This is a genomic window from Micromonospora sp. NPDC006431 (assembly GCF_042870725.1).
Classification (GTDB): Bacteria; Actinomycetota; Actinomycetes; order Mycobacteriales; family Micromonosporaceae; genus Micromonospora.
Map to the genome: position 1 here is coordinate 57,672 of NZ_JBIAHQ010000022.1, position 52,253 is coordinate 109,924.

General features: G+C 69.2%; 43 protein-coding genes, 4 tRNA genes and 8 pseudogenes (1 of these 55 only partly in view). 13 read left to right on the forward strand and 42 right to left on the reverse strand.

All coding sequences use genetic code 11. The annotated features are described in order from the left end of the window. On the forward strand, nucleotides 1–1,501 hold the 3' portion of the coding sequence (locus tag ACFYM6_RS28790; RefSeq protein ID WP_357437061.1) for a S8 family peptidase. It extends 563 nt beyond the left edge of the window; the window shows 1,501 of its 2,064 coding nt (coding positions 564–2,064); its start codon lies off the left edge, out of view; its stop codon occupies nucleotides 1,499–1,501. A 180-nt stretch (nucleotides 1,502–1,681) separates the two neighbouring features. Here the strand turns inward: ACFYM6_RS28790 and ACFYM6_RS28795 are convergent. The 6 genes and pseudogenes from ACFYM6_RS28795 to ACFYM6_RS28820 form a co-directional block, all read right to left on the reverse strand. Next, nucleotides 1,682–1,888: pseudogene (locus ACFYM6_RS28795) on the reverse strand (S8 family serine peptidase); the annotation flags it as partial. Beyond that, a complete protein-coding gene (locus ACFYM6_RS28800; RefSeq protein WP_387280535.1) occupies nucleotides 1,837–2,229 on the reverse strand; it encodes a S8 family serine peptidase in 393 nt (130 codons plus the stop codon). The gene ACFYM6_RS28800 and the pseudogene ACFYM6_RS28795, both read right to left, overlap by 52 nt. A 300-nt stretch (nucleotides 2,230–2,529) precedes the next feature. Next, nucleotides 2,530–2,841: a hypothetical protein gene (locus tag ACFYM6_RS28805; RefSeq protein ID WP_387280537.1), complete on the reverse strand. Its 312-nt coding sequence runs from the start codon at nucleotides 2,839–2,841 to the stop codon at nucleotides 2,530–2,532. A 94-nt stretch (nucleotides 2,842–2,935) separates the two neighbouring features. Then, nucleotides 2,936–4,705, reverse strand: a complete 1,770-nt coding sequence (locus ACFYM6_RS28810; RefSeq protein ID WP_387280539.1) for a hypothetical protein — start codon at nucleotides 4,703–4,705, stop codon at nucleotides 2,936–2,938. A 696-nt stretch (nucleotides 4,706–5,401) separates the two neighbouring features. Continuing rightward, nucleotides 5,402–6,205, reverse strand: coding sequence for a hypothetical protein (locus ACFYM6_RS28815; RefSeq protein WP_387280541.1), 804 nt, complete (start codon nucleotides 6,203–6,205; stop codon nucleotides 5,402–5,404). A gap of 66 nt (nucleotides 6,206–6,271) precedes the next feature. Beyond that, nucleotides 6,272–6,919: a hypothetical protein gene (locus ACFYM6_RS28820; protein ID WP_387280543.1), complete on the reverse strand. Its 648-nt coding sequence runs from the start codon at nucleotides 6,917–6,919 to the stop codon at nucleotides 6,272–6,274. Nucleotides 6,920–7,072: 153 nt separating this feature from the next. Between ACFYM6_RS28820 and ACFYM6_RS28825 the strand changes: the two genes are divergently transcribed. Together ACFYM6_RS28825 and ACFYM6_RS28830 are read left to right on the forward strand one after the other, a co-directional pair. After that, nucleotides 7,073–7,846 carry a recombinase family protein gene (locus ACFYM6_RS28825; protein WP_387280545.1) on the forward strand — a complete coding sequence of 258 codons (774 nt, stop codon included), beginning with the start codon at nucleotides 7,073–7,075 and terminating at the stop codon, nucleotides 7,844–7,846. Next, nucleotides 7,818–8,081: pseudogene (locus ACFYM6_RS28830) on the forward strand (recombinase family protein); the annotation flags it as partial. The gene ACFYM6_RS28825 and the pseudogene ACFYM6_RS28830, both read left to right, overlap by 29 nt. Nucleotides 8,082–8,152: 71 nt before the next feature. Here the strand turns inward: ACFYM6_RS28830 and ACFYM6_RS28835 are convergent. From ACFYM6_RS28835 to ACFYM6_RS28870, 8 genes are all read right to left on the reverse strand, one after another. Beyond that, nucleotides 8,153–8,225, reverse strand: a tRNA-Gly gene (locus tag ACFYM6_RS28835). Nucleotides 8,226–8,240: 15 nt separating this feature from the next. Then, nucleotides 8,241–8,314: transfer RNA gene (locus ACFYM6_RS28840), tRNA-Glu, on the reverse strand. A 105-nt stretch (nucleotides 8,315–8,419) separates the two neighbouring features. Next, nucleotides 8,420–8,492 (reverse strand) — tRNA-Ala (locus ACFYM6_RS28845). Nucleotides 8,493–8,674: 182 nt separating this feature from the next. Beyond that, a tRNA-Trp gene (locus ACFYM6_RS28850) sits at nucleotides 8,675–8,747 on the reverse strand. A 73-nt stretch (nucleotides 8,748–8,820) separates the two neighbouring features. Further along, nucleotides 8,821–8,952, reverse strand: coding sequence for a hypothetical protein (locus tag ACFYM6_RS28855; protein ID WP_387280547.1), 132 nt, complete (start codon nucleotides 8,950–8,952; stop codon nucleotides 8,821–8,823). Nucleotides 8,953–9,060: 108 nt separating this feature from the next. Continuing rightward, entirely contained in the window at nucleotides 9,061–10,029 is a 969-nt protein-coding gene (locus tag ACFYM6_RS28860; protein ID WP_387280549.1) for a hypothetical protein, read from the reverse strand. A 120-nt stretch (nucleotides 10,030–10,149) separates the two neighbouring features. After that, entirely contained in the window at nucleotides 10,150–10,575 is a 426-nt protein-coding gene (locus tag ACFYM6_RS28865; protein WP_387280551.1) for a hypothetical protein, read from the reverse strand. Continuing rightward, on the reverse strand, nucleotides 10,523–11,266 hold the full coding sequence (locus ACFYM6_RS28870) for a hypothetical protein (protein WP_387280553.1): 744 nt from the start codon (nucleotides 11,264–11,266) through the stop codon (nucleotides 10,523–10,525). The genes ACFYM6_RS28865 and ACFYM6_RS28870 overlap by 53 nt, the downstream gene beginning before the upstream one ends. Before the next feature lie 198 nt (nucleotides 11,267–11,464). On the opposite strand from ACFYM6_RS28870, the pseudogene ACFYM6_RS28875 reads away from it, so the two are divergent. Both ACFYM6_RS28875 and ACFYM6_RS28880 read left to right on the forward strand, forming a co-directional pair. Continuing rightward, nucleotides 11,465–11,623, forward strand: a pseudogene (locus tag ACFYM6_RS28875) (phosphatase); the annotation flags it as partial. 164 nt (nucleotides 11,624–11,787) lie between these two features. Next, complete coding sequence (locus ACFYM6_RS28880; RefSeq protein ID WP_357703310.1) at nucleotides 11,788–12,159, forward strand: metalloregulator ArsR/SmtB family transcription factor; 372 nt, start codon at nucleotides 11,788–11,790, stop codon at nucleotides 12,157–12,159. A gap of 228 nt (nucleotides 12,160–12,387) precedes the next feature. Here ACFYM6_RS28880 and ACFYM6_RS28885 read toward each other — a convergent pair. The 5 genes and pseudogenes from ACFYM6_RS28885 to ACFYM6_RS28905 form a co-directional block, all read right to left on the reverse strand. After that, a pseudogene (locus tag ACFYM6_RS28885) lies at nucleotides 12,388–12,746 on the reverse strand (alkylmercury lyase family protein). Nucleotides 12,747–12,885: 139 nt separating this feature from the next. Further along, complete coding sequence (locus tag ACFYM6_RS28890) at nucleotides 12,886–13,947, reverse strand: hypothetical protein (RefSeq protein WP_387280555.1); 1,062 nt, start codon at nucleotides 13,945–13,947, stop codon at nucleotides 12,886–12,888. Further along, nucleotides 13,940–14,278 carry a PadR family transcriptional regulator gene (locus ACFYM6_RS28895; protein WP_387280610.1) on the reverse strand — a complete coding sequence of 113 codons (339 nt, stop codon included), beginning with the start codon at nucleotides 14,276–14,278 and terminating at the stop codon, nucleotides 13,940–13,942. Before ACFYM6_RS28895 ends, ACFYM6_RS28890 begins: the two co-directional genes overlap by 8 nt. Nucleotides 14,279–14,716: 438 nt before the next feature. Continuing rightward, nucleotides 14,717–15,199 carry a pantetheine-phosphate adenylyltransferase gene (gene coaD / locus ACFYM6_RS28900; RefSeq protein ID WP_387280557.1) on the reverse strand — a complete coding sequence of 161 codons (483 nt, stop codon included), beginning with the start codon at nucleotides 15,197–15,199 and terminating at the stop codon, nucleotides 14,717–14,719. A 188-nt stretch (nucleotides 15,200–15,387) separates the two neighbouring features. Then, on the reverse strand, nucleotides 15,388–16,884 hold the full coding sequence (locus tag ACFYM6_RS28905) for a hypothetical protein (RefSeq protein ID WP_387280560.1): 1,497 nt from the start codon (nucleotides 16,882–16,884) through the stop codon (nucleotides 15,388–15,390). A gap of 349 nt (nucleotides 16,885–17,233) precedes the next feature. Here ACFYM6_RS28905 and ACFYM6_RS28910 point away from each other — a divergent pair. Further along, nucleotides 17,234–17,335 (forward strand): annotated as a pseudogene (locus tag ACFYM6_RS28910) (nuclear transport factor 2 family protein); the annotation flags it as partial. 72 nt (nucleotides 17,336–17,407) lie between these two features. On the opposite strand, the pseudogene ACFYM6_RS28915 reads toward ACFYM6_RS28910, so the two are convergent. Continuing rightward, a pseudogene (locus ACFYM6_RS28915) lies at nucleotides 17,408–18,063 on the reverse strand (transposase); the annotation flags it as partial. Nucleotides 18,064–18,507: 444 nt separating this feature from the next. Here ACFYM6_RS28915 and ACFYM6_RS28920 point away from each other — a divergent pair. The 3 genes from ACFYM6_RS28920 to ACFYM6_RS28930 all read left to right on the forward strand — a co-directional run bounded on the left by ACFYM6_RS28920 (nucleotide 18,508) and on the right by ACFYM6_RS28930 (nucleotide 24,137). Then, entirely contained in the window at nucleotides 18,508–20,925 is a 2,418-nt protein-coding gene (locus ACFYM6_RS28920) for a PQQ-dependent sugar dehydrogenase (protein ID WP_387280561.1), read from the forward strand. Between the two features lie 17 nt (nucleotides 20,926–20,942). After that, nucleotides 20,943–22,094, forward strand: a complete 1,152-nt coding sequence (locus ACFYM6_RS28925) for a ThuA domain-containing protein (RefSeq protein ID WP_387280562.1) — start codon at nucleotides 20,943–20,945, stop codon at nucleotides 22,092–22,094. Nucleotides 22,095–22,781: 687 nt separating this feature from the next. After that, on the forward strand, nucleotides 22,782–24,137 hold the full coding sequence (locus tag ACFYM6_RS28930; RefSeq protein WP_387280564.1) for an RNA-guided endonuclease InsQ/TnpB family protein: 1,356 nt from the start codon (nucleotides 22,782–22,784) through the stop codon (nucleotides 24,135–24,137). Between the two features lie 113 nt (nucleotides 24,138–24,250). Here ACFYM6_RS28930 and ACFYM6_RS28935 read toward each other — a convergent pair whose 3' ends face one another. From ACFYM6_RS28935 to ACFYM6_RS28960, 6 genes and pseudogenes are all read right to left on the reverse strand, one after another. Continuing rightward, nucleotides 24,251–24,721, reverse strand: coding sequence for an HAD domain-containing protein (locus ACFYM6_RS28935; RefSeq protein ID WP_387280566.1), 471 nt, complete (start codon nucleotides 24,719–24,721; stop codon nucleotides 24,251–24,253). Further along, entirely contained in the window at nucleotides 24,718–25,050 is a 333-nt protein-coding gene (locus ACFYM6_RS28940; protein ID WP_387280568.1) for a hypothetical protein, read from the reverse strand. Before ACFYM6_RS28940 ends, ACFYM6_RS28935 begins: the two co-directional genes overlap by 4 nt. A gap of 13 nt (nucleotides 25,051–25,063) precedes the next feature. Further along, nucleotides 25,064–26,005, reverse strand: a complete 942-nt coding sequence (locus tag ACFYM6_RS28945) for a hypothetical protein (protein ID WP_387280570.1) — start codon at nucleotides 26,003–26,005, stop codon at nucleotides 25,064–25,066. A 252-nt stretch (nucleotides 26,006–26,257) separates the two neighbouring features. Further along, the gene (locus ACFYM6_RS28950) at nucleotides 26,258–27,505 is read right to left on the reverse strand and encodes a DUF6193 family natural product biosynthesis protein (protein ID WP_387280572.1); all 1,248 of its coding nucleotides are present in this window, start codon (nucleotides 27,503–27,505) and stop codon (nucleotides 26,258–26,260) included. Between the two features lie 11 nt (nucleotides 27,506–27,516). Next, nucleotides 27,517–28,713, reverse strand: coding sequence for a HEAT repeat domain-containing protein (locus ACFYM6_RS28955; RefSeq protein ID WP_387280574.1), 1,197 nt, complete (start codon nucleotides 28,711–28,713; stop codon nucleotides 27,517–27,519). A 271-nt stretch (nucleotides 28,714–28,984) separates the two neighbouring features. Beyond that, a pseudogene (locus tag ACFYM6_RS28960) lies at nucleotides 28,985–29,089 on the reverse strand (DUF885 family protein); the annotation flags it as partial. A gap of 155 nt (nucleotides 29,090–29,244) precedes the next feature. Between ACFYM6_RS28960 and ACFYM6_RS28965 the strand changes: the two are divergent. Beyond that, nucleotides 29,245–29,880, forward strand: a complete 636-nt coding sequence (locus ACFYM6_RS28965) for a helix-turn-helix domain-containing protein (protein ID WP_387280612.1) — start codon at nucleotides 29,245–29,247, stop codon at nucleotides 29,878–29,880. Between the two features lie 82 nt (nucleotides 29,881–29,962). Here ACFYM6_RS28965 and ACFYM6_RS28970 read toward each other — a convergent pair whose 3' ends face one another. From ACFYM6_RS28970 to ACFYM6_RS28995, 6 genes are read right to left on the reverse strand one after another with little or no spacing between them, the layout of a single operon-like run. Continuing rightward, nucleotides 29,963–31,090: an alpha/beta hydrolase gene (locus ACFYM6_RS28970; RefSeq protein WP_387280576.1), complete on the reverse strand. Its 1,128-nt coding sequence runs from the start codon at nucleotides 31,088–31,090 to the stop codon at nucleotides 29,963–29,965. Nucleotides 31,091–31,111: 21 nt separating this feature from the next. Beyond that, a complete protein-coding gene (locus tag ACFYM6_RS28975) occupies nucleotides 31,112–32,110 on the reverse strand; it encodes an LLM class flavin-dependent oxidoreductase (RefSeq protein WP_387280578.1) in 999 nt (332 codons plus the stop codon). Further along, nucleotides 32,110–32,394 carry a TIGR04076 family protein gene (locus tag ACFYM6_RS28980; protein ID WP_387280580.1) on the reverse strand — a complete coding sequence of 95 codons (285 nt, stop codon included), beginning with the start codon at nucleotides 32,392–32,394 and terminating at the stop codon, nucleotides 32,110–32,112. The genes ACFYM6_RS28975 and ACFYM6_RS28980 overlap by 1 nt, the downstream gene beginning before the upstream one ends. Then, entirely contained in the window at nucleotides 32,342–33,439 is a 1,098-nt protein-coding gene (locus ACFYM6_RS28985) for an NADPH:quinone oxidoreductase family protein (RefSeq protein WP_387280582.1), read from the reverse strand. Before ACFYM6_RS28985 ends, ACFYM6_RS28980 begins: the two co-directional genes overlap by 53 nt. Continuing rightward, a complete protein-coding gene (locus ACFYM6_RS28990; RefSeq protein WP_387280584.1) occupies nucleotides 33,436–33,849 on the reverse strand; it encodes a nuclear transport factor 2 family protein in 414 nt (137 codons plus the stop codon). The genes ACFYM6_RS28985 and ACFYM6_RS28990 overlap by 4 nt, the downstream gene beginning before the upstream one ends. After that, entirely contained in the window at nucleotides 33,846–35,111 is a 1,266-nt protein-coding gene (locus ACFYM6_RS28995; protein ID WP_387280585.1) for an amidohydrolase family protein, read from the reverse strand. Before ACFYM6_RS28995 ends, ACFYM6_RS28990 begins: the two co-directional genes overlap by 4 nt. 98 nt (nucleotides 35,112–35,209) lie before the next feature. On the opposite strand from ACFYM6_RS28995, the gene ACFYM6_RS29000 reads away from it, so the two are divergent. After that, complete coding sequence (locus tag ACFYM6_RS29000) at nucleotides 35,210–36,346, forward strand: RNA-guided endonuclease InsQ/TnpB family protein (protein ID WP_387280587.1); 1,137 nt, start codon at nucleotides 35,210–35,212, stop codon at nucleotides 36,344–36,346. A gap of 122 nt (nucleotides 36,347–36,468) precedes the next feature. Here the strand turns inward: ACFYM6_RS29000 and ACFYM6_RS29005 are convergent, their stop codons facing one another. From ACFYM6_RS29005 to ACFYM6_RS29035, 7 genes are read right to left on the reverse strand one after another with little or no spacing between them, the layout of a single operon-like run. Beyond that, nucleotides 36,469–38,139, reverse strand: coding sequence for a hydantoinase B/oxoprolinase family protein (locus ACFYM6_RS29005; RefSeq protein WP_387280589.1), 1,671 nt, complete (start codon nucleotides 38,137–38,139; stop codon nucleotides 36,469–36,471). Continuing rightward, on the reverse strand, nucleotides 38,132–39,820 hold the full coding sequence (locus tag ACFYM6_RS29010) for a hydantoinase B/oxoprolinase family protein (protein ID WP_387280591.1): 1,689 nt from the start codon (nucleotides 39,818–39,820) through the stop codon (nucleotides 38,132–38,134). Before ACFYM6_RS29010 ends, ACFYM6_RS29005 begins: the two co-directional genes overlap by 8 nt. Next, on the reverse strand, nucleotides 39,817–41,868 hold the full coding sequence (locus ACFYM6_RS29015) for a hydantoinase/oxoprolinase family protein (RefSeq protein WP_387280592.1): 2,052 nt from the start codon (nucleotides 41,866–41,868) through the stop codon (nucleotides 39,817–39,819). The genes ACFYM6_RS29010 and ACFYM6_RS29015 overlap by 4 nt, the downstream gene beginning before the upstream one ends. After that, the gene (locus tag ACFYM6_RS29020; RefSeq protein ID WP_387280614.1) at nucleotides 41,865–43,895 is read right to left on the reverse strand and encodes a dipeptide ABC transporter ATP-binding protein; all 2,031 of its coding nucleotides are present in this window, start codon (nucleotides 43,893–43,895) and stop codon (nucleotides 41,865–41,867) included. The genes ACFYM6_RS29015 and ACFYM6_RS29020 overlap by 4 nt, the downstream gene beginning before the upstream one ends. A gap of 2 nt (nucleotides 43,896–43,897) precedes the next feature. Then, entirely contained in the window at nucleotides 43,898–44,788 is an 891-nt protein-coding gene (locus ACFYM6_RS29025; protein WP_387280594.1) for an ABC transporter permease, read from the reverse strand. Continuing rightward, nucleotides 44,788–45,798, reverse strand: a complete 1,011-nt coding sequence (locus ACFYM6_RS29030) for an ABC transporter permease (RefSeq protein WP_357444652.1) — start codon at nucleotides 45,796–45,798, stop codon at nucleotides 44,788–44,790. The genes ACFYM6_RS29025 and ACFYM6_RS29030 overlap by 1 nt, the downstream gene beginning before the upstream one ends. 18 nt (nucleotides 45,799–45,816) lie before the next feature. Beyond that, nucleotides 45,817–47,475 (reverse strand): ABC transporter substrate-binding protein, encoded by a 1,659-nt coding sequence (locus tag ACFYM6_RS29035; protein ID WP_387280596.1) that lies wholly within the window; start codon nucleotides 47,473–47,475, stop codon nucleotides 45,817–45,819. Nucleotides 47,476–47,914: 439 nt separating this feature from the next. Here ACFYM6_RS29035 and ACFYM6_RS29040 point away from each other — a divergent pair. Then, nucleotides 47,915–48,270 (forward strand): annotated as a pseudogene (locus ACFYM6_RS29040) (response regulator transcription factor); the annotation flags it as partial. Between the two features lie 669 nt (nucleotides 48,271–48,939). Then, nucleotides 48,940–49,626: a Type 1 glutamine amidotransferase-like domain-containing protein gene (locus ACFYM6_RS29045; protein WP_357444066.1), complete on the forward strand. Its 687-nt coding sequence runs from the start codon at nucleotides 48,940–48,942 to the stop codon at nucleotides 49,624–49,626. Between the two features lie 706 nt (nucleotides 49,627–50,332). Here the strand turns inward: ACFYM6_RS29045 and ACFYM6_RS29050 are convergent. The 3 genes from ACFYM6_RS29050 to ACFYM6_RS29060 all read right to left on the reverse strand — a co-directional run bounded on the left by ACFYM6_RS29050 (nucleotide 50,333) and on the right by ACFYM6_RS29060 (nucleotide 52,014). Continuing rightward, nucleotides 50,333–50,737 carry a hypothetical protein gene (locus tag ACFYM6_RS29050; RefSeq protein ID WP_387280599.1) on the reverse strand — a complete coding sequence of 135 codons (405 nt, stop codon included), beginning with the start codon at nucleotides 50,735–50,737 and terminating at the stop codon, nucleotides 50,333–50,335. A 223-nt stretch (nucleotides 50,738–50,960) separates the two neighbouring features. Next, on the reverse strand, nucleotides 50,961–51,281 hold the full coding sequence (locus ACFYM6_RS29055; protein WP_387280601.1) for a hypothetical protein: 321 nt from the start codon (nucleotides 51,279–51,281) through the stop codon (nucleotides 50,961–50,963). A gap of 295 nt (nucleotides 51,282–51,576) precedes the next feature. Further along, nucleotides 51,577–52,014, reverse strand: a complete 438-nt coding sequence (locus ACFYM6_RS29060; RefSeq protein ID WP_387280603.1) for a hypothetical protein — start codon at nucleotides 52,012–52,014, stop codon at nucleotides 51,577–51,579. Between the last annotated feature and the right edge of the window lie 239 nt (nucleotides 52,015–52,253).

The window sequence follows — 52,253 nt, forward strand, 5'->3', positions numbered from 1 at the left end:
ACCGGGACAGTTCATCGCGATGCTTCCCGAGTCCACCGCCCCCGAGGACGTGGCCGGCATCGCGGCCAGTCTGGTGGCCGGCTACGGCGGCACGATCATCGACACGATGGAATCGGGCATGTTCAGCTTCACCGCCAGCGACGCTCAGGCCCAGGCGATGAGCCTCGACTCTCGGGTCGAGTCGGTCGAGCAGGACACCTACGGGCAGCCGAGCGAGTATTCCTGGGCGGTCGACCGCGTGGACCAGCGCAACCTGCCACTCGACTACGCCCCGTACACGGGGGGCGGCGTGACGGGAGCCGGCGTCAAGATCTACATTTTGGACACCGGATTCCGGCCCAGCCACCAGGAGTTCGGCGGCCGGGCCAGCCAGGCCGTGGACTTCATCCGGTTCCTCGGCCAGCGTGACGACTGCAACGGACACGGCACCGCGGTCGGCAGCGCCGCCGGAGGCGCAACCGTCGGCGTCGCCCCCGGCGCGACCCTGATCTCGGTACGGATCGCGGGCTGCCGCGGCAACGCGTACAACCCGCTCGTCTCGGTCTTCAACTCGACGATCGTCGCGGGCCTCAACTGGGTCGCCGTCCACCACTCCGGCCCCTCGGTCGCCAACGTCAGCTACGGCGTCCCGCCGGGCTTCTGGCGGCGCTGGCTGCGGCTGTCCAGCCCGACGGACCGGGCCGCCAAGTTCGCCATCAGCCGCGGGGTGACCGTGGTCGCCGCCGCCGGCAACGAGAACCACAACGCCGACCGGTCCAGCCCGGCCCGGGCCGGCGGCGTCATCTCGGTCAGCGCCACCGACGGCAGCGACACCAGGGCCAGCTTCGGCAACTACGGCAAGGTCGACATGTTCGCCCCTGGATACGGCGTACGCACGGCCTGGCTGGACGCCGACAACCAGTACAACACCGTCAGCGGCACCTCGTTCTCCGCGCCGCTGGTGGCCGGCGCCGCCGCCCTATACCTGCAGCGGAACCCGAGCGCGTCACCCGGGGCGGTGGCAAGCGCACTGTACGCCAACGCGACGCCCAACAAGGTGAGCAACCCGGGCCCCGGCTCGGCCAACCGGCTGCTGTTCGTCGGCGCGCCGCCGGCCACCCACGCCGGGATGACCTGGGCGCGGCTGACCCAACGCAGCGACGGCGTCGTGCAGGTGGGTCGGGACGCCACCACCAACGCGTACACCGGGGACACGCCCGCCACCGCGTCCCTGCCGGTGCTATGCATCCGCATCGACGGCCGGCCAGCGCCCGCCGGCATCCCCACCACGGGCTTCGGCAGGTGGGCCGGCGGCGCCGTCGCGGTCACCCCGGCCATCCCGGGCGCCCAGCTGACCAGCCTCGCGGCGGCCGACGCGATCTGCGCGGCGCAGTTCGGCAGCGGGTGGCGGATGGCGGAGTTCCACGACGGTGGCGGCTGGTCCCTCTGGGCCTCCGGCAACCTGCCGGCCGGTCGTTTCTGGACCAGTATCAACGACCAGCCCGCCAACCCCTGGAACTGACGCCGGGCCCGGCCCGGGGAGCCGTCGCTCCCCGGGCCGGTGGGCACCCTCGACGCGGCCGGTCAGGGGGGCGCAGTAGAGCAGTCGGTTCGGCGACCCGGCTCCCGGGTTGGACACGAGGCCCGTGGTCGCGGTGGCGAGGACATGGTTGGCCGCCTGGCCGACGGTCCACAGGGGGTTCGCCTCGGCCACCACGGCGATGCAGCCGGCGACGTGCGCGGAGGCCATCGAACTGCTGCTCAACGTGATCGAGCTGGTGTCGGAGGCGATCGCCGTGGTGGCGATGTTCTGGCCCGGCGCGAAGATGTCCAGGCAGCTGCCGTAGTTCGCCGAGCTCATCTTCGCGTCGGTGATCGTGGTGCCAGCCACGATGACGGCGGCCGGCACCCGGCCGGGTGAGTAGTTGCAGGCGCTGGCGGCCGACGAACCCGAACGACGTACGGGATACCCGAGTTGATCGAGTTCGTCACGGCGTTGTCGAGTGAGGTGCTGGGGCTGCTGCCGACACCCATGTTGACCAGCGCCCGCGTCCCGCGGGCGTTGGCGGTGACCCAGTCGACGCCCGCGATGACCTGGGCAGTGGTGCCGGCGCCGGTGCAGCCGAGCACCCGCACCGGCACCAGCCGGGCGTCCTTGGCCACCCCGTGCAGCTGCCCGCCGACGATGCCGGCGAGAGCCGTGCCGTGCCCCTGGCAGTCGTCGGGTATTCCGCCAGCAAGCACCGCCACACCGCCTCCAGGTACCGATTGATGGCATCCTGCTCGGCGCCCGGCCAGGTGCGCCACTCCTCGCGCAGGAGCATGCCCAGAACGATGCTCGGGTCGAGTTCATCGGACATCACCAACCGCTCGAACAGCACCGGCAACAGGCATTTCACGTCCCCGCGGCTGCCGATCGTGTTGCCTCATGCCGCAGCCCTTCGGCTCGGCGTGCTCTCGGTGCTGTCGGCGAGCCGTCTCGTCCCCGTGGTCGACACGAACTGTCAGCCACGAGGGGACGAGTCCGGCGGCGTACGGGCCGCCGGACGGTCACGACGCCGCATCCCGCCATCGGGTTACCGCATGCCACGGACCGTCTGCGAGGCCCGCGACGTCGACCTCGAGCACACTCCCATCCGCGAACCGCAGATCGTACGGACCGCCCAGATCGAGCAGAAACCGCCACGCCTCTGGATCGGGCTGACCGTCGCGGAGCCGAACGTTCCAGCCCTCCCCATCGACGACCTCAATACGCACCGGGTGGGTGATCGCCAACGAGGAGTTCATAACCCATCCCAGGACCGCAGCACTCTCGAACGCGAGGACCGCCTCATCGACGGCGTCGCCGCTCCGATCATCCACTGGCGTCCTCCGCTGTGTTCAAGCTACCGATCCAGGCCAGTCGACGTCGCCAGGGAAGTCGACGTTCCCGGGATGTACGTGGCCGAGAGAGCAATCATGCGCCGGGGCGGGAACGCGCCAACCAGGTGGCGAGCTTCTGGCTGGTGTCCTCGCCGAGCACCGTCGTCGCTCGGGCGGCCAACGCGACCAGTTCGGTGTGCTGCACCGCGGTGACCGACAGCTGCGGCCGTGGGCTGCGGCGCCAGGTCATTTGTTCGGCATCTCGAGCGAGGCGGGTTACATCGGCTTTGCCACGTCCCGCCAGGCGAGGATCCGGGTCGAGGGCCAGCAGAAGGGCGGCGCGCAACTCGACGTCAACGCCGCGGCCACGCAGCAGGCGGTAGCCGGCGCGGCGCAACTCCACCCGGCCGTCCGCGAGCAGCTCCCACGGCAAGCCCGGCGGCACGGCACCGGCCAACGGCCGCAGCGCGGCGGCAACCTCCCGGACCACCGCCGGCGACGGATCCCGCAACAGCGGAACCAGCTCCCCGACACCGACAGCATCCAGCATGCGCAGACCCCTGACCGCTTGGGCTCGGACCTTGGCCAGCGGGTGGCTCAGCAGCGGCCGCAGCAGCGGAGCATCCGCCGCCGAGCCGGTCTCGGCGAGTCCGGCGATCGCCCCCAGGAGCGGCTCCGCGACACTGACCGCGACCCGGTAGTGCTCCCGCGCGTCGATGCCGAGGCGACGGGCCGCGTCCCGGGCCACCGCCCGCACCAGCGGCGCATCATCGTCCAGGTGCACGGCAACGTCAGAGTCCTGGCCGACCCGGACCAGCCCGGTCAACGCCACCACCCGCACCTCGGACCGCCGCGACCCGGCCAAGCGGCGTAGGACATCAACTCGGCGGGTCCAGACCGCCTCACGGCAGGCCGCCTCCACCGCCCGGACCCGAATCCCCACATCCCGGTCAGTCTCGGCGCTGGTCACATAGTCCGGCAGACGCAGCCATCCCTGCGACTGGGCCATGTCGTACACGAACCGCCGCTGCCGGCGGCCACCCGAGCCAAACAGCCCACGCCACACCTCGGGCGACGACGAGAGCAACGCCGCCCGTACCTGAGTGACGGCGAAACCACCCCGCACCCGGGCATCGAGACGCAGCACCACCGGCAGCACCGAGGGCAGATAAGCACCGGGATCGTCGGCCAGCAGCACCGCCAACCCGGCACGCGCCCGATCCCGCACCGGCCTGACCCAATCAGCGGTACGCAACACCAGGAACGGCATCACCTCCGGGCACGGCCGAGCGACCATCGCCGTGACCGCACGCTCCCGGACCCGCCCGTCACCGTCCATACTGGCCAACGCCATCGCCACCGGCCCGGACGTCATACCCGAAAGGCGCGCCCTGACCCGCCGCACCGCGGAATCCTGGCACGTGCCGTTCCAGGATTCCCGACGCGCGTGGGCGTCGAGCCGCGTCACCAACCCGGCAACGCCGGTCACCATCGCCAACGCCGACCGCGCCACCGCCTCATCACCAGCAGCGTCGACCTCAAGCAGCACCTCGACCAGACGGTTCAACGCCTCCCACCCGCCTGCGGCAGCACCGTCGACCGCGCGCCGCACCGCGCCGAGCGGCCCACCCTCCTCCAGCACCGGCGGCTGAACCCGTGTCCCCCAGTTCACCCCGCCATCCTGCCCGAGCTGACAAACCCGCCCGAACCCGTTTTCCCGCCGTGTAGTACAGGCCGTAGCGGTGGACTCGATTCCAGCGCACGCAGAGACCTTTTGTATCCCGGTGTCGCCTGGCCTTTGGCCAGCGGCCCCCGAATGGGAAACTGCGGCGTGAGTTGGTCGCTCTTCGTAATTCCGCTGCACGGTCTCTCTGCGAACGGGATGTCGGAGTGGATCGCGTCGGCGAGATTCGCGCGAGGCACTCGGGACCGGGTGCCGGAGCCTCTGCCCTTGCCCCCGGTCGCCGAGGTTCTCAACGCCCTCCGGTCGGCGGGCTGCCACGGAACGAACTGGTTCGAGATCGTCGGCGAGGAGACTGGCTCGCGGTTGCCGGAGTGCCCGGATCCAAGCACCTGCGCGAGCCTTGGCGGACTGGATCTGGGGGAGGTCAGCGTGTACTCACCCGGACAGGTGAGTAGCCTGCCGCCGATTCCAGCGGATGCCGTGGTGGAGACGGTGACCTTCCGTAAGCCGAACTCCGTTGCGGCACTGAGCGCCGTATGTGCCTTGGCATCAGTCGCAGGCCCTCAGTTGGTCTTCGACGAGACGGCCGCAGAAGCATGTGTGGTCTGGCCTGGCGAAGACGTTGGGGAGTTGGTGGACGACTGGCCCTGGTGACCTACGTTCCCTGCCAAATCATGATCCCCGCGCTAGACCACCAGGGCGAACTCGTCGCGAAATCCCGAGGCGAGGAGATGTCGAAGGCCCTACCGCTGGCCGAGTAGTCCAAGGTCCGTGCGGTACCAGGATGTTCCGATGATGACGTGGAGTTCCGGGCCGCGGCAGAAGGTGCGAGCCGCGCGTACCTCCATGCCGTCGGGCAGGACGAGCCGGGTCGGCTCACCGGCAGGCGCCACCGCTGCGGCATCGATCTGGAACGGAGCCCACCAGGTCGTACTCGGGTCCGTAACCGCGGACGAGCGCGCCGATGGTGCCGTCGGTCAGCAGGGCGTGCGCGCCGCGGTAGGGGGCCCGGCCGTGGTCGGTTGGCGTGTCGCCGGTGACGGAGACGAGGTGGAACTGGGTGTAGGCGCAGATCCATGCTGTCTCGTCGGCGAGGTTGAGGGCGTAGCAGTCGAAGATTTCCGGCATTGCTGGTCGCTGCGGGTAGAGCCAGTCCAGTTCGAGGTCTGTGGTGAAGCGGGCGAGGCCGTGTATCTGGGGGCCGCTGCCGGCCATGGCCTCGTCGAAGTAGCCGGCCCAGATCGCGCCGCCGGGCGTGGTCAGCACATGCGCGATCGCGTCGCCGAGGTCACCCTGATGTTCACGATGCCCATCGGGGGTCCACACCTCCGCGTTGGCGCCATCGCGGTTGCGCGAGCGGACGAGCAGGATGCGGCCGCCGGGTAAGGGCTGCACGAACCAGGGTTCGATGCACCCGTCGAGCTGCACGGACCGGACCGGCTGTCGGCTGCCGTCATGAATGGTGATCAGACGCCGTCGGGGTTGCTCCCGGCTGGCCCAGACGGCGAAGGCATGATTGTCCGGACCCACACCGACCGTCTCGGGTACCCGCTCCCATTGCCGATCGGCTTGGTCGGGGATCAGGTAGCCGGCGTGACGTAGCGGCGAGACCGGGAGTTGGAGGATCTCCAGCCGCCGGCGCAGGCTCTCCTGATCATGCTCATGTCTGGTCTTGGGCACGGGAATCTCCTCCTGATTGGTACGGGTCTGTTCGCGTCGACGGCTCGCTGCTGCCATGGTGGGCGATCAGACGGGGGTGGCGATGATCTGGGCACGGGTGATCAGGGCGAGCTGTAGGAGTTGTTCGTCAACGCGCATCTCGGCGTCGGCGTCACCCAGGTTGATCCCGACGCGATGCCGGGCCCCGATCAAACGGTCGAGTACGGGGATCACCGGCTGAGCGTGTGGGCCCATCGCGGCGAGAGCCTTCATGGCAGGTTGCGCGTATGCGTCATCGTCGAGGTATTGGGGAAGCGTGCTCAGGAGCATCGGAGCGGCTGGCGGGCCGTGGTGGCGCCAGTAGGCGGTCGCCAACTTGGCCTGCGTCCATCCCCGCTGGGTGAACAGGTGGTTCAGTTGGCGGACCTGCCGATCGGTGAGGCCACCGTGCTGGGCCAGCCAGTCGAACAGGTCCGAGGCGATACGACAACGACGGGGCTTGTCCGGTCGGGCATCGAGGTAGTCGTCCGCGATGCGCCGGTCCCCCGTGATCGTGAGCAACGCGCGTACGGCGAGGTCCGCTGCGGCATCGTCCGAGGCGGCGAACCGTCGCAGGAGCGGCACCGCCGGTGCGGCCGCCGCACCGATCGCTCCGAGCGCACAGACGGCCGGCCGTCCCTCGGCCAGGACACCGCGCTCCATCGCATCGGCGAGTCTGGCCGCCAGGTCGGGCACCGCATCGGCCGCGGTAGGGCCTGCTCATCGAACGGGGCGGAAACCGCCCTTCACATCAAACACGACCCAGATCATGAAGCACCGCAGCAGCATCCGCAACCGACTACCACCGGCTCCGGCCCGGCAGTCTCTTAACCAGCGCCAGCGGACTGCTTGTCCGACTCGACCATGAAGATCCTTCGTAGGAATGTCGGCGTGTCGGACAACCAGGGTGACGATGTCGAGGATCCCCTGACTCGATGGCTCAACAGCCAGCCGCAGGCCGGTCCGCAACCACCTACCCAACCGCGGCATGGTCTGCGGTTTGCGTTCTACGGCCGGATGTCGACCGGCGAGCACCAAGACCGGGTCACGTCCCGGCACTGGCAGCGGGACTGCGCCAGCGAGCTCGTCGCCGCTCACGGGATGATCGTCGCCGAGTACTTCGATGTCGGCTGCTCCCGCCGCCGCGGCTGGCGGCAGCGTCCGAGGGCCGCCGCGCTGCTGGCCGCGCTCCCCGATCCGCGCCGCGGGTTCGACGCGATCGTGGTCGGCGAATACGAACGGGCATTCTCCGCCAACCAACTGCAGCACCTGGCACCCGTGCTCGAACAACACGGTGTGCAGCTGTGGCTGCCCGAAACGGACGGGTCGGTCGATCACCACGACCCCACCCACCGGGCGCTGATCATGATGCTGGGCGCCCAGTCGAAACGCGAGGTGCAGCGCGCCCGGTTCCGGGTCGTCACGGCGATGCGGGCCCAAGCACGGGAGCGGGGACGGTATCTCGGTGGCCGGCCGCCCTACGGCTACCGGCTCGTTGATGCCGCCCCCCCATCCGAACGCCACGCACGCCCGCTGGGGCCGCCGGCTTCAGCGCCTCGAACCGGATCCGGCCACAGCCGGACACGTGCGGTCGATGTTCGCCCAACGCCTGGCTGGCCGTAGTCTCGCCAGCATCGCGCGTGCCCTCAACAACGCCGCCATACCCTGCCCGTCGGGCATCGACCCCGACCGCAATCCCCACCGCAGCGGCGACCGGTGGACCCTGCGAACGGTCGCGGCGATCCTCGCCAACCCCCGCTACACCGGCCGGCAGGTCTGGAACCGGCAACCCGCGCACACCGACACCGATACCAGCCGCCCGAAGCGAGAACCCATCCGACGGAACCCGACCGGAGATTGGGTGGTCTCCAAGCAACGGGTTCATGCCGCGTTGGTCAGCGAGCAGGACTTCGTCGCCACCCATCCGTCCGCTGCCGGCGGGCATCGAACCCGCTGCTTCGGTTTGGAAGACCGACGTGTCCGCCGAGTTCACCACGACCGCATGGCATTTCGTGCGTAGGCCGTACGGGGCTCGAACCCGTGACCTCCTGGATGAGAACCAGGTGAGCTGCCAGCTTGCTCCAACGGCCCATGGGTGGCAGATGTCCTACCAGCGTGCCCACCCTCCGACTCGAACGGAGAACCTGCCGGATTTCACCCGGCTGCTCGACCAATTGAGCTTGGTGGGCATGTACGTGGAGAAGGCGGGACTCGAACCCGCGGCCTTCGGCGTGCCACGCCGACGCTCTACCAGCTGAGCTACAACCCCATGGTCCGGGACCGGGGTGTCGAACCCCGTGTCTCTCGCTCCCGAAGCGAGCGGGTCAGCCGTCTCCCTCGTCTCGGAGGTATTGCCCCCGGGCCGTGCAGGCGCCGGCCGGGGTCTTGCTAATGACATCCACTGTGGAGCCGAGAATCAACAACGCCTCCGGCCGCAGCCGGGACGAAAAGCAGGGGCGACAGGACTCGAACCTGCAACCTTCGGTTTTGGAGACCGATGCTCTACCAGTTGAGCTACGCCCCTATGGAGTTGTTCGGGTAACGAAAAAGCCGCCCTATCCCTGGCGTGGTGGGCGGCTTCGCAGCTTGCGCTGGCGCTATTCGCGCCGCCACCCCGGCTTCCAGTTCTGCTCGCTCGCGCAGAGGTCGTGGGCTCGCCCGATCGAGGGCAGCACGACACCGCCGCGCGGCATGAACCGCGTGGATTCGGTGGAGACGTACTGCAACACGGGGAACTCCTCGGGTAGGTCGGGATGACCTTGCTCATTCAAGGTAAGGGCTGCGTCGTTCGGATGGCAATGGATATTCCGAGCCACGTTCATGTGATTCATGTCCGGCTATAGCGAGCCACTGTTGGCGGACAGCCGCTTGAGCATCCCGGCGGTCGCGACGATCAGCATCTCGGCGTCCTCCCGGGTGTACTCGAAGTCCTTCGTCACCCCCTGCTTGTGGCCCGCGCCGCTCATCGTCGAGAACAGGTCCTCGACCATGAACGCCCACCGCTCGTCGTAGGTCCGGTCCCGCGGGGTCTTCGTCCTCGCCGCGTTGAACAGCTTCTGCGTGCTGTACGCGGCACGGACCTGCTCCACGGCCTTGCGCGCCTCAATGATCGCCGGTTCGATGTTGCCCTGCCGGAGCAGCTCACGCGCCTCCCGCAGCGCCGCCACCGCGTCGGTGTAGTCCGCGCCCTTGGCCAGCGGCACCAGCAGTTCGACGAAGGCCCCAGCGTCCAGCTTGACCATCTGCGCCGCCCACTCCCCGGCGTTGATGTCGAACCTCAGGTCCCCGGTCCGCATCCGCTGCAACGGGAGCGCCTTGGCGAGTGTTTCCGCCAAACTCCCCAAGACCTTGTCCGCCTGAAGTCCTGTCGATCCCGACCGCCGCAGCGTCCGGTCCTGCTCCGAGTTAGCCGAGGTGGGTGCCTGAAAGTCCATCGGCCGCTCCAGCGAATAGACCGACAGGTTCAGGTTCACCCACAGGTCCCCGCCTGCGCGCAGCTGCTCGACGACGCGCAACTGCTCGTCGGTGGCGAAGCCCGACAGCCGGACCTCGCTTGCCTGCACGGACGGCGTGACCAGGTTCGCGGCGTCCAGGGCGCACAGCATCCACTGCCGACGCCGATGGTCCTCGACGTGCATCCACGCGCTAACCCGGTACGCGACGCCCCGTGCCAGGTTTTGTGCCTTGTTGATCCTCAGCGTCACCTCGACCTGCGCGCCTCCGACGCCCGGATACAGGCTCAGGGCGCGCCGGGCCGGCTCCAACTGGAGGGAGTCTCCGTTGCCGAGGTCGATGACTGCGTTCATGGCTCACCCTCTACTCTGGCGCCGGCCGTGGCGCTACGGCGGAAACCCTAGGCGACGCGACGGGTGGAGGCGAGGCCGTTACCCACGGCGCGTCGACTGTGGATCCAGCACTACGGCCTACTACTCGGTGGGGCGCTGGCGCAGCATGTCTCCGAGGCCCAGGGCCCGCAGCAGCCGGCCGTACAGCCGGTCCATGACGGCTGTGAGGTCGCCGCGGAGTTCCACGCTGGTGGCGCTGGTGACTCGCTGGTAGTGGTCGTCGGGGTACGGGACGGGGCTATCCCACAACCTGCGCGAGTGCTCACGCATCCGCGTGACCCTGAACATCCCGTCGAGGCGGGCGCCGACACCGACGACGCCTCGGAAGCCGCTGCGCTCCGCGACCTCCGCGAACACGGCGAGGGCGAGGGCGGTGTAGGTGGCCGCCTCGTACTGGTTGATGACCTTCTCGTACTCCGGTCGGTCCCTGGCAATCGCGGCCGACCACCGGGTCTCACAGCGGAAGGAGATCCTCGGCGAGGGCGTCCGGGATCTGCAGCGCGTCACTCGAACCAGTCAAGAATGGGAACCCGCCTCGGAGGAAGACCCAGTTAAGGTACTGCACGAACGGCATCGTCGTCTCCGCGACGAACAGCCCGTCGGCATGAGCATCAGGCACCGCCATGCCGTACGGACCACCACCGCTGACGTTGTCCTTGTGGTACCGGTCCGGCGCCAGGGTCAACTGGAACGGCCTGGCATTGGGATCATCTGCACTCCGATCGCGCCACTGCTCCCATTCATACTCGTAGTGGAAACGCATAGACGAGTGGGGATAGTGCGAACCCTCGACCTGGATCACCAGCGGATCGGCCGACGCAGACAGCGGCCAGTCCGGATGCGTACCGACGAGCCAGACATCCCCGACAATGCGCACCCACGACAGCAGCGTGAGCGGCACTGGACCGAACCGCTCCTGCAGCCAGGCGGCATACTCGACGGCCGCAGGAGTCGGCGGGATATGCGGTATCACCGGAGTCTGCTCATCATCGTTGGCGTGGAACCGATACCCGTCACGAATCAACCGCTGCACGATCACCTCGACGTTGTGCCGCGCGCGTCGAGCCATCTCGTCACAGACGAGCTGCACCTCCTCCAGTGCATCAGGATCCCGTACCGCATCACCGAGCTGCGCCAGCTCATCCCACACCTGCCCGCGCTCCCCGGCGCGGTAGCGAACCAGCCAGTCCCCAGTCATGGGCACGATCTTCTCGCATTCCGGCTCCGGACCATGCCCCAGAACGCACCACCCGCCCAGCCCCACCCCGGCCAGACCTGGTCGTCGCCACCGGAGCTACTGGCCCGCCGGAGGCAACCCCGGACCGCCTCGACCACTGCGACGACGGGTACCGGGCTTGGGCAGACTGAGGTGCTCGGCTCTCGGCCTTTTCAGGCTGGCCCCGGCCACGCCTGCCCCGCCTTTCCCGGAAAGCGCTACGAGGACTGGAAGCTCGAAGACCCGGCCGGCAAAGGCGTCGAGGCCGTGCGCCCGATCCGAGACGAGATCCGCGCCCGGGTGGAGAAGCTCCTCACCGAACTGCGTCCCATCGCCTGACCAACCCGACGGCGCTGCCCGTCCGCCCGGTCACCCGTTGGGCGGGGCCGACCCTCGCTCATCCGGCCGTTGACACGGCCGGGACAGGTCAACACGGCTCCCTGCGCAAACTGACGGTGACCGGGTACTGGTTCAACCGGCGTATCGACGGTGTTGGTGCAACGATGGAAGACGTGCCAACTGCGAAAACTGCTACGCCTGCCATCTCGCCGCTTGCCGGCGAGCCGATCAAGCGTGCCGATGCCGAGCGGCTCGCGGGAGTGCTGAAGGCAGTCGCCGACCCGGCCCGGCTACGACTGCTCAGTCTGATCCAGTCCGCACCAGAGGGCGAGGCGTCCGTCAGTGACCTCACCGCGCCGCTCGGTCTCTCCCAACCGACCGTGAGTCATCACCTTCGGATCCTCACCGAGGCCGGCCTGCTCGAACGCGAGAAACGCGGCGTCTGGGCGTACTACCGGCTCGTGCCCTCCGCGATCGCGGCGATCGCCGACCTGCTCACTCCGCCCCGCAAGCGAGCGACGAAGAAGGCCCGCTGAGCGGCACCCTCGAAGGCCCCCCGGGCCTGCGGGCGCCGGCAATGACGTCCGCACTGGTCACGACCGCGTCAACCACGCCGACAAGGTCTTGCCTACGACGCCTGGGCTGATCGGATCAGTGGCGACACCCTGGCTGCGGAGTAGGGACGCCAGTGTTTGCCCGTCACCGGCCAGCCGGCGCCGCTGGCCGGTGAGCCGCTTTCAACGGTGGCGATAGCCGACCGGGCATCAGTTCAAGGGGCGATCGATAGCGGTGTGGCGGGCGAGCAGCGGTTCGAAGATGTCGCGGCCGAGCGTGACGGCCTGGTCCTGGTCGAGAACCGTGGCGGCCAGGTTGGGGTGGGCTTTGATCCATGCCTGAGCGCTGGATCCGCTCGTGAAGAAGTTGATGGTGGAGCAGCAGGTGTCCACCGAGCGACCAGCGTCTCCGGTGGCCGCGTACACGATCACCGCTTCCGCCGGCTGAAGGTGGCGGCACCGTTGGTGATGGTTACGCGGACCGATTGGCCGGTGTGCGGGTCGACGGAGGCGACTGCCGCGTCGGTGCCGAGCATGAACGGCATGCCCAACGCGTCGATGGCGCACATCGCGAACACCTCGACATCGCCGAATGACACCCGGTGCGGCGTTGGCGTTGGGGAGAAAGGGTAGGCCGCGACCAGACGCCCGACGCTGTCGACGGCGACAAGATCTTCCCGGGCAAATTCCCGCAGCGGAAATCCGGGCTCAGTTTTCGGCGATGTCACCGGTCGGCGCTACCGCGGTTACGGGTCGAAGCCGGCTCATCCGGGCCGACCCGGCGATCAGGCTTAGGCTGCCGATCAGCGCGAGCGCGATGACGCTGACCGCCAGCGGGTTGGCGATCTGGTTGGCTAGCGGGTACATGTAATCGGCGACGAACAGCACGCTGGCGGTGTTCGGGTCCGGGACCATACTCAGCACGTTGTCCAGGGTGTTCACCCCGCAGGCGATAAGAGCCGGCAGACCGAGCAGCAGGATCAACCGCCGGGTCGACCGTGGGGCCCGGGCGACCCGGTGAGCCATCCAGGTCATCCCCTGCCACACCACGATCAGCCCGATGACGAACCCGGCGACCGCGCCGACGAGCACGCCACTCGGCTCGGTCGGATAGACGCCGACCGTCAGGCTGGTGTCGTGTCCGGACACGCGTAACAGCACCCCGTCCTGGTGCGCCCAGAACACCCCGTTCGGGCTGTTCACGCCGCCCTGGCTCAGGGCGCCGGCCTGCCAACCCGCACTCGTCACGTGCTGGTAGGCATCGGCCAGGACGGTCGGTGTCTCGGCGACCTGCTCGTAGACACGGATCTGGCCCATCGGTGCCGGCCGCCCGCCGTCCCAGCCCTCCTCAGCGAAATCCTGGAACTCGCCATACGTCTTGTAGGCGTAGGCCATGTCGAGGAGATTGTCGCCCGGGAGTTCATAAGCGGACGAGGCCGGCCGACCGGCCAGATCATCACTGAAAGCGGCAAGATCGGGTTCTTCGGGGTTGGCGAACCCCCAGACGGCCAGGGCGCCGGCACCGCCGAGCACCACAGCCAACCAGATCGCCACGAGGCCGGCCGCGAGCCTGCCGATCCAGGTAGGCGGCACGAACCGGTACCGAAGACCGTTCACCAGCAGGTAGGCCGCCTCGCCGCGCGACGGCCGGACCTGCCCCGGCTCGGCCGCGTCGAGCAGAGTGGTGAGGATTTCCAGACCGCGTTGGCGCCGGTAGAAACCGGGGTACGCGCGGAGCAGACGGCGGTAGGAACACTCGAGGTCAGGCATGCTGAACTCCCCCGATGAAGCCGAAAGCCTCGCGCAGTCGGGAGGCGGCCACCTCGGCGTTCGACTGGAGCCGCTCCACCGCGGCTTCGAGCGCCGCGCGTCCGTCGTCGGACAGCGTGTAGTAGCGACGCAGCCGGCCACCCACGGCCTCTTCCCGGTCGACGACGATCAGGCCCTCCCTGCTGAGCCGGTCCAGCGCCGCGTACAACGTCCCGGCCTTGAGCTTGACCCGCCCGCCGGACAACTGCTCGACGGCCTGGATGATCCCGTAGCCGTGCAGCGGGGTGGCGCGCACCAGCGCGGTCAGGATGAAGAACGTCGGTTCCTGCATCGCCATGGCCAAGACGATAGACCATCTCTATATACAGACTATCTTAGTAAAGCCGATCTGAATATCCACTGGGTGCTGGCGTCGGCCGCTTGGCTGCATCACGCGCGGCTTCGGCAGGTGACTACCCATCCACATCTCGGCTACTTGTTTCATTGACCTACGACCGTTGCCCGGCCAGGCTTCGGTCGAGGCGCCCGGGCTGTCGCTCTCATTTCGGCTGCCCGCGCTGATTGTGTGGCTCTCATTTGGCCTGCGCAGTCCCGGGCGTCGCCCCAAGGGCGGGGAGAGGCTCAAGAGCGCCTCTGTGTGTCAACCCGTGCTGGTGGCGAGTTTGAGTTGATCTTTGATGAGGTGTCGGTAGAGGACGTTGGTGAGGCGTCGTTTGAGCGCGCGTCTGAGCTTCCCCCGGTTCCCCGGACGGCCCGGTACCCCTGGGGGTCACTCCTCAGCGTTCAGGGACGGACGGGCCGACTGTGCCGAGCGGTATGCGCGTGCGACCGTGGACGAAGTGGCGGCCAGCTGCGGACGGGACGGCAACCAGACGGTCTGAATGCCGAGTTGCTCGTTCATCGCAGCGAGCTGGTACTCGTGGCGAAGGTCCGCGGCCGTGCGTAGGCCGCGGACGATGACCGTGGCGCCGCGGCGCAGGCAGTAGGCGGTGGTCAGGCCGGTCCAGGTGTCCACCTCGACATTGCCCCAGGCTGCCGGCATGGCCTCGCGCACGCGTACGGCCCTGGTCGTGGCCTCGACGGTTGGTCGCTTGTCGGCGTTCACCGCCAGCAACACGATGATCTGGTCGAACATCACCCGGGCACGGGCCACCAGGTCGCGGTGCCCCGGGGTGAACGGATCGAACGTACCGGGATAGACGGCCAACGAACCGCGTACCGGCACCACTCCATGATCCGACGTAGCCGTCACCGCGACTCCAACCACATGGCCACGATCATCCCAGCCGTACGTTTGCCGACCCGACTGTGGGCCTTGTCGTCACCGCCGGCCACCGCCGACATCCTGATCTGCCGCAAGGCGCTCGGTCACCCGCTCCATCAGCCGCAACGAGCGCGGACCGCGCCCGGAGCCAGCGCTTCAGCCGTATCCAGCCCGGGTCACGGGCGCAACCGGGGCCAGCTGGGCGTGGTGCCGATGAGGTCCGTCCGTCCGGTGGCCACCGCGATTACGAAGTCGGTGAGCGTGCCGTTGAACGGCTCCAGTTCCCCGGCCCGCTCGACGACGACGGTCCAGGCGTTCGGGTTGGGGTCGGTGGCGTTCCAGCCGATCAGGTCGCGGCCCTCGGTCCCGCCGCACATCACCACCGGGAACGGTGGCTGCTCGTCGTCGAGCAGGTCGGTGAACCATTGCGTGTGCTCGACCGGGTCGCCGAACGACAGCCCGTCGAGCACGGCCTCGCCGTAGCCGGTGACCAGCCGCTTGAAGTCGTCGGGCAACCGCCGGCCGAGTTCCCGCTCGGTGTCGGTCCAGTCGACCTCGCCGGGATCGGGCGGGCCGAGCAGCGTGGCGAGCAGGGCGAACGGGTCGCGGTGGCGTGCCGACGGCGGCGGCGCGGGCGGCACGCCGTCGGCGGCCGGGGTCCACAGCGCCGCCCCTGGGGTGGCCGCCGGATCGAGGATTGGCAGGTCCATCCGCCTGTCGAGCCACTCGGCCAGGAACGCCGTCGTGGGCAGGTCGATCCGCTGCCAGCCGGCGCCGATCACCACGACCGGCCAGTGGTCGGCGGAGTGCCAGGCCGGCAGCCACCACAGCGTCTCGCCGGTGGCCATCCGGCCCCACAGCCGCATCCCTGGCGGGTCCGGGTACAGGCCGGCCGGTGGGTCCGCCAGGTCGGCGGCGGCGTGCTCGGCGGCAAGGTCGAACCCGTCCGGCCCGCCCGGCGCGAGCAGGCGCAGCACGCCGCCGAGCGTTCCCGGCCCGGTGGCGTCGAGCAGCTCGCGGTAGTCCACCGGGGCGTCAACATCAGCCCAGGGCCCGGCCCGGTCGCGGGTCGCTGCCGCTGCCGGCAGCGCGGCGAGCAGTCGGTCCAGCCCGGACCGTGACGGCGTGAGCGGCGCGACCGGCGTGGGACGCGGCCGTTCGAGGCTCAGGTCGGGGCCGTACCGCGCGGGCAGCGGGCCGGTGCGGTGGCCGGGGCTCCAGTCGATGCCGTCGGTGACCATGGCCGCCACCAGGTCGGTCATGGTCAGGTCGAACCGGTGCCAGCGGTGATGGGCGAACCGGGCGACGACCGGCCAGGTGTCCGGGTCCTCGGAGCCGGACGGGTCCCAGAAGAAGTCGTCCCCGGCCCGGCTCGTTGCCCACTTGAGCAGCCCCCACGGTTCGGGCCAGAACCGGTACGGCGCCGAGCCGGGGTTGGCGTCGCGGTTGGACCGCAGCCAGCCCAGGGTCCGGACCTGGTACGGCACCTCGCTGCCGGCAGGCGACCAGATCCACACGTACTCGCCGAGGTCGATCGGTCCGTAGGCGGCGGCGAAGGCTCGGAAGTCGGCCGGCAGCGGCACCCCGAGGCGAGCCTCGACGTCGGCCCAGTCGACGGGTGGCACGTGGGCGGGTGGCGGCCCGATGAGCGCGGCGAACCGGTCGAGATCCACGACCGGCAATTATGCCTTCGTTGATGAGCGGTGCGGCAGCTCCGCCCATCGTCGTGGTAACAGGCCCGGAGTCGTGTTCGGGAGGCGAACGGATACCTGTTGGACGACGCCGGGTTTGCGTACCTGCCCAAAGGCCCAACTCCGGACCCGGAAACCCCCGACTTTGAGTCCCCGGTCTTCAAGCACCTCGGCGGTGCCTGGTACAGCTGGACCGCGAGTTGGTAGGCGAGGAACGCGAGGGCGAGTACCGGCCGCCCCACGCAACAGCATCCGCCTGGAAGATGAGGTTGCAGCCGTCTGGGGCGAGTGGGCGTTCCCGAACATCCGCTTGTGCCGCGAGGCTCGCGCTGGAGGTCCCCGCCTGGCGGGAACGGATGTCGTCCATCTGCGACGGAGCCTCATCGACCAGTTCATCGTTTTCGCGGGGGAGATCGAACCGTCCGCCTCCTGAGTCATCCTTCTGTCGCTGTCCTTCTCCTGAACTTGCCCCCTTCGGCGCTCGGGGGCTGCGGTTCGCGGTTGGTCAGGCTGCGGTGTTGAGGGGGCGTCCGCCCCAGCGGATGCCCTTTTCGCTGCGGACGCGGGCGCGTTCCTTGCGTTGGGCGGTGAGTACGTCGGGGTGGCGGGCGTTGGTGTTGCGCCAGCGCAGGTAGCGGTGCAGTGCCTGGGTTTGCGCGGGGTGGCTGCGGTGGTGGGAGTTGGCCAGGGTGAACTGCCGCAGCGGGGCGAAGTGGGCCTCGATCGGATTGGCCCAGGAAGCGTAGGTCGGGACAGCTCGACCTTGTTCTTCTTCGCCCAGCGGCGGATGTCCGCGCCGGTGTGGGCGGAGAGGTTGTCCAGGATGATGTAGATCGGGGCGCCGTCGAGTCGGGCGGCGCGGATCGACTTGAGCGCGGTCAGGGTGTTGGCGGTGCCCTTGCGACGTCGGTTGACGCCCCACAGGCGGTCGTCGCCCACGGAGTAGCAGCCGTGGAAGTAGGTGACGCCATGGGTGCGGCGGTAGGTCGCCGGCAGCCGGTTTGGCTTGCCCTGTTTCGCCCAGCAGGAGCCCGCGGTGGGCCGGATCCCCAGGGGCCCGAACTCGTCGAAGGCGAAAGCCCGGTCCGGGAAGCGGTCCAGCACCTGCTCAATCCGGTCGAGCTTGGCGTCGCGATCAGGGTCGGGCGACTCCTTCCAGGTCACTACAACGAGCACCGCCCCACCGGGCCCGCAACCAACTCCCGCCGGCCGCTGACCAACAGCCCATCGCCGTACACGAACTCGAAAGCCGCCGACTCCTGCGTACCCGCATCCTCGGCGGCGTCATCAACGAGTACCGCTATGCCGCTTGACCTGCAGCGACGACTTTCCGAGCCCCACAGCCGCCTTTTGGTCACGGCCGCAAAGTTTCACGCGCAGCATCGATACATCTAGACTGGTCAATCAGAGTCCCCTACTGTGATCGCACGGCCTGAGACCGCTCTCTATACGATCCGTTCGGCGGCGGACGCGTGAAGTGTGCTCGACGACGCAGGTCGACGTCGCGGCATCCTCGGCTGCGGCGCGACGGCGCGCGCCCTGCCTGGCGAACTTGGTCAGGAAGGGGCACTGGTGAAACGACAGCCCATCGTTCGATGGCAGCCAATGGCGGCCGCCCTGCTTCTGGTCGCCCCGGGACTCAGCGTCCTCGCCGCGCCGGCAACCCCGGCCGCGGCGGCGATCAACCCCGCAGACTTCCAGCAGGTCACGCTCGCCAAGGGCGTAGCCGAGACCGGTGAACCCATGGCGCTCGCGGTGCTGCCGGACCGCTCGGTGCTGCACACCGCGCGCAACGGCACGCTGCGCCGCACCGACGCCGCCGGCAACACGTCGGTGATCGCGAACATCCCCGTCTACACGCACGACGAGGAGGGCCTGCAGGGCGTCGCCGCCGACCCGAACTTCGCCAGCAACCGCAACATCTACCTCTACTACGCGCCACCGCTGAGCACCCCGGCCGGCGACGCCCCCGCCAGCGGTACCGCCACCGACTGGGCGACCTGGACCGGGGTCAACCGCCTGTCCCGGTTCACCCTCAACGCCGACTACACGGTCAACATGGCCAGCCAGGTCACCGTCCTGGAGGTGACGACCAGCCGCGGCATCTGCTGCCACGTCGGCGGTGACATCGACTTCGACGCGGCCGGCAACCTGTACCTGTCCACCGGCGACGACACGAACCCGTTCGAGTCGAGCGGGTACTCGCCGATCGACGAGCGCACCAACCGCAACCCCGCCTACGACGCGCAGCGCTCCGCCGGCAACACCAACGACCTGCGCGGCAAGGTCCTACGGATCAAGGTCAACGCCAACGGGACGTACTCGATCCCGGCCGGCAACATGTTCGCGCCGGGCACCGCCAACACCCGGCCCGAGATCTACGCCATGGGCTTTCGCAACCCGTTCCGGATGAGCGTCGACAAGGCCACCGGCATCGTCTACCTCGGCGACTACGGGCCGGACGCGGGCCGGACCGACGCCAACCGGGGCCCGTCCGGTCAGGTCGAGTTCGACCGGATCACCGGGCCGGGCTTTTACGGCTGGCCGTACTGCACCGGCACCAACACCACCACCGAGACGTACAACGAGTGGAACTTCGCGACCAACTCCACCGGCCCGAAGTTCAACTGCACCGGCGGCCCGACCAACAACTCCTTCCGCAACACGGGCCTGACCACGTTGCCGGCGGCCAAGCCCGCCTGGATTCGTTACGCCGGCGACGCCGGCTCCCCGCCCGAGTTCGGCACCGGTTCCGAGTCGCCGATGGGTGGCCCGGTCTACCGGTACGACGCCACGAACCCGTCGACCACGAAGTTCCCCGCCACCCTGGACGGGCAGTACTTCGCCGGCGAATTCGGCCGCGGCTGGATCAAGCCCATCGTGGTCAACGCGGACGGCTCGCCAGGTGTGATCGACAACTTCCCGTGGAACGGCAAGCAGGTCATGGACATGGCCTTCGGCCCCGACGGGTCGCTGTACGTCCTGGACTACGGCACCGGATACTTCAACGGCGACGCCAACTCCGCAGTCTACCGCTACGACTACGTCGGCGCCGCCGGCAACCGCGCCCCGACCGCGGTCGCCAGCGCCGACAAGACATCCGGCGCGGCACCGCTGGCCGTGACGTTCTCGTCGGCGGGCTCCAGCGACCCCGATGGCGGGACGCTGACCTACTCGTGGGCGTTCGGCGACGGCGGCACCTCCACCGCCGCCAACCCATCGCACACGTACACCACCAACGGCAACTATGTCGCCACTCTGACGGTGCGCGACCCGCAGGGCGCCACCGGCACGGCCAGCGTGCCAATCAGCGTCGGCAACACCGCCCCGACGGTCGTCGTCAACAGCCCCACCTCCGGGCAACTGGCCGCCTTCGGCGACAGCGTCCCGTGGAGCGTCACGGTCACCGACCCGGAGGACGGCACGATCGACTGCGCCAAGGTGACCATGGCCTACCTGATCGGGCACGACCAGCACGCCCACCAGATCACCTCGCAGACCGGCTGCTCCGGCACGATCACCATCCCAGTGGACGGCGAGCACGACGACGCGGCGAACATCTTCCCGATCTTCGACGCGTCCTACACCGACAAGGGCGGCCTCACCACCCACGCACAGAACATCCTGGCGCCGAAGCACCGGCAGGCCGAGCACTACAAGACCTCGTCGGGTGTCACCAAGGTCAGCAGGGCCACGGCCGAGGGCGGCATGACCGTCGGCGACATCAACAACGGCGACTGGATCCAGTTCGACCCGTACAAGCTCAACAACGTCACCTCGTTCACCGCCCGGGTGTCGTCCGCCGGGGCTGGCGGCACGCTGCGGTTCCGGACCGGATCACCAACCGGCACGATCATCGGCTCGGCGACGGTCACCCAGACCGGGTCCTGGGACACGTACGTCACGGTGAGCGGCACCGTCAGCGGCGCACCGGCAGGCACCACCTCGCTGTACGTCACGTTCGCTGGCAACGGCAAGCGCGCGCTGTTCGACCTGGACAGCTACACGTTCGTCACTGGTTAGAAGGGAGACCACCGATCATGACGCGTAGACTCGCTCTCTGCCTCGCCATCGTGGTCGCCGCGCTCGGCTTCAACGCCGTGCCGGCCCATGCCGCGCCGGACTTCACCGTGCTCGTCTTCAGCAAGACCGCCGGATTCCGCCACGACTCCATCCCCACCGGCATCCAGACGATCCGCGACCTGGGCACGGCGAACAACTTCGCCGTCGAGGCCACGGAGGACGCCACCCAGTTCAACCCGACGAACCTGGCCCGGTTCAAGGCGGTCATCTGGCTGTCCACCACCGGCGACGTACTCGACGCGACACAGCAGACCGCGTTCGAGAACTACATCCGCGCCGGCGGCGGCTACGTCGGCGTGCACGCGGCGGCCGACACCGAGTACACCTGGGCCTGGTACGGCGACCTCGTCGGGGCGTACTTCGCCAGCCACCCGACAATCCAGGCCGCGACGGTCCGCATCGCCGACACCACCCACCCGTCCACGGTCGGCCTGCCGGTCGCGTGGAACCGCACCGACGAGTGGTACAACTACCGCACCAACCCCCGCCCGCAGGTGCACGTCCTCGCCACGCTCGACGAGTCCACCTACACCGGCGGCACGATGGGCGGCGACCATCCCATCTCGTGGTGCCGGGCCTACGACGGCGGCCGGTCATTCTACACCGGCATGGGCCACACCATCGGCAGCTACGCCGAGGCGAACTACCGCACGCACCTGCTCGGCGGCATCCGCTACGCCGCACAGGGCACCGGTGACTGCACGGTCAGCGCTCCCCCGCCGGACCTGGCGCTGAACCACCCCGCCACGGCGTCCAGCGTGCAGAACGCCTCCTTCCCCGCCTCGAACGCCGTGGACGCCTCCCCCACGACGCAGTGGACAAGCGCGTCGTCCGACCCGCAGTGGATCCGGGTCGACCTCGGCGGCACGTACACCATCAACCGTGTCCTGCTGGTGTGGGGAACCACGTACGGCAAGAACTACCAGATCCAGACCTCGGCCGACGGGAACACCTGGACCACGATCCGGACCATCACCAACGGCAACGGCGGCGAGGACGACAACTTCGCCCTGAACGCCTCGACCAGGTACGTACGCATCTACGGCACGGCCCGCGGCAGCAGGAAGGCCGGCTACTCGCTGTTCACGTTCCAGGTGTACGGGACGTGATTCAACCGTCGGCGGCGTAATCGAACCCGCACTGACAAGAGCGGCGCGGAGGAGATCGCCAGCAGAGGCGGCACCACCGACGAATGGCGGTGCCGCCTCTGCGCTCTCTCGGCCAGTGGCCTGACCTGCAGCTGCAAACTCATCCGGAGCCACGAAACGAGTTGATCATCAATGCCTCAAATATGACCCCGCTGCGTCGACTCGGCCCGGGTGCCCCTGCATTTTGGCGGCGGGCTCGCCGTTGCAGGTGCCGAAAACCTCATCCGTGCTGGTCACAAACTTCTTGATCACCGAGTGGTGAGTGCGGCTCTGCCGCGGGCGCGCTGGGCCCGACGGTGATCGACATTGCGTGCCGCGCGAGGATGATCGATTGTGCTGTTGCGCCTGGCCTACCTCGGTGTGACCAACGCTCTCTCTCGCTGCTACGACTGCTGACGATGAGCGACCGGGACAAGGATGCCGAGATCCTGGCGCTACGCCACCAGGCGATGATCCTCGAACGGCAGCTGCAGGGCAAGAAGGTCCAGTTCACCCCAGCTGACCGGGCATGGCTAGTGCGGTGTTCACTAACGTTCGCCGGGTTGGCCGCTGCGGGAAATTGTCGTACCCGTCGGGTTGGGTGTGGTTGTGCCTCGTCGTCGGGAGCCCGCCGCGCCCAGGGTGGTGTACCGGACTGCTCGTGTTGCGGTGCGGGTGACGTCGGGGCAGCGGCGGCGGTGCTTCGGCCTGCTGCGCTCGGCCGGTGACGTGTGGGCGTGCGTGTTGGAGGTCAACGGGTGGCGACGCCGCCGGCAGGACGCGCCGGTGGTTGGTTATCAGGCGTTGTGTCGGGAGCTGTCCGGGTCGGGTCCGGGCACGTTCGGGGAGTTGGACAGCACGGGTGCCCGGTCGGTGTTGCGCCGGTTTTCCGATGCGTGGTTCGCGGCGGCGAAAGCCCGTAAGGACGGTGACGTGTCGGCGCGGTTTCCGCGGCGTCGGCGGGCGTTGATGCCGGTGCGCTGGTATCACGGCACGTTCACCCTGGACGGGCGGCGGGTGCGTGTCCCGGTGGCCAAGGGCATGCCGCCGTTGTGGATCCGGTTGGCGCGGGAGGTGCCGTATCCGGTCGAGCAGGTCCGGTCGGTCACCCTGCTGTGTGAGGGCGGTCGGCTGTTCCTCGACGTCACGGCCGAGGTCCCCGTGGCGGTGTATCCGCCTGGTGAGGGGCCGGACCCGGACCGGGTTGCGGGGGTCGACCTGGGGATCATCCACCCGTATGCGGTGGCTGGCCCGGACGGTGAGGGCCTGTTGGTGTCGGGGCGGGCGGTCCGCGCCGAGCACCGCATGCATCTCGCGGACACCAAATCCCGCCGCCGCGCCGTTGCCTACAGGGCGCCGAAGCCGGGGCAGAAGGGGTCACGGCGGTGGCGGAAATACCGCCGCCGGGCGCGGCTGGTGGAGGGCCGGCACAAGCGTCGGGTCCGGCAGGCCCAACATGAAGCCGCCCGTACCGTGGTGTCGTGGGCGGTGGAGCAGCGGGTCGGTGTGCTCAGGGTAGGGGACCCGCGCGATGTGTTGGACATCGATGCGGGGCGGCGGCACAACCTGCGGCTGCGGCAGTGGCAGATCGGCCGGCTGATGCAGGTCCTCACCGACAAAGCTGTCCAGGCCGGTATCACTGTCGACCCGGTCAACGAACGCGGTACCTCGTCCACCTGCCCCGCCTGTCTGCGGCGGGTACCGAAACCGCGTGGCCGGACCCTGTCCTGCCCGCACTGTCAGTTCTCCGGGCACCGTGACCTGATCGCGGCGGCCATCATCGCCACCCGCACCCCGGGCGGCGGACCCACCACCCCCACAGCAGCGGTTGTGCTGCCGAAGGTGGTCACGCACCGTCGAGCCGGACGGCATCTACCCGGTGCCGGCCAGTCCCGGCGTGATCCCCGCCGCCCAGCACAAGCGGCGAGAGGATCAGTTGGCCCGCGGAGGCCCGCCCCACCATCAGGTGGGGAGTCGCTCGCCTTAACGGCGAGGATCCACAACGGTGCATCGGAAACCCGGTGAACGTTAGTGGACACCGCACTAGCCGCCCTGCTACACCAGATACCCCACGACGTTGTGCTGATCGTTGGATGCCCTGCCCGCTGTGTCCATTCGGTCATCGGATCGGGGCTGCGTTATTGGTCCACCTCGTTCAGCCATTGCGCGCGGGCTTGGTAGTCCGCGTCGGTGAGGCCGCGGCGTGGGTCTACGCGGTGCAGGAGCGCGGAAGCGTTGTGGTTCGCTGCTACCCACGTCCGGTCGGCGTCGGTGATCTCGTCGTCGACCCAGGCGAAACGGCATCCTGCGGCCCACTCGACGAGGCGGCGCGTTTTCCAGTGCAGCCGGCCGCCGTCGTCGTCTTCGTCTGGCCAGTCGACGACCGGGAGTTGGGGTAGGCCGAGCCGTGGTGCAAGAACCTCGTTTGCCTCGGCCATCCAGGTCGTAGCCCAGACGAGATCACAAGGCAACGCGGCAAGCCAGCGGCCGTGTTCGGTGTCGAGACATGCCAGCAGAGGGTTGGCGTCATCGCCCATCGCGCCTGCGGTGCCGCCGAAGGGCAGAAGCGTCCCGTCCACGTCGAGAAACAGCAGCGGACGATCAGTCACTGCGAGGCGCCGATTCCGTGCTCGGCCAGACGGCGTACGCCCGCCTCGCCGAAGTCCACATCCGGCCAGAGCTGGTGCGCGACCCAGTCCAGCCACTCGCGCGGCGGCTCATCGGCCTGGAAGTAGACAATCCTCTCCCCCTCGTCCATGGGCGCAGACTCCCACCAATGCCACCAAACCATCAGATGCCACTCGCCGTCACCCATGCGCCAGCCGATGCTGAACCGCTCGATCTGCGGGTACGCCCGCCACGGCGGCAGGACCCGCCCATGGGCATCAAGCTGTTCCTGTACGGCAGCATCGAGGAGCTCGCTGGTCCGGTCGTCCAATGTTCGGCGCTCCTCAGCTCAGCTCTATCACGGGCCGGGTCAGGATCTCGTCGGCGCACCCGTCGTCAGATGCGAGCCACTGGCCGAACTCCTTGTCGCGGTAGGCGGTCGCAAGGGTGAGCCAGCCCAGGAAGAATCCGCTGCCTCCACAGGTGGTGCTGCCGCCATCGCCGCCGCACACGATGGTGCGCTCGGTGGTCGTCTCATGCTTGTAGGGATCCTGCCCGATCGCCAAACCCCACAGGTTCTTCTGCCGGTGCGGACCGGTCTTGTAGTCGAACGGGTAACCGTCGTTGGGGCAGTCATCGCCCCAGCGGAACAGGGTTGTCGCACCGGCTCCACACGCCCACTCCCACTCATCCGCAGAGGTCGTCCGCAAGCCGATGCTCGTGAGCCCGGCCATGGCCTCGTCGTAGGAGACGTCCCGGGTCGCTCGGGCCCGCACCACCTGCCCGGTCTGGTCGAACTCCACCGTCAGCCCAGCAGAATGGAATGTGCTCACCCCGCCGAGCCGATCCCCGGTCGACGCGACGAGTTCGAGTACCCGAGGGTCGTCCGGCGCCAGCGGAACCTCGCAGGGGTCGAACGCTTCCACCGCGATCAGCATCGCCGGCATCTCGACGCTGCGTACCGGCGAGGTCATCGCATCGACGTACTCAGCCAGCGGCGGAAGACCGTACTCGCTGGCGCTGTCGGCGTAGCTGGCAGCCTGGTGCGGAACGGGCTGGAATCGGGCCGCGTCGTAGCCGAGAGCCGGCCGGCCGCCGGGTACAAGAGCGAATTTCATCCCGTCACGGTCGAACAGCGCCACCCGGTGCGACCGCCCCACGTACACCGCATTCTTCAGGTCCACCACAGTCAGGTCGTGTCGGTCGGCGATGTCCTGCGCCATCCGGCGGGCAGCGCCGTCAGACAGGTCGTTCCACTGCTCAGAGCTGAGGTCGGCGTACGGCATCGCGCAAGGCTAGAGCCGAAGGCACCGATCGCACAGTAAGCCAGCATCAACACCTGAACCACCAAGCGTGCGAGACGGGACCCGCCGCCCACCCTGACCGCCCTCCACCACCGGCCGCTGCACACCCCCGCCCGGCTGACACGCCACGCCCGCGCACTGGCCCTGAGCCCTGCACCCGGCCACGGTTTCCTCGCGACCCACCGTCCAACTGTCGCCGCCCTGGCCCAGCGCCACGACTGCGACAAGGGCAGATCAGTCCAGCAGGCGCAGACGGACACCGCTCAACGCCTGCACCGCGAGTATCGGGCGGGCCGGATCGCCTTGCGGGGCCAACAGGAAGGGCCCGGTGAGCTGCGTCTTCGACCAGAGTTCGTCGGTGAGCTCAAACAGTGTCCTCAGCCGGTCGGCTCCGTCGGGCAACGCGCGTAGGTCGACGTCGAAGCAGAGCTCGGTGGCAGAGGCCGGATGGAAGGTCAGTACGGACGCCGCAGGGTGCCAGGACATCTGAAGGGTCGCGGGCGGAGCATCGGCGGGTCGAGCGAGCACCGCCGCCGCAGTGGGCAGGGGCCGCTCTACGCCACCCTCGGCGTACCGCCACGGCCACCGCCCGCCACCAACCCAGTCGAACACAGCCTCCCAATGGGCGACCGTGACCCCTTGGAGAAGAAACCGGGGCACATCGCCGCAGGTGTCTCGACCACACCGGCGCGCGGCCTCCTCCCACCACGGATCCGCCGGCGCGGCCGCCGCGGCCCCGGAGACCGCCGGGCCGGTTTCGTCGGACAGACGCCGCACCGCCAACGCGACCGCCTCCTGCGGCGTCGTCATCTCCCCGACCAGGACACCACGCGGCGAGACAACTCGATAGGGCAACTGGCCGCGCGCCGCATGCAAATGCGGCACCCCGCCATGAGAGAAGGGGTACCCGGTACAGGTGGAAAACTGGATCGACCAGTGGCTGGTGTAGACGTACAACTGGCGAAGCCTCGGTTCGTCGTACGCCGCCCGGACCAACTCGCCGAACTCAGGCCAGTCCGCTTGCTCCTCAACGTCGGCGAAAAGCTGATGCCACTGGTACGCCACCACGTGCTCCGGGCCGCGCTCGTGGGCCAGCGCCCGCTCGTTGACCCTGACGAAGGGCGCCAGGCGTCGGATCTCGACCAGCGGCCGACCTGTGCGCCACGCTTGTGCCAGCCGCGCCACCTCGGCCAGGTCATGGGTGCTGCCGGTGAGCAGTTCGACGCCCTGCCCCCACCCGCCCACCGAGAAGTACCGCTCGACGTGACCGACGGAGACACCCAGCGCCTCCCGCTCCGGCACGACGCTGGCCACCCCCGCATACGACTTCGGGTTGCTCTCGTTGGCTGTCACATCGCCAACATCCACGCCGATCTCGGCGGCGGCCCGTCGCAACGCGGCGGCCAGGCTGCCGGCGCGGACGACCTCCGGGTAGAGCCACGCCAGCTCGGGGAACTCCGGCTCCAACAGGTGCCCCTCCATGTCAGTGCAGGTCAGCGTGCGGCGGTATTGGTCAGCCGAGCAAGTTCCATATCGGCAATCCGGCGCACGGTCGGGTCAGGGTCGCTGACATACTGGCGGAGGATGTCGGGGGCGGCGTCGGGCGCGAGGCGGCGTGCCGCAACGGCGACGCGCTGGCGGACCACCGGGTCTGGGTCGTTCGCCAACCCGACCACGAGCGACGCCCAGCGCGAGAGCGCGCTATCGGTGCTGATAAGTCCGCTGATGGTAGCGGCGCGCACCGCCGGCTCGTCGTCTTGCGCCAACGCCGTGAGCTGCTGCGGTATACGCGGATCCGAGTCCACCGCCCTGCCGAGCGCCCGAGCGGCCTGGGCTCGCAGCAGCGGATCCTCATCGCCGGCGATCAACAGCAGCGCGTCGACCGCAGCCGCCCCGCCGACTGAGCCAAGGGCTTCGAGGGCGTTCTCGCGGACGTGCCGATCGGGGTCGTGTCGCAGCCGCAGCAACGCCGGGGTTGCCTCGACCTTGCGGAGCTGGCCGAGTGCGTACGCGACCATGGACCGTACCCGCGGCACGGGGTCCGCGGCGAGGGCGGCGAGTGGCGCAACCGCGTCGGCCCGACCGGTGTAGCCGAGCCTGCTGACCGCCGAGATGCGTACCTGATCGTCGAGGTCACGCAGCGCCATGACGAGCACCTGGAATGCTCGGTCATCGTCAGCAGGGTTGGGAATCGAGCCGATCGCCACGGCCCTGACCTGCGGGTCGACGTTGGCCGCGGCGGCGGCCAGCAGTTCGACATCCTGCGCTTCGACCACGAATCCGAGCGCCCACAGTCCTGCCCGGCGTAGTTCAGGGGTGCCACCAGTGGCCAGGCCCAGCACCGTGCGACGCGCCGCTGCCTTGTTCGTGTGCACAAGGTCGATGATCTCGCCGGTCAAGCTGTCTTGGTCGTCACCGAGATCGCGGGCCGATGCGCGCAGCAGCGCTGGGAGCGCAGCCACGCCCTGGATGCCGGCCAGAATGCCGGCGATGAGGTCCCGACCGTAGAAGTTCCGCTCGTCGAGGAACCGGTCGAGCGCCTCATGTAACCGGGGCACCAAGGTGATGTCCCCGCACGCCGCCAAAGCTGTGAGGGTCGGCGCGATGTCAACGTAGTCGTCCTCAAGCTCCGTCGCATGCCGGACCACGGCCTCCAACGCTCCAGCACTGTCCATCATCCGCGTCACCATGCCACACGCCGCCGTCTATCCCGGCGCACGCTCCTGGAGACGGCGCTGAACACTGCGGTCGAAGCCGCCACCGCCTGCGCTGATGCACACCCTCTAAACCGTCCTAGGACATCGACTGTCAAGGCGGCTGGGCCCCACTGGCACCCCCGACCACGAGCGGCAACCCGTCGAGCCCCTGTTCGGACACAACCCAGTACGAGAGGGACTTGCTCCCGCTCACGATGCTAACCGCAACGGTGATGATGAAGCGCCATCGAACGAGGGCACCATGCGCGGCGCGCCAGCGCTGCCCGTACAGCATGCCCAGCCGTTCGCCGGGATCGCGGCGCAGGCCGATCTCGTCACACAGCCGCTCGGCGTAGTGCGCCCAGCCCTCAAGGTCCCTACCGGTCCGGGATGGCCGCCGCGGAGCTCCGGTCGTCGGCCGACAACCCGGCGGGCGGGGTTGCCGCGCGTGCCCCAAAGTTCGATACCATCGAACAAACGCGGCGGGACCTCCCGCCAACCGCGACAGGAGGCCCCGTGCGGTCGATGGAGAGCCACCCGGTACGGGAGCAGACCCGCCCGGACGGCAGCGTGGCGGACGACACCCCGGCCGGTCAGGTGGGCGCGCGCATCCGGCAGTACCGCAAGGAACGCGGGCTGACGCTGCGTGGCCTGGCCGCCCGCTCCGGCTTGTCGATCGGCTTCCTCTCACAGGTCGAACGAGGCATCTCGTCCATCGGCCTGACCGCGCTCGGCAGCGTCGCGAAAGCTCTGGATTGTTCGGTGGCGGACTTCTTCGATTCCGGCGCCGACTCCTCGCCCGGATCCGTCACCCCGCTTCCCACGCATTTCACGCTCACCAGGGCGGAGACCGCCGCCACCGAGTACGTGTCCGGGCAGCAGACCTACCGGATGCTGTCGGAGCGGGGACCAGACCTGGTCCTTGAGCCGATGCTGGTGCACATCGCGCCCGGCGGTCGCCGGGAGAACGCGTACGGCCACGCTGGCGAGGAGTTCGCCTACGTCATTTCAGGCGAACTGCTCTACGAGGTGAACGGGGTCGAACACCGGCTGCGGCCGGGCGACAGCGTGCATCTTCGCTCCTCGGTGCCGCACCGGATCTACAACGACACCGACTCGGTGACGACCGTGGTGTCGGTGGTGACGCCACGGCTGTTCTGACTGTAAGGCTCGCCTGGTCGGTCCGCACGCGGCTGTTCACGAGCGTGAAACAAGTCGTCCTCGCAGAGTGGCCTCTGGGTTCTCAGCGACCGAAGCGGCGGTCCACGGCAGCCATGGTGGCGCGCCAGATGGCCGAGCCGGGATCGATGACGTCGAAGTGGTTGCCCGGCTGCTCCAGGTAGCTGATGTCGTCTCCCGCCGCGCGGGCGGCCACGGCATATCGGCGGTTGATGTCGACGAGGTCGAGACTGTCGTCGGCTCCTTGCACCACCAGGGTCGGGAGCCCGAGCGGCACCCGAGCGATCGGGTCGCTCGCCGCGTACCGTCGCCATGCCGTCGCGGGTGTCCCGCCGAGGGCTGTGGAGATCGCACCCTCACCGAGTTGCCGCCGTTCGCCCTCGGCCAGGTCGAGGACGCCGGCCAACGACACCGCGAGCGCGACCGCGGAGACGGTTCGCTCCGGACCGACGGTGGCGTCCCGGGTTCCCGCAGCGGAGGCAGCGGCCAGGTCCCCCGCAACCCGCAACGCCAGCTGGCCCCCGGCCGAGTGGCCGAGGACCGCGACGCGCTCCAGGTCCAGCGGTCGGTCATCGGCGACACCGGCGAGCGCCGCGATGCCCGCCGCGACGTCGGTTGTGGTGGCGTCCCAGCCATGTCGGTCCGGGCGCCGGTACTCCAGATTCCACGACGCGTACCCGCTGTCGGCGAGGTCGACGGCGAGGGCGTCCATCAGGTCCGCCGCCCAGACGGACCGCCAAAAACCGCCGTGCAGCAGCACCGCGACCGGAGCCCGATCCTCGCTCGTGCGGGCCGGGAGCCGCAGCTCGCCCCACTGGTCCGGGTGCGGCCCGTAGGCGATGCGGGCGGCCGGCGACCGGAGGCGGTGGACGGCGTGCCGGATCGCCCAGGCCAGGCCCCAGACACCGCGCCCGTGCAGATGGGCGGCACCGGCAACGGGTGACTCGACGGTGAGGTCGTACCACACCACATGTGGGACGGCACCCATGAGGGCACGCACCTCGGGTGTCGGACCGGGCAGCACCACCAGCGGCGAATCTGCTGCCGCAACCAGGGACCGGACGTCGTCGGGTGCGTTGGCGGTCACCAGCCGGCCGGCTACGCCGAGTTCCGCGCACGTGGTGGTGGTGAGTGACTTCAGCACCGCTGTGTCGGCCACCAATCCGGGTCCGACCACGACGACCAGCCGCACCGGCCGCTCCTCTCTCTCGGGCTACCTGCGCAGCAGGGGCAGGACGGCGGAGCCGAGCAGCTCCACGCCGTGTTCGTCGGTCAGCCCGTGCGGTGTGCCGAACTCGACCCGACGGACCCCGGCGTCGATGAGTGCCTGGGCCTGTGCGGCGACCTGGGCCGGGGTGCCGGAGAAGGCGAACCGGTCGAGCACCTCGTCCGGGATCAGCTGGCCCGCCGCCTCGTGGTCACCCGCATCGACCAGCTTGCCGACCTGCTCCACGAGGTCCCTGGGCAGCACGACGGTCGGGTCGAGTTCCGCCACGACCGCGAGATACATGGCGACCTCGGTGCGGGCCTTGGCCCTGGCCGCTTCGCCGTCGTCGTCAACGACCGTCACGGCGCCGAGCACGATACCGATGTCCTCGACGTTCCGCCCAGCCTTGACCGCGCCGGCCCGGACCCGGTCGCGGATGACCGGCACCATGTCGGGATTGGCGCTGCCGCCCACCTTGATCTCGTCCGCGATCCTGCCGGCGAGGGCTGCCCCCTGCGGGCCCCAGGCGCCCACCAGTAGCGGCGGATCCGGCCGCTGCACGGGGTAGCGCAGCGCGGTGCCGGGGGCCAGCGAGAAGACGCGCCCTGCGTAGCCGGCTCGGTCGGCGGACAGCAGGCGGTAGACGACGGCAGCCGCCTCCTCGATCGCGGTCAGCGGCTTCGGTTGGGCCAGTCCCACCGCGCCGAGCCAGGTGCCGCGGGCCAGCCCTAGGTACGCCCGCCCCTGCGACGCCAGATCGAGCGCGGCGACCTGGCCGGCGATCTCGTACGGGGCCAGGGAATAGGGATTGAGGCACGCCGCTCCGAGCCGGACCCGGGTGGTCACCTGAGCCATCTCCAGCAGCGGGAAGATCGGCGGCTGGTACATCAGGTCACCGAAGACAGTCAGCACGTCGAAGCCGTACGACTCCGCGGCGCGGGCCAGCCGGGCGTAGGCGCCGGCGGGTTTGTCGCTCTGCAGCCCGAGCCCGATCTCGACGGCCATCAGGTCAACTCCGAGGAGTTCATCCGCCGCCGGCAGGTCCGTTCCACCTTCATGATCAGTCGCTCCTCCGGATCAGGGCAGGCGAAGTGGGAGTCCTGGGCCAGCCAGTCCCCGGCCGCCAGGTCGCGCTGTTTCGCGGCGAGGAACGGCAGTACCGAGGCGAGCGCGTACACGCAGAAGTGCTTGCCCTCGGGTAGCCGTAGGTGGGCGCTGTTGGTCAGCTCGAACCAGTCACCGACCGCCATGGCGCAGACCGACCGCCCCTCGATGCGGTCCACAGTCACCTTGAGGTCGTAGATCTCCATGTCGCCGTCCGGCGTCTCCGTCATTGCCCCTCCCCCTCCTCGACCCGCGCGACGATCTTGCCGATGGTCCTTCGGTCGCCAGCTCGCTCAGCGCCGCCGGCACGTCGTCCAGCGGCACCACCCTGCTGACCCGCGGCCGGATCGCACCGGACCCGTACAGGTCGAACAGGGCCTGATAGGCCGCCCGCACCGCCGTGGCACGCCGCCACGGGTACTGGGAGCCCCAGGAGAGCCCGATCAGGGTGGCGTTCGCCGCGATCAGCCGACCGGGGTCGACCGGCGCTGGTGGACCGCCGGCGGCGCCGACGGTGACGACCGCGCCCTCGAACGCCAGGCAGCCCAGCGACCGGGCGAGCACATCGCCGCCCACCGGGTCGATGATCACGTCGGCGCCCCGACCGTCGGTAGCCTCCCGCACGGCCGCAACGAAATCCCCGGTCGTGTAGTCGAACGCCACCGCCGCACCTTCGGCGCGGCAGACGGCCGTCTTGCGGGCACCGCCGGCGGTGGCGATGACCCGTGCGCCCCGGGCGACCGCGAGTTGGGTGACCGCGATGCCGACGCCGCCGGCGCCCGCGTGCACCAGCACCGTCTGGCCGGCGGCGACACCTGCCCGCTCCAGGGCGAACCACGCGGTCTGGTACGTGACCGGCAGGGCCGCCGCGATCGTCGGATCCACCGTGGCCGGGCGGGGCACCACCACCGCGGCGTCGACCGTCACCGCGTCGCCGAGTGCGCCACGCGGCAGCGTCGGGCAGGCGATGACCTCCTGACCGAGCAGGTGTTCGGCGCCGACGCCCGCGGCGACGACGCGGCCAGCCGCCTCCACCCCGGGGGTCATCGGCGGGGTCGGCCGCACCGGGTACTCGCCCCGGCAGAGGGACACGTCGAGGAAGTTCAGGCCGACGGTACGGACGGCGAGCTGCACCTCGCCGGGGCCGGGCGGAGGATCGTCCGGCAGGTCGACGACGGACAGGACCTCCTCCGGCTCACCCGTCCGGTCGGCCACCAGCCGGCGCGTCACGTGGCCTCCACCGGGTCGTGCAGCAGCTCGGCGTGGTGGTGCACGATCAGCCACCGGCCGTCGATCCGGCGCAGCACATCGGTGACTCGGGTGAACTGCGGTGCCTGCTCCGCGTGTGCCTGCGCGACCAGCACGTAGCGGGCGACGCCGACCTCACCCCACACGTCGACGCGTTTGTCCCGCGCGGCGAGCACCGCCAGCCGCGGTCGCTGGCTGGCGGCGTCCCGCTGATCGCGGTACGCGTCCAGCTGCTCCCGGGTACGCAGCGGCCCGGGCAGGTGGGTCTCCCAGGTGGTCACCTCGGCATGCAGGTGTGCGTCGAACCGCGGTCGGTCCCCCGCGAGGAAGGCCTCGTACATGTCGTCGATCCCGGCGGCGATGGCCGCCGCGCCGGCCTCCACGAACGTCACCGCGCACCTCCCGCGGCCCGGTCGTCCCGGGCGACATGGCCGCCCTTCATCACCCACCGCACCTTGCGGAACGCCGAGGTGTCAGCGAGCGGGTCGTCGTCCATCGCGATCAGATCGGCCAGCTTGCCCACCTGTACCGTGCCGAGGTCGCTCTCGGCGCCGAGCCACCGGATGGGCCCGAGGGTGCCCGCGTGGATCGCTCGCGCCGGCCCGATCCGCTCCGCCATGTACTCCAGCTCCCGCACCGAGGCGTTGGTGCCCTCGAAATGCCAGAACGGGGGCATGTCGCTGCCGAGCAGCACCTCCACACCGGCGGCGATCGCCATCGCGAAGCTCTCCAGGTGCCGAGGCCCGGCGCCCAGCGAGCGGCACTGCATCCACTCCGGGACCCCGAGCTCGTCGAAGAACTCCTTGCACCGCGTCACCAGCAGCGTCGGCACCAGCGCCGTGCCCCGCTCGGCCATCCGCGCCGCGACCTGCGGAGTGAGCCGGTAGCCGTGCTCCACACAGTCCAGCCCGAGCTCCACCGCGGTGCCGATCACCTCGGCCGGCCCCGCGTGCGCGGTCACCTTGCGCCCCCAGGCGTGCGCCGTTTCCAGCACCGCGGCCAGCTCGTCGGCGAAGAGTTGCGGGGTGTGGATGCCCTCGTGCTCACCGGCGATGCCACCCGAGATCATCACCTTGATCAGGTCCGCGCCGGCCTTGATCTGGCTGCGTACGCCCCGCCGGAAGCCGACCGGCCCGTCACACTCGATGGTGTCGCTGCTCTCGTGGCCGTGCCCGCCGGTGCAGACCAACGCCCGTCCGGCCGTGTAGATGCGGGGGCCCGGCGTGCGTCCGGCGGCGATGGCGCGCCGCAGCGCGAAGTCGGCGTGGTCCTTCTCGGCGACACACCGCACCGTGGTCACCCCGCAGTGCAGCGTCCGCCTTGCCCCGTCGGCCATGTAATAGGCGAGGTCGTGCGGGCCCATCCCCTTCACGTTGTCGCCGCCGCTGCCGGGCAGCGACAGGGAGAAGTGGGTGTGCATGTTGACCAGCCCGGGCGTCAGATGGGCGCCGTCGAGGTCCACCTCGGTCAGCGGGCTGGCGGCCCGCGCCTGGGCCGCCACATCGGCGTACGGGCCGACGGCGGCGATCCGGTCGCCGTGGACCCACACCCCCGCGTCGGCAATGGGCGTCATGCCCTCCACGACGCGGGCGTCGAGCACGGTGCAGTTGCCGAGCAGCAGGCTCGACGGCTCAGGCGCATAGGCGGCGCTCATCGGATTTGCGGCGTGGAAACCCGGCCGTTTACGGCTGGGAGGAAACGCCGCTTCCTCCCTTCCAGTGGGTGTCTTACGTGGACGGTAAAATGTGAGGCGTGGGTGACGTGGTGAAGCGGGCTTACAAGTACCGCTTCTACCCGTCGCCGGAACAGGCTGAGCTGTTGAACCGCACCTTCGGGTGCGTGCGTCTGGTGTACAACCGGGCGCTGGAAGCCCGCACCCGAGCGTGGGCGGTGGACCGTAAGCGCACCACGTACGGGCAGTCCTCGGGGTGGCTGACGGAGTGGAAACGCACGCAGGAGTTGGCGTTTCTGAACGAGGTGTCGTCGGTTCCTCTTCAGCAGACGCTGCGGCATTTGCAGGCCGGGTTTATGGCTTTCTGGGACCAGCGGTCCCGGTACCCTCGGTTCAAGTCCAAGCGCAGGTCGCGGCCGTCGGCAGAGTTCACGCGTTCCGCGTTCCGGTGGCGTGACGGTCAGCTCACTCTGGCCAAGATGACCACGCCGCTGGACATCGTGTGGTCCCGGCCCCTGCCCGAAGGGGCGGAACCCTCCACGGTCACGGTGTCCCGGGACGCCGCCGGCCGCTGGTTCGTGTCCCTGCTGGTAGAGGACCCGACCGTGGCGCCGCTGACGCCCGTCGCGGTCGAGGTGGGTGTGGACGCGGGCATCACCAGCCTGCTCACCCTGTCCCACCCTCTTGCCGGGGTGAGCGACGAGCACGGCAAGGTGGCCAACCCGCGGTACGGGCAGGCCGACCGGCGCAAGCTCGCCAAGGCCCAGCGGAACCTGGCCCGCAAACAGAAGGGCTCCGCGAACCGGGCGAAAGCCCGGCTCACGGTGGCCCGCATCCACGCCCGGATCGCCGATCGGCGTCGGGACCATCTGCACAAGCTGACCACTCGACTCGTCCGTGAGACTCAAACGGTCGCGATCGAAGACCTCAGCGTGCGGAACATGCTCCGCAACCGCCGCCTGGCCCGCGTCATCTCCGACGCGGCCTGGGGTCAGTTCCGCAGCATGCTGGAGTACAAAGCCCAGTGGTACGGGCGCGAGGTGATTCCCGTCAACCGGTGGTACCCGTCGTCCAAGACCTGCTCGACGTGCGGACGGATCAACACCACCCTCGCCCTCAACGAGCGCACCTGGACGTGCCCGGGTTACGCAACCGAGCACGACCGGGACATCAACGCTGCTAAGAACATCCTCGCCGCCGGGCTGGCGGAGAGGTAAAACGCCTGCGGAGCTGATGTAAGACCTCAAGGGAAAATCCTCCCGGCAAGGCAGTCGGCGATGAAACAGGAAACCCCACGGGCGACCGTGGGAATCCCGGCCCCTTCAGGGCCGGGAGGATGTCAAGCGATCACTCCATACAGCTCGCGGGCGGCCTGCGCGGAGACGTACCCTTCGGCGACGTCCCGGCGTACCGCCTCGGGGTCGCGGGTACGCGGGTCGCCGTGCCCGCCACCACCGGCGGTCAGCAGCGTCACCCGGTCACCGACCCGCACCGGCGTCCGTCGGGTGCTGACCCTCTGCTCACGATCCGTGCCCGGGAATACGATCACCTGGTTCGGGTCGGGCCGCAGCCCACCGGCCAGAGCCCACGGCGCGCTCTTCGTCTTCTTGATCACCGACAGGAACTCCCCCGACGTCACGAAACGAATGTCCCGCCGCAGCCCACAACCACCACGGAACCGGCCGGCACCACCCGAATCCGTACGAATCTCCACCCGCTCGAAGAACATCCCCGTCCTGGCCTCCAGCACCTCGACGGGGGTGTTGCGGGCCTGGGTCTGGCACAGGTGGTTGGCCGGACCGATGCCGTCGTGGTGGGGTGTGCCGCCCCAGCCGACCGGGTCGTTGTTGCTGACCGCGAACATCTGACCGGTGTCCGGGTGCAGACCCACCATCATGAACCCCGGCACGTCACCACCGCTGGAGGCCGGCAACCGCTCCGGCATCCCCTGCGCGAGGGCTTGGTAGATCAGTTCCAGGGCGACGGTGCCGGTCCACTGGGTGAACGTCGCCGCGGGGTACCGGGCATGGAACAGCGACCCGGGTTCGGTGCGTACCCGAAGCGGGGCGAAGTGCCCGGCGTTGGTCTGTTGGGTGGGGGTGGTGACTGCCTTGAACGCGACCCGGCAGGTGGCGATGGTCGCCCCGAGCGGCAGGTTGACCGGCCCCGGCACCGCCGGGGACGAGCCGGTGAAGTCGACGGTGAAGGTGCCGCCGGCGATGGTGACGGTGGCCCGCATGCGGATGGGGTCGCCGGTGACGCCGTCGTCGTCGAGCCAGTCCTCGGCGGTCCAGCTGCCCTGCGGCAGTCCGGCCACCGCCTCGTGGGCGGAGTCGGCGGCAGCCGCGATGACACGTTCGACGACCGCGTCCACTACGGCCGGCCCGTACTGCCGGTACACCTCGATCACCCGGCGCTCACCGGTACGCAGCGCGGCGATCTGGGCGTTCAGGTCGCCGAGCACGAGTTCCGGCATGCGCGAGTTGAAGCGGATCAGCTCGTGGATTTCGCGTACCGGCTTCCCGCGGGCGTACACCTTCGTGCCGGGGAAGATGATCCCCTCCTGGTGCATGTCGGTGGAGTCGAGCACGTAGCCGGGGTCCTTGGCGCCCAGGTCCATCCAGTGCGCCCGGATGCACAGGAAGCCGATCAGTTCCTCGCCGCCGGGCAGGAAGACCGGCGCGAACAGCGTCGCGTCGTAGCTGTGCGCGGCGTTCCAGTACGGGTAGTTCAGCAGCACCACGTCGCCGGGGTGCAGATTCTCCCGCCCGACGTACTCGACCCCGCGCTCGATCGAGTAGTCGTTGGCGCCGAGGAATCGGGACAGCCCGGTCGACTCCGCGACCAGCCGCAACTGCCGGTCGTAGATGGAGATACCGAAGTCGTACACCTCGTAGATGACCGGGTTGAAGGCGGTGCGTACCAGCGCGGCGCGCATCTCCTCGGCCGCCGAGACGAGGTGGCTGTGCACCACCTCGACGGTGGCCCCGTCGACGGTCGGCTCAGTCATCGACGTCCACTCCATACAGCTCGCGGGCGGCCTGCGCGGAGACGTACCCTTCGGCGACGTCCCGGCGTACCGCGTCGGGGTCGCGGGTACGCGGGTCGCCGTGCCCGCCACCACCGGCGGTCAGCAGGGTCACCCGGTCACCGACCCGCACCGGCGTCCGTCGGGTGCTGACCCTCTGCTCACGGTCGGTGCCCGGGAATACGATCACCTGGTTCGGGTCGGGCCGCAGCCCACCGGCCAGAGCCCACGGCGCGCTCTTCGTCTTCTTGATCACCGACAGGAACTCCCCCGACGTCACGAAACGAATGTCCCGCCGCAGCCCACAACCACCACGGAACCGGCCGGCACCACCCGAATCCGTACGAATCTCCACCCGCTCGAAGAACATCCCCGTCCTGGCCTCGAGCACCTCGATTGGGGTGCCCCGGCCGGTGCTGCCGGAGACGTGGGTGGCGGCGTCCATCCCGTCGTGGTGCGGTGCGCCGCCCCAGCCGACCAGGTCGTTGTTGCTGACCGCGAACATCTGACCGGTGTCCGGGTGCAGACCCACCATCATGAACCCCGGCACGTCACCACCGCTGGAGGCCGGCAACCGCTCCGGCATCCCCTGCGCGAGGGCCTTGAGGATCAGCTCCACGGCGACGATGCCCGTCCAGAGCGTAAAGGTGGGCTGCGGATAGACCGCGTGGAACAAGGTGCCCGGCTCGGCCCGCACCTCCAGCGGCGCGACCGTGCCGGCGTTCGACGGGTCGTCGGGTGAGGTCAGCGATTTGAGGATGACCTTGCAGATCGCCTCGGTCGCACCGAACGGCATGTTGATCGGGCCGCGGGTGGCCGGCGCCGAGCCGGCGAAGTCCACCACGAACCGGCCCTCGGCGACGGTGACGGTGACCCGCATCTTCACCGGGTCGTCGGTGATGCCGTCGTCGTCCAGCCAGTCCTCCGCGGTCCAGGTGCCCTGCGGCAGGGCCGCCAGCGCGGTGCGGGTCCGTGCCTCGCCGTCGGCGATGATGCGGTCGATGGCCGAGTCCACCGTCGCGCGCCCGAACTTCGCGACGATCTCCAGCAGCCGGCGTTCGCCTGTACGCAGCGCGGCGATCTGCGCGTGCAGGTCGCCGAGCACCGCGTCGGGCATCCGCGAGTTGAAGCGGATCAGCTCGTGGATCTCGTGCACCGGCTCGCCGCGCGAGACGACCTTGGTACCCGGGAAGATCAGGCCTTCCTGGTGCATGTCGGTGGAGTCGAGCACGTAGCCCGGGTCCTTGGCGCCCAGATCCATCCAGTGCGCCCGCACGCAGAGAAAACCGAGCAGGTCGCCGTCGGCGTCGACGTCGGACGGGTCCGGGCGAAAGACCGGCGCGAACAGCGTCGCGTCGTAGGCGTGCGCGGCGTTCCAGTACGGGTAGTTCAGCAGCACCACGTCGCCGCGGTGCAGGTTCTCCCGGCCCACGTACTCCACGCCCTTGCGCAGGGAGTAGTCGTTGGCGCCGAGGAAGAACGTCAGCCCGGTGGCCTCGGCGACCAGCCGCAGGTCGGCGTCGTAGATCGACAGGCCGAAGTCGTGCACCTCGTAGATGACCGGGTTGAACGAGGTACGGATGAGAGTGGCCCGCATCTCTTCCGCCGCCGAGAGCAGGTAGCTGCGGACGACCTCGACCTGGGCACCGTCCAACGTGGTCATGCGGCTTTCTCCAGGGTCACGAGCAGGTATCCGTGGTCGTCGACGGTGATCCGCTGACCGCTGGGCACCACGGTGGTGGAGGTGCCCTCGTCAACCAGCGCCGGCCCGTCGAACGTGTCGCCCGGTTCCAGCGCGGCCCGGTCGTACACCGCGAACGGCACGACCGCGCGCTGCCCGAAGTCGTAGGCGTCGCGGTGGGCCAGCAGCGCGTGCGCCGGGTCACCGTCGCCACGCGGACGGGTGCCGAGCTCCGGCCGGGCGGTCCGGCCGATGCCGCGCACCCGGAGGTTGAGGATCTGCAGCGGGTTGCCCATTGTGTGGCCGTACCGGCCGCGATGCAGGGCGTCGAAGGCGGTTCGGACCGCGTCGCGGTCCAGCCCGCCACCGACCGTGACCATCAGGCTGTGCTCCTGGCCCAGGTAGCGCAGCTCGAACTGCCGCTCCAGCACGGCCTGGTCCGCCGGTACGCCCTGCGCCACCAGCGACGCCACCGCTTCGGCCTCGACCGCCTTGAAGACCTGCTCCAGCGCGGCCAGGTCCGCGTCGTCCAGAATGGTCATCACGGTACGGCTGAAGTCGTTGACGATGTCCGCAGACAGCATGCCCCATGCAGAGAACCCGGACGGCGCGAAGGGCACGATCACCTCACCGATGCCCATCTCGCGGGCCAGCAGCGGCGCCAGCAGCGGCCCCGCCCCGCCGAAGGCGAGCAGGGAGAACTGCCGCGGGTCGTGGCCCCGCTCGACGGTGATCTGCCGGACCGCGCCGACCGTCCTGGCCAGCAGCACGTCGAAGACCCCGGCCGCGGCGCCCTCCACGCTCAGGCCGAGCGGCCCGGCCAACTGCTCCTGGATCGCCGCGCGCGCCGCCGCGTCCTGCAGCCCCATCGTGCCGGCGAGGAAACGGTCGGGGTCGACGTAGCCGAGCACGACCGCCGCGTCGGTGACGGTCGGTTCCGTGCCGCCTCGGCCATAGCAGACCGGCCCCGGATCGGCCCCGGCGCTCTGCGGGCCGACCTTGAGCAGACCCCGGTCCAGCCAGGCGATCGACCCGCCGCCGGCGCCGATGGTGCGGATGTCGTACGTGGGGATCAGCAGCGGGAAGTGCTCCAGCTGGGCCTGGTACGCGGCAACCGGGTTGCCGCGCTCGATGACGCAGGCGTCCAGCGAGGTCCCGCCGATGTCGAAGGTGAGCATGTTGTCGCGACCCAACTCGGCCGCCAGGTAGGCGGCGCCCACGATGCCGCCGGCCGGACCCGACAGCACGGTGTGGGTGGGCGAGGTCTTCGCCACCGCGCTGGTCATCGAACCACCGCCGGAGCGCATGATCAGGAACCGGCCGCCGAACCCCCGCTCGGCCAGTCCGGCCTCCAGCTCGTCGACATACCGCTCGAAGATCGGCCGGATGTAGGCCTCCAGCACCGTCGTGCTGGTCCGCTCGTACTCGCGGTACTCGCGCACGATGTCGGTCGACAGCGAGAGGCTGACGTCGGGGAACTCCTCCCGGATCAGCCGCGCGGCCTCCCGCTCGTGGCTCGGGTCGAGGAAGGAGTGCAGGAAACAGATGGCAATCGAGGTGACCTGCTGGTCCACGACGAGGGCGCGGGCGGCGGCGCGGACGCTGTCCGGGTCCAGGTCCTCCACCACCCGGCCCCGGTAGTCGAGCCGGCCCCGCACGCCGGCGGTGAAGCGGCGCTGGACCAGGCTCTCCGGCCGCTCGTACTGGAAGTCGTACATGTGGTCGGCGGGCACGTTGCCCCGGCCGATGAGGAAGATGTCCCGAAACCCCTCGTTGGTGATGATGCCGGTGCGACCGCCGCGCCGTTCCAGCACCGCGTTCAGCCCGAGGGTGGTGCCGTGGATGAACAGCTCCACCTCGGACAGATCGGTGCCGAGCGCGGCGATCGCGGCGAGCACGCCATCGGCCGGCCGGGCCGGGGTGGTGGACGCCTTGCGGAAGCGGACCCGGTTCGTGCGGGTGTCGAGTTCCATGGCGTCGACGAACGTGCCACCGATGTCGACGGCCAGCCGGATGGGGCGACTTGTCATGGGGTGGTGGCCTGCTTTCCGGTCAGGGCGGCAAGCTCCGGCACCCGCCAGCAGGCGGCCCGGCTTGCGCCATACGGCTGAAGGTGTTGCTGCTGCGTGCGGCAGGTGTCGGTGACGAACGGACACCTGGCGGCGAGCGGGCACCCGGTGGTCGCGTCGGCCTCCTCGAGGTCCTTGACCAGCTCCACCGCGTCGCCGCCGGCCCCAGTGCCGCCGCCCAGGCGGGGTGCGCTGGCCAGCAGCGCCCTGGTGTACGGGTGCCGGGGGTGGTCGAAGACCACGTCGACCGGCCCCTCCTCCACGATGCGCCCGAGGTAGAGCACCACGACCCGGTCGGCGAATCCGCGCACCGTGGCCAGGTCGTGGGAGATGAACACCGCGGCGCGGTCCTTGTCGGCGGTCACCTCGCTGATCACGGTGAGGATCTGCGCCTGCACGGTGACGTCGAGGGCCGAGGTCGGCTCGTCGAAGACGATCAGGTCCGGCTCACCGACCAGCGCCCGGGCGATCCCGACCCGCTGCGCCTGACCGCCGGACAGCTCGTGCGGATATCGCTGCAGGATCGAGCGGTCGAGTTCCATCCGGTCCAGTACCGCGGCGACCCGGGCGGCCCGCTCCGCGGCGGAGAGGCCGGCGGCTCGCAGGGGCTCCGCGATCGAGTCCGCGACCGTGCGGCGCGGGCTGAGCGAGCCGATCGGGTCCTGGAACACGAGTTGGGCCCGCGTCCGCGCCTGCCGTAGCGCCCGCCCGCGCAGGTGGGCCCGACCGGGCTGTCTGACCAGGCTGTGCCCGGCGACGGTGACGGCGCCGGATGTGGGCGAGACCAAACCCATGACGAGCTTGGCGAGGGTGCTCTTGCCGCAGCCGCTCTCGCCCACCACTCCGAGGGTTTCGCCGGCCGCAACCCGCAGGCTCACCCCGCGCAACGCGTGATGCCCGCCGGACCCGAACCGGCTGCGGTAGACCACGTGCGCGTCGTCGATCTCCAACACGGTCGACTTCGCCTCCGGGCCCACCGCGGGATCGGCAGCCGGGATCGCCCGGACGTGCTCGGGCTCCGCGCCGATCGGCCCGGCCTGCGGGTGGAAGCAGGCCAGCGACCATCCATCCGGGCCGCCGGCGAGCGGCTCGGTGGTGGGACGCCGGGCGGCACAGGTGTCGTCGGCGTGCCCGCAACGGGCGACGAACGGGCAATTCTGCGGTGCGCGGGTCAGCAGGGGCATGGCGCCGGCGGTGGCGACGACCGGTCGGCCGCCGACGTCGGGCACCGAGCGCAGCAAGGCGCGGGTGTACGGGTGCGCCGGTTCGCGCAGCACCTGGGCGGTCGGTCCGCTCTCCACCACCGTTCCGGCGTAGAGCACCACCACTCGGTCGCAGACCTCGGCGATGGAGGCCAGGTCGTGGGAGATGAGCAACACGCCCCGGCCGTCGGTGTCCGCGGCGTGCCGGAACTGCCGCAGGATCTCCCGGGTCAGCGTCACGTCGAGGCCGGTGGTCGGCTCGTCGGCGATCAGCAGGCCGGGGGCGCAGCCGGTGGCCAGCGAAATCATCACCCGCTGGGCCATACCGCCGGACAGCTCGTGGGGGTAGGCGTCGAGCCGCCGCTGCGGGCTGCGGATGCCGACCGCCTCGAACAGTTCCCGGGCCGCTTCGCGGGCCCGATCAACGGGCATGTTCTGATGGGTGACGAGCCGGTCGACGAGCTGCCGGCCGACGGTGCGGGTCGGGCTGAGCGCCCCGCGCGGGTTCTGGAAACAGATCGCCACGCCCCGGCCGCGGTGGGCGGCAAGCGCGACCTCGTCCATTCCCAGCACGTCCGCGTCGTCGAAGACGACTCGCCCGGTGGCGTGTGAACCGTCGGGAAGCAGACCGACGATGGCGCGGGCCACCATGCTCTTGCCACCGCCGCTCTCCCCCACCAGGCCGACGACCTCGCCGGGGCGTACGGCGACGGTGATGTCGTTGAGCGCGGCCACCTGGCGGCCGGGCCGGCGGATCACGACGGAGAGGTTCTCGATCGACAGCATGGTCACCGCCGCTTCGCGTCAGCGCGTTCCTGCAGGCCTTCGCCGAGCAGGCTGAACCCCAGGACGCAGACGAGCAGAGCCAGGCCGGGCGGGACGGAGGTCCACCACCGACCGCCGACCACGTCCGCGGCACCCAGGCTGATCATGGCGCCCCACTCGGCGGCGGGAATGCTCACGCCCAGACCGAGGAAGGAGAGCCCGGCCAGGGTGAGCATCGCCCAGCCGCAGTTGAGCGGGGCGATCACCCGCACCGGGGTGAGGCTGTTGGGCAGCAGGTGACGCCACAGGATGCCGGCCGTCGACGCCCCTGAGGTCACGGCGGCGTCCACGAAGGGCAGCTCGCGCAGCGTACGCACCTCGGCGCGGACCAGTCGGGCGTAGGCCGGAGCGTTCACGGCCGCGATGGTGAGGACCAGGTTGAGCGGGCCGTTGCCGAGCAGGGCGGCCACCGCCAACGCGAGGATGAAGGTGGGAAACGCCTGGAAGATGTCGACGACGCGCATGAGCACGTCGTCGAGCCAGCCACCGCGGTAGCCGGCGACCAGACCGAGCAGCGTGCCGGCCACCACCGCGAGCGCGACGGCGGCCACCGCGATGCCCAGGTCCAGCCGGGCGGCGTACAGCACGCGGCTCCAGATGTCCATGCCGTTGCCGTCGGTGCCGAGCAAGTGGCCGCCGCCTGGCGCGGCCAGCGTGCTGGCCGGGTCGATCTCGGTCTCGCCCCAGGAGCTGAGCAGCGGGGCGAACACCGCGGCCACCACGACCACGGTCAGGATGGCAGCGCCGGTGGTGATCAGGACGCGGGCGAAACGGCCGTCGCGGGTGCCGCCGGCGTCGGCGGCCACGCCCTGGTCCGTGGCACCGGCCGGGCCCGCCGTGCGCAGGTCGGCCATCAGATCCTCACTCTCGGGTCGAGAATTGCGTGCACCACGTCGGCGACGAGGAACACCACCACGTAGCACAGCGCGATCATCAGCACGGAGGCCTGCACCACCGGATAGTCGCGGTAGAGCAGACCGCGCAGCGCCCACTGGCCGAAGCCCTGCCAGGAGTAGACGTACTCGACGAGCACCGTGGAACCGATGGCGGTGCCGAAGACCAGCGCGGCCAGCGACGGCAGCCGGACCAGGGTCGCTCGCAGCAGGTAGCCGTAGAGCAGGGTCCGCCGTGGTAGGCCGTGCGCCTCGGCTGCGGCGTACGGCTCCGAGCGCAGCACCTCCAGTGCGGAGGCGCGCACGCTGCGCAGCAACGGCGCGACCACCCCGACGACCAGGGTCAACACCGGCAGCACCAGGTACGCCGCGGCGGAGGCGATCGCCGGTCCGTTCCCGGTGAGCACGGCGTCGATCAGGTCGGCGCCGGTCAGCGGGGTCAGGTTGGTGTCCGGATCGACCCGCCCGCTCGGTGCCGGAAACCAGCCCAGCACGCTGTAGCCGACCAGCACGAGCACCAGTCCGAGCCAGAAGTCGGGGACGGAGTTGCCGACGAGGGCGAGCACCCGGATGCCGTGGTCGCCGGGCCGGTTGGCGCGCCGGGCCGACCAGACACCGAGCACGGTGGCGGCCACCAGCGCGATGGTCACCGCGATGACGACCAGCTCCAGCGTGGGTCCCACCCGCAGGGCCATTTCCGCGCCGACCGAGCCGCCGCTCTGGATGGAGGTGCCGAAGTCTCCCGTGACCAGTCCTCGGAGGTAGTGGAGAAACTGCCGCCACAGCGGCTGGTCCAGTCCGAACCGTGCGCGGGCCGCGGCGGCGTCCGCCTCGGTGGCGTTCTGGCCGAGGATGGTCCGCACCGGGTCGCCGGGCAGTACCCGAACCAGGAGGAAGGTCAGGACGACCACCCCGAGCAGCACCGGGATGAGCTGGAGCAGTCGTCTGACGACAAACCGGAGGATGCGCATTCGGATGCCCGGCGGTGCCTAGGCCGACGCGGTCAGGTAGCGCAGGCGGGCGAGGCCGTCCATGGGCTGCACCCAGCCGGCGACGGTGTCCCGTACCGGCAGGTTGAAGTTGGGTTGGCAGATGACCACCCAGGGCACGTCCGCGGCGAGAATCTGCTGGACCTGCTTCCACAACTGGTTGCGCGCCGATTCGTCCACGGTGGTGTGCGACTGCTCGTAGATCTTCTCGATCTCGGGATTGCTGTAGTTGGAGTAGTTGAGGTTCGCGCCGTTGACGAAGCTCGTGGCGAGCATGTACTCCACGTCGTTCACCCAGAGCTGGCCGGAGGTGAGCTGCACCGGGATGTTCTTCTTGGTCCGCCGCTCGCCGAGGGTGGCCGGGTCCAGCGGGGTCAGCTTGAGGTTGATGCCGACCTTCGCCGCCTCGCTCTGCACCTGGACGGCGATCTTCTGCTGTTCGTCGTTGTCGGCCTCGAAGACCAGTTCCGAGTCGATCGTGTTCTTGCCGGCCGCGGCCATGGCGGCCTTGGCCTGGTCGAGGTTGTGTGTGAACGGGTAGCCGCTCTCGTCGTACCCGGGCATGTCCAGCGGCACGGGGCTCTTGGCGGGGCGGGCGTCCCCGCCGTAGACGTTGCTGATGATCTGCTCGTACGGGACCGCGTACGCGAGGGCCTTGCGGACGTTCACGTCGTTGAACGGTGCCGCGGTGACGGACATCTGGATCGCCACCTGGCGGTTGCTGGCCGCCGAGATGACCTTGATTCCCGGGGCCTTCTTGAGGTCCTGGATGTCGCGCTGGCTGATGCCGAGGGCGATGTCGATGTCGCCGGCCTGCAGTTGCAGCCGCTGGTTCGCGGCGGCGGGCACCACGGAGATGCGGATGGTGGGCGTCTTGGCCGGGTCGGGGCCCGGGTAGCCGGTGTTCGCCGACAGTTCGATCTCCTGGCCCTGGGTGGCTTTCGTGACGTTGAAGTACCCGCCGGTGGGCGCGTTCTTGGCGAACCATTCCTTGGCCCAGGGGTCGCTGGCGGTGGCGTGCTTCTTGGCCTCTGCCGAGTCGAAGACGTACAGCGAGATCGCCTGGATCTGCCGGGTGAGCGCGCTGGGGAATGCCTGGTGGAACTCCACCGTGTAGTCGTCGACGACCTTGACCTGGTCCGGGCTGGTCAGCCCGATGGTGCGGTAGATGCCGGCCACGTTCGCCTGGGCGGCGAAGGCACGGTCCTTGGACCACTTCACGTCGGCGGCGGTCATCTCGTTGCCGCTGGCGAACTTGACCCCACGGCGCAGCTTGAGCGTCCACACCTTCTTCGCGGCGTCCGGCTCGAACGACTCGGCGAACGCCGGGCCGATGTTCTGGGTGTCGAGGATCTGGCTGTCTCCCGCGTTCGTGACGCCATAGTCGATCATGTACGAAAAGACGTTCTTGTAGAGCATCAGCGCGGTCAGGTCGAAGCCGACGAAGTCCTGGTCCCAGCTCGACAGGTAGCTCGAGACCGCGATGCGCAACGTCTTGGCGGTGGGGCCGCCCGACGCACCGCTCTTGGGCTTCGACCCGCTGTTCGCCGCGCAGGCCCCCGTCGCGAGCAGGAGCGCGACACTGCCGCCCAACTGCAGGACCCCGCGGCGAGAGAGTGCGGGCGAGGAGGTGCTGTCCGCGCGATCTGAACGAGCCATGAGTAGTCCTCCTAGAACCACGAGGCAGATGGTCCGCGCAGCGGACCCACTCGTGTTCTACCGGATTAAGTGGCAGTGAACAAGAGCCTGAACGGTGTTCACTGAACAAACCTCGCAACGAACGGCGCAGGCCCCCCGAACAGCCAATGACCTGCGAGGCAGATGTTCACATGAGTTTGCAGGCTTGCTACAACCACTGTTCAGGCTGTCGAAACGCCGGCGCCGGACGACCTTGGACAGGTGCGATGACCATGTCGGTGCGCATGTGGTCGGCGAGCGTCCAGCCCGCGAGGCTGCCGTGACGGCCGACCGCCAGTAGTAGTAGCTCGAGCGGGACGGCTCGCCGTGTTCCCGACCGCCGGCGTCTGCGGTGGGCCGTCGTCCGTATCCGGGATTTACAGATTCGCCCCTTGACCGTCACGCAAGCCCCCCGGTCGCCGCCGTCCGGATGGTCCGCACCGGCGACGCGCTGCTGGCGCCGGCCATTACCCGCCGCCTCGTCGAACGGTTCGCCCGCCGTGACCCGGACACGGCCGCGATCCACCGCGACCAGGCCACGCTGACACCACGGGAACTCGAGGTGCTGCGCCTGCTGGCCCACGGCCTGAGCAACGCCGAACTCGCCGGCCACCTCCACCTGTCCGAGGCGACCGTCAAACCCACGTCGCCCGCATCCTCGCCAAGCTCGCCCTGCGCGACCGCGTCCAGGCCGTCGTCGTCGCCTATGAAACCGGACTGGTCAGCCCCAACGGAACCGGAGCTGCGCTGCGGTCCACCAATCACCAGCACGGCTGAGCAGATTCCGGGCAGTGTCCCGGTCGGGCCGGTCCTGCGCCGGAACGACGTGCGTGACGCCTCAGACCTGTCGACGTCGTCCGCAGCGGCGCCGTCCGCATCGGGCGCTGCAGCTACAGCCTCCGCGCTCCGACCGTCCTGCCGCCGACCTTGCTCACGAGGGTCAAACGCCGGTTCTCGGCGGGCTGATCTACGAGTACGAACGAGCCGCACAAAAAGACCAGCTCAGCGCACATAACCGAGTTTTGAAACCCCACAGGCGACGATCGGCTGCCCGCGTTCATGCGGACCTTCATGCTATCTGCCCGCAGGGCCACTACCTCGACCAACCGCGTGTCGGAGTCGATCTACAAAACTCCAAAACCGCAGTTAATGAGGGTTGGGCCGTTCGCCAGTGAGGTAGTTCTGGATGGTTGGAGACAGCCAGGCGATGGCCATTCGACCGAGACAACCCGGAAGGTGGGACCCGAACTGGCGAACAAAACGCAGGTAAGGGCGTGGCATCCGACCTGTGTCGTCGTGCGGGCGGAGGCAGTTGACGGTTGGACGGCCGCCAGCGGATGATCCAGCGATGTGTCGCTCGGGTTAGCAAGCCGGGACGCTGGTTCTAATGGTTCTAATGGGCAACATGATCGCCGTCATGCGGTGGCTTCGGGAGAGCGGATTTTGATGAAGTTCCTTCTCACGTCGTCGGGCATCTGTAACCCGAGCATCTCCGACGCGCTCGTCGACCTGCTGGGCAAGCCGATCGCCGAGTCCACGGCCCTGTTCATCCCCACCGGTGTCTACCCCTTCTCCGGCGGAGGTGAGAGGGCGTGGAAGGCGATTCACGGCCAGGCTCCCATCCCGCTGTCCCAGCTGGGTTGGAAATCCCTGGGGCTGTTGGAGCTCACCGCGCTGCCGACCATTCGAGAAGAGAACTGGGTCCCGGCGGTCCGGGAGGCCGATGCCCTCCTCGTCTGGGGCGGCGACGTGCTGTACCTGACCTACTGGCTGCGCCAGTCGGGCCTGGCTGACCTCCTGCCGTCGCTGAGTGACACGGTTTATGTGGGGGTCAGCGCCGGGAGCATTGCGGTCACCCCGTACAACTGCGACGCCGAATTCGACCTCGGATTCGTCCCGGACGGCAGCGACATGGCGCAGGGCGCCGACCGGGCGCTGGGGCTGGTGGATTTCACGCTGTACCCCCACCTCAATCATCCGGACATGGAGGACGCCGAGCTGTCCAACATCCAGAAGTGGGCGTCCGGAATCCCGGTCCCGACTTACGCCATCGACGACAACACCGCCATCAAGGTGGTCGATGGCACCGTTGACGTCATCTCCGAAGGCGACTGGAGACTGATCAACCCCTGACCGAGACGTCCCTTCAGCCAAACCAGCCCTACACAAGGCGGGTCCACAACTCACGAACACAGCAGTCGGCCGAAGAGACGTGGGCCCCATAGACCCCGACAAGTGGGACCCGAACTGGCCCACAGAACCAGCCATCGGACTCCAGGTCGAAACGCACCTGGGCATCCGGCCGCTTGGGCCACAGCGATGACCAGATGACCAGGCCTGGTCTGCGCTCTGGGGGTGCACGCACCACTGGCGTTGTATTGATCAAAGTTGAGGACATAGTCGATCAACACGGGCAAGATGCCGTCTGAGCTGCCCGTTCTCTGGTCATCGGTGGTCAACGTTCGTTGCTCTTGGTGCACCTCTGACGGCCTGGATACGGCCTGATCTTGGGGCTTCCCTCGGCGGCATGCCAGGCCGACCGCTTGACCTCGAGACCTGGGCAATCCGGCTGGATGCGGGAATCATGCGAGCTCCATTCCGAGCGTCTGAATAACTTGCTCGACGACCCGTCAGCCGTCAGTGCTTGGGGTCCCCATGGGCAGCAAGCCGGGGAGTTGAAGCGGAACGCAGAGCCACTGCCTCGCCACCAGCGAAAACCGCACCCGACGCCTGCTGACACGGCGTCTCAAGCTGCCATCGTTGACCGCTAGTTCACGACGTTTCGCGGTGTCATGTGCCCCGCGTGTGCCCCACACTGCCAGGAGCGGGCAGGGCCGAGTCAAGGTCGCCGAACACTGCTCAACCGGTCCGCCAAGGTAGGCCTTGTCCGTCGGACTAGCTGAACAAGAACAGCAGACCACGTGGCGATGAGGCCGGACACCATGCCGGTTAGCGCGGCCACCGTGCCGGCCGCGAACGCGGTCCGGCAGTGCCGAAGTCGATAACGCAGCACGACGGTTCCGACGATGAGGCCGATGAGCGTCATGGGCACGCCGACACCGCCGATCACGAGCAGGGCCAAAGTTCGATTGGAAGGGCAGAAGACGATGCAGCCTGTCGGGTGGTCGGTAGAACTTAGTAGCACAACCAGCCCGGCGATCGCGGCCAGCGCGGCCAGCGCGGCCCACCAGGCATACATGATGCGGAAGGCGACACCGAGCCGGGCGATGGGCTCAGGCTTCATACGGTTAGAGTGCACGACCATCGGCCGGCATGCCATGTTGCGGCTACTCAACCCACCTGGGCCAGCCGTGACCCCTCGTTTGTAAGTTCTGGGCGCTTCGTCTGGGCGTGTCCGTCCGCATCCGTGAGCTCGGGCGACTGTCCGCGCCCGGCGGTTGCCGGCCGTCCTCGTCCCGGCCTGCTGCTGTCGCCGTTGCTGTCGGCAGCCGCGCTGTAGGCCCGCCTCAGTCCGGTCCGGCGGCGTCGGCGCTGCTGCCATCCTTGAACCAGACCACCGCCTGCGGTACTTCTTCCGCAACACGCGCCGCCAGCACACGTCCCTCAGCGGCGAAGGCTGCATCCTCCTCTGCCCCGACGACTCTGCTGTCGCCTGGATCGGCGATGTTGACCATGGATTCCGACCACTGCTGCCAGGACGCCAATCGCCCCACGAGGCCGGCGGAGAGTCCGAAGGTGGCAGGATCGCGCGGCTCGTAGACGCCGCTGGCCTCGTCACGAACCCACAGGGGCCAGCATCCGTAGTCGTCCATCACCTTGATCAGCACGACGTCAGGCTACGTCGAGGAGTTGAAGCGGAACATAGAACCGCTGTCCCGCCACCAGCATGAACGGCCGGCGACACCTGCTCACACGGCGTCTCGGGCTGTCATCGTTGGTCGTTGTTTGCCGACGTTTCACGGTGTCTTGTGCCCCCCTGTGTGCCCCGAAGGCGTGCGGTGCGCGCCTGGTCAGCCCGTCCGTCGTCGTCGGGCAGCGTCGGCGTCTGACGGTGGTCTTGGCTGTACTGATGGCTGTACAGCCAGCGGCGAGCTGCGTCCCTCGACCGCCGGCCGGTCCGCTCTACGACGGAAAGACGATCTCCTCTGAGCCGCCGACGCCTTCGCTGCTCGTCACGGTAAGTGTGAGGCGGTTTCCGTGTAGCTCACGAGACGCACGAAAGCGCCACTCGCACAGCAGTTCCTGCCCGGTCCCGCCACTACTCCCCGACTCCCAGTTGTAAGCAGTGCCCACCTCATCGCTGAGGCGCACCTGAAGTGCCTTGAACAGTTCCTCGCCCGGCGATCTCGGGACTGCGTCCCTACCTCTGTCCGGGCTCAAGCTCTCCATGGCCGCGTGGTAGCTGGCAACGGCAGACCGCATCCGGTCATTCAGCTCGCCGACCAACCGGACTGTCACCTGGTTAGGGCTCCATAGCTCAACGGTAAGCAGATACATGTCTGTCCCTCTGACCTCGGCAATCCGCTTCCCGGAGGCGACGACACGCGGTAGACCTGCCATGCGATGACGGTAGGGCCTGCTGGTTCGGTTGACCAGGATGTCGCGTGCGGATCTCCTCGTCGGGCGGTCGCCAGACCGTCCAGCCTCCCGCCGACACTGAGGGATTATGAGATCAAGATGGGCGACCCGGCGAGCTGCGCGGATCCCTGTCTGTCAGGCTGAGATGAGACAGCCTTCCCGGGCGAGCTAGGCTCGACGGGAGACAGGAAGAGGATCATCGTGACACTACCCAGCACGCC

Excerpts from the sequence above, each read along its gene's own strand:
- ACFYM6_RS28860 (WP_387280549.1), bottom strand. The coding sequence starts at position 10,029 with ATGAACGCAGTCATCGACCTCGGCAACGGAGACTCCCTCCAGTTGGAG.
- ACFYM6_RS28870 (WP_387280553.1), bottom strand. The coding sequence starts at position 11,266 with ATGACTGGGGACTGGCTGGTTCGCTACCGCGCCGGGGAGCGCGGGCAG.
- ACFYM6_RS28880 (WP_357703310.1), top strand. The coding sequence starts at position 11,788 with ATGGAAGACGTGCCAACTGCGAAAACTGCTACGCCTGCCATCTCGCCG.
- ACFYM6_RS28890 (WP_387280555.1), bottom strand. The coding sequence starts at position 13,947 with ATGCCTGACCTCGAGTGTTCCTACCGCCGTCTGCTCCGCGCGTACCCC.
- ACFYM6_RS28895 (WP_387280610.1), bottom strand. The coding sequence starts at position 14,278 with ATGCAGGAACCGACGTTCTTCATCCTGACCGCGCTGGTGCGCGCCACC.
- ACFYM6_RS28920 (WP_387280561.1), top strand. The coding sequence starts at position 18,508 with ATGGCGGCCGCCCTGCTTCTGGTCGCCCCGGGACTCAGCGTCCTCGCC.
- ACFYM6_RS28925 (WP_387280562.1), top strand. The coding sequence starts at position 20,943 with ATGACGCGTAGACTCGCTCTCTGCCTCGCCATCGTGGTCGCCGCGCTC.
- ACFYM6_RS28945 (WP_387280570.1), bottom strand. The coding sequence starts at position 26,005 with ATGCCGTACGCCGACCTCAGCTCTGAGCAGTGGAACGACCTGTCTGAC.
- ACFYM6_RS28950 (WP_387280572.1), bottom strand. The coding sequence starts at position 27,505 with ATGGAGGGGCACCTGTTGGAGCCGGAGTTCCCCGAGCTGGCGTGGCTC.
- ACFYM6_RS28955 (WP_387280574.1), bottom strand. The coding sequence starts at position 28,713 with ATGGTGACGCGGATGATGGACAGTGCTGGAGCGTTGGAGGCCGTGGTC.
- ACFYM6_RS28965 (WP_387280612.1), top strand. The coding sequence starts at position 29,245 with ATGGAGAGCCACCCGGTACGGGAGCAGACCCGCCCGGACGGCAGCGTG.
- ACFYM6_RS28975 (WP_387280578.1), bottom strand. The coding sequence starts at position 32,110 with ATGGCCGTCGAGATCGGGCTCGGGCTGCAGAGCGACAAACCCGCCGGC.
- ACFYM6_RS28995 (WP_387280585.1), bottom strand. The coding sequence starts at position 35,111 with ATGAGCGCCGCCTATGCGCCTGAGCCGTCGAGCCTGCTGCTCGGCAAC.
- ACFYM6_RS29005 (WP_387280589.1), bottom strand. The coding sequence starts at position 38,139 with ATGACTGAGCCGACCGTCGACGGGGCCACCGTCGAGGTGGTGCACAGC.
- ACFYM6_RS29010 (WP_387280591.1), bottom strand. The coding sequence starts at position 39,820 with ATGACCACGTTGGACGGTGCCCAGGTCGAGGTCGTCCGCAGCTACCTG.
- ACFYM6_RS29015 (WP_387280592.1), bottom strand. The coding sequence starts at position 41,868 with ATGACAAGTCGCCCCATCCGGCTGGCCGTCGACATCGGTGGCACGTTC.
- ACFYM6_RS29020 (WP_387280614.1), bottom strand. The coding sequence starts at position 43,895 with ATGCTGTCGATCGAGAACCTCTCCGTCGTGATCCGCCGGCCCGGCCGC.
- ACFYM6_RS29025 (WP_387280594.1), bottom strand. The coding sequence starts at position 44,788 with ATGGCCGACCTGCGCACGGCGGGCCCGGCCGGTGCCACGGACCAGGGC.
- ACFYM6_RS29030 (WP_357444652.1), bottom strand. The coding sequence starts at position 45,798 with ATGCGCATCCTCCGGTTTGTCGTCAGACGACTGCTCCAGCTCATCCCG.
- ACFYM6_RS29035 (WP_387280596.1), bottom strand. The coding sequence starts at position 47,475 with ATGGCTCGTTCAGATCGCGCGGACAGCACCTCCTCGCCCGCACTCTCT.
- ACFYM6_RS29045 (WP_357444066.1), top strand. The coding sequence starts at position 48,940 with ATGAAGTTCCTTCTCACGTCGTCGGGCATCTGTAACCCGAGCATCTCC.
- ACFYM6_RS29050 (WP_387280599.1), bottom strand. The coding sequence starts at position 50,737 with ATGAAGCCTGAGCCCATCGCCCGGCTCGGTGTCGCCTTCCGCATCATG.
- ACFYM6_RS29060 (WP_387280603.1), bottom strand. The coding sequence starts at position 52,014 with ATGGCAGGTCTACCGCGTGTCGTCGCCTCCGGGAAGCGGATTGCCGAG.